Consider the following 50,796-nt stretch of genomic DNA (forward strand, 5'->3'; position numbering starts at 1 on the left):
TGACGCCCATGCTGCACCTGGATGTGTCCAACAAGCTCGTGCAGAACCTCAAGCTCATCGATGCGCTGGTGGGTGTGGGCACCGAACACATGCGCCGCCCCCGCCTGCCCCTGGTGGGCGACGAACGCGCATTTGTCGAGAGTGTGGTGCGCAAGGCCCTGGCCACGCGCCCTACAAAATACCAGTCTGTCACCTGAGACACTGAGCGCCCTACTCCACCACGACCAGAGCACCATGCAACGCATCCACGTCATCGACTCCCACACGGGCGGCGAGCCGACCCGGCTTGTCATCGACGGATTTCCAGACCTGGGCACTGGCACCATGGCCGAACGGCGTGCGCTGCTGGCCGAGCGCCACGATGCCTGGCGGGCCGCTACCGTGCTGGAGCCGCGTGGCAGTGATGTGGTGGTGGGGGCGCTGCTCTGCGCGCCGCAAGATCCCGCCAACGCAGCAGGTGTCATCTTCTTCAACAACAGCGGCTACCTGGGCATGTGTGGCCACGGCACCATCGGGCTGATCGCATCGCTGGCCTACCTGGGCCGCATCACGCCCGGAGAGCACCGCATCGAGACACCCGTGGGCACCGTCACCACCACCCTGCACACCGATGGCTCTGTCAGCGTACGCAACGTGCCCGCCTACCGGCTACACCACGCACTGGGCATTGACGTGCCAGGCTACGGCCGCGTGGTGGGCGATGTGGCCTGGGGCGGCAACTGGTTCTTCTTGATCTCCGACCACGGCCAGCGTGTGGCCAGCGACAACCTGGAGGCATTGATGGCCTACAGCTGCGCCGTGCAACAGGCCCTCAAGGACCAGGGTATTCGGGGCGACAACGGCGGCGAGATTGACCACATCGAGCTGTTTGCCGACGACGACCAGGCCGATGACCCCGCCGACAGCCGCAACTATGTGCTGTGCCCCGGCAAGGCCTATGACCGCTCGCCCTGCGGCACGGGCACCAGCGCCAAGGTGGCCTGCCTGGCGGCCGACGGCAAGCTGGCACAGGGCGCCATCTGGCGCCAGGCCAGCATCATCGGCAGCCAGTTCGAGGCCAGCTACACGCTGCAGGGCGATGGCAAGGTCATCCCTACATTGCGCGGCCGGGCACACATGAGTGCCGAAGCAACGCTGCTGATTGAAGACAGCGACCCCTTCGGCTGGGGAATCCGGCTGTAACCCGGCCCTGTTGCTGCAATTGCGCCCCATGCAACACACCGATGTCCTTGTGATTGGCGCCGGCATCGTGGGCGCGGCCTGTGCCCATGCGCTGGTGCAGGCAGGTTCGTCAGTGCGAATCATCGATGCGCGCCTGGGCGGAGCCACTGCGGCGGGCATGGGCCACCTGGTGGTGATGGACGACAACCCGGCAGAACTGGCGCTGAGCAAATCATCCCTGGACCTCTGGCACGCCTGGGCACCGCACATGGATGCGGGCTGCGCCTTTACCGCCTGCGGAACACTCTGGCTGGCGGCCAATGAAGAAGAGCTGCAGGCTGCGTACACCAAACGCGCTACCTTGCAAGCACAGGGCGTGGCCTGCGAGATGCTCGGCGCAGCAGCCCTGGCCCGCGCAGAACCCGCGCTGCGCCCCGGTTTAGCGGGAGCGCTCAAGGTGCAGGGCGACAGCGTGGTCTATGCCCCCCGCGCAGCCCCGTGGCTGCTGGACCAGGCGGCAGCACAAGGACACTTGATCTTTGAGCAGGCTGAAGCCACACGCATCGACGGCCACACCGTCACCCTGCGCGATGGCAGCCAGCGCAGCGCAGGCGCCATCGTGCTGGCCAGTGGTATCCACGCCCTAGAGCTGTGCCCCGGCCTGCCGCTGCGTCCCAAGAAGGGACACCTCGTCATCACCGACCGCTACCCGGGCACTGTGCATCACCAATTGGTAGAACTGGGCTACATCACCAGCGCGCACCATAGTGATGGCACCTCGGTGGCCTTCAACGTGCAGCCCCGGCCCACGGGGCAGTTGCTGATTGGCTCGTCGCGCGAGTTCGACACCACCGATCCCGCCGTCAACAACGCCGTGATGGCGCGCATGCTGCAACGTGCACTCGACTATCTGCCGGGCCTGGCCGACCTCAACGCCATTCGCACCTGGACCGGCTTTCGCGCCGCCACTCCCGACAGCCTGCCTTTGATTGGCGCGCACCCCGAACACCCACACCTGTGGCTGGCCGTGGGCCATGAAGGGCTGGGTGTGACCACCGCCCCCGCCACCGCGCAGTTGCTGGCCGCGAAAATCACAGGGGGCACACCAGTGATCGACCCTGCGCCCTATGCACCGGCTCGTTTTGCGGGCCTGAGCAATCCATGACCGCATCCACACCCGCCCTGGTGCAAATCGTCGTGAACGGCACGCCTATGCAGGTGCCTGCAGGGACGAGTGTGGCCGCCGCTCTGGCACAGCAAACACCAGGCACCACGCGCACCTCTGTTACCGGCGAGGCGCGGGCACCGCTGTGTGGCATGGGCGTGTGCCACGAATGCAGGGTGCGCATCCATGGCCTCACCCGCCTGGCGTGTCAGACGGTCTGCACCGAGGGCATGTCGATACACACCGATGTCGGCACTGCACCTGGGAGCGCCACGCCATGAACCAGCCCGTGACCCCACCCATGACCGAGCATCAAGCGGCGCACGAGCGCTGCGACATCCTCATCATCGGTGCAGGCCCTGCAGGTTTGGCCGCAGCCCTGGCCGCCGCGCCCAGCGGCGCATCGATCACCATCGTGGACGACAACCCGCAGCCCGGCGGGCAAATCTGGCGCGATGGCCCCCAGGTGGCCTTGCCCGCACTGGCACAACAACACCGCGCGGCGCTGGCACGGCACACCAACATCCGCCTCCTGCCCGGCACCCGTGTGGTGGGCCTGGGTGATTCCCAACCCGGCGAAAACGCGCCTGCCCTGCTGCTGGAAGACGCCGACCGGGGCTGGACGCAGCACAGCCACCGCATCGTGCTATGCACCGGAGCCCGCGAACTGCTGCTGCCCTTTCCGGGCTGGACGCTGCCCGGTGTGACGGGTGCGGGCGCCTTGCAGGCCCTCATCAAGGCAGGGCTCGATGTGCGCGGCCAGCGCATCGTCATCGCAGGCACCGGCCCGCTGCTACTGGCCGCTGCGGCCACCGCCACCCAAGCGGGCGCCACGGTGGTGCGCGTGGCCGAACAGGCGCCTTGGAGCGCACTCGCAGGCTTTGCGGCGCAACTGCCGCGATGGTCCGCCAAGGCGGCGCAGGCCCTCACGCTGCTCCACACGCGTTTGCGTGCCAGCAGCCATGTGCTGGAGGCGCGCGGCACCACCCAGGTGCAAACCGTGCGGCTGCGCAAAGGCCCACACGCAGAAGAAACCATGGCCTGCGACCGCGTAGCCTGCGGGTTCGGACTGATACCCAACACCCACCTGGGGCAGATGCTGGGCTGCGCACTGGGCGGGCCGCTGAGCGGTGGCCAAGGCTTGGCTGTCGATGCACAGATGCGCACCAGCGTACCCGGCGTGTTCGCCGCAGGTGAAGCCACCGGCTTTGGCGGCAGCGAACGTGCACTGGTTCAGGGCGCCATGGCAGGGCATGTGGCGGCGGGACAGGTGCAACAGGCCCATGCGCTGCGGCCGCAACTGGCACGCTGGGAGGGCTTTGCGCAGGCGCTGCGGGCTTCTTTTCTACTGAACGAATCACTCAAGACACTGGCACAGCCGGACACCCTTGTGTGCCGCTGCGAAGACGTGCCCTACGCCGCGTTGACCGAACGGCAGGGCTGGATCGATGCCAAGCTCCACACCCGCTGCGGCATGGGCGCCTGCCAGGGCCGCATCTGCGGCGCAGCCACACAGCACCTGTTTGGCTGGACGCCCGCGCCCCCACGGCACCTGCTGGCGCCTGCGCGCATTGGCACGCTAGCGGCGGCCCCGTTACCTTCTGTCCCGCCAAGCCCCTGATGTGTCGTAGGCAAAGCCTGCCGTGACCTAAGATTCCGCCCCCACAGCCCGCCCTCGCATGATGACAACGACTCACCCCGCTTCACCGCAAGACCCCGCGCCCAAGCGGCGCGCGGCGGACGTGGCCTACGACGCCATCGAAACCATGATCTCCACGCTGCAGCTGCAGCCCGGCAGCCCCGTGGTGGAGGCCGAGATCGCCGAGAGCACAGGCCTGGGCCGAACGCCGGTGCGCGAGGCACTGCTGCGCATGGTGTCCATCGGGCTCATCGTGCAGCAGCCCCGGCGCGGCTTGCTGGTGTCGCACATCGACCTGGCCGACCACCTGGACGTGATCCAGACCCGCCGTGTGCTGGAGCGCCTGCTGGCCTCCAACGCCGCCCGCCGCGCCACCGCGCCAGAGCGCCAGGCCATCGTGCGCTGCGCCGAAAACATGGTGCAAGCGGCAGCGCGCGGCCACCTGGACGACTACATGCTGGCCGACCATGAACTGGACCTCGTCACCCACCAGGCCAGCCAGAACCACTCCGCCGTCAAATGCGTGCAGCCGCTCATCGTGCAGTGCCGCCGCTTCTGGTATGCGTATCAGCACGAAGGTGAGGTCTCAGAGGGCGCCCGCGCGCACATGCAGTTGGCGCAGGGCATTGCCAGTGGCGACGAAGCCCAGGCGGTGGCGGGCGCGGAGCAGTTGATGGAATACCTGGAGCGGTTTGCGCGGCGCATTATCGACCGGTAGCACGCGCCACCACGCACACAGCACCGGCAACCTCAGTTCCACGGGGTGTTTACTATTAATTTCGTAGCTGCCGGCGCTTTACCAGCAAGCGCTAACAGCCAAAAAGGCTTGAAAATTTTGCCGCAGCAGCGACGCCGGCAGGCCTACTCCGCCACCTGCTGGCCCAGCAGAATGCGCTGCTCCAGAAAGCGCCACAGGCGCTCGTCCTGGCTGAACGCCACGTTAAACCGCAGCCAGCCCGTGGGGCGCGGCTCCACCAAAAACAGCTGACCGGGGCCGAGCATGATGCCCGCGCCCGTGGCGTCCTTCGACAGCTCGGCACTGTCAGGCAGATCAGGATGGCGCGCCCACAGGTACATGCCCGCCTCGGGCTCATGGAACAGCTCAAACCCCAGGTTCAGCAAGCGCCGCCCCACCGTGCGGTGCGCCTCGGCCAGGCGTTCGCGCAGGGACTTGAGGTGCTTGCGCCAGCGGCCGTCGGTCACCACACCAAACGTGATGCGCTCGGTGATCTCTGACGAGGTCAGGCCCGAAATCATCTTGAGCTGCACCAGTTCATCGAGCAGATCACGCCGCGCCGCCAGAAAGCCGGTGCGCAGATTGGGCGAGATCGTCTTGGAGAAACTGCCCAGGTAGATCACGCGGTTGAGCTGGTCCAGGCTGGCCAGCGATGGGCGCACGCCGGTGTCCATGTCGGCATAGATGTCGTTCTCCACCAGCATGAAATGGTACTGGTCTGCCAGTTGCAGCAGGCGGTGCAGGTGCGCCACAGAGGCCACCGAGCACGTGGGGCTCTGAAGGCGCGGCTGCGTGAAAAACGCGACGGGCTGGTGCTCCGCCAGCAGGGCTTCCAGCGCGGGAAGGTCGTAGCCCGTGGCGGTGCGCCGCACACCCAGCACCTGCGCACCGGCAAAGCGCAGCATGAACAGCAGGTTGGGGTAGCCGGGGTCGTCCACCAGCACCACATCACCGGGCTTGACCAGGCACCGCGCCACCAGGTCCAGCGCCTGGCTGGAGCCCTGGGTCAGCAGCACCTGGTCGGCGTCCACCGCCAGATGGTGTTCGGCCAGCGACTCTGCCACCACCATGCGCAGCGCCATGTGGCCGTGCGGCAGGCCATAGCCGTCCAGCTCGGGGCCGTCAGACGACAGCTGCCGCATGCTGCGTTTGACCGCATCGCCAAACAGCCAGTCGTGCGGCAGCCAGCCGCAGCCCGGTTTCATGGGCAGATTGCGATTTTCAAAAATTTGTTTGAGGTACCAGCGCGCATCAAAACGGGGCACTGGCCGCTCGGGCGCACCAGCGCCGGGCGCCGCACCTTCATCACCCCGCCGCTTCACAAAGAAGCCAGCATTGGCGCGCGACACCAGCCAGCCCTGCGCCACCAGGCGGTCATAGGCCTCGACCACGGTGAACACGCTCACGCCATGCGCAGCGGCAAAAGCACGGATGGACGGGAGTTTGCTGCCGGGTTTGAGCACCTGGCCGGCGATGAGACCCCGCAGTCCATCGACGATCTGGCTGACCAGAGGTGTCTGGAGTTCGGGGCTGAGAGTGAGCATCAGGAGGGCAAAAAAGGCGGCGAATTGTGCACTGGGTTGGCGCACACCAAATCAGGGATTGCCTGTACAGGATTCTAGACCTGCACAGTGCACGCCAAACAACGCTGCGGTGTACATGGACGGGCCGTGGCATGACTTCCAGAATTCGCTCCATTCCTGGTTTTCATCCTCTTTTTGTCCTTCACAACCACCGCCCACCGCCATGCAGCAAGACCGCCACTTCACCAATGCCGCCCTCCTTACCCGCCGCCATGCCGCTGTGGCCCGGGGCGTGGGTCAGGCCCATGAACTCTTCGTACAGAAGGCGCTTAACGCCGAGCTGTGGGATGTGGAGGGCCGCCGCTTCATCGACTTTGCCGGTGGCATCGCCGTGCTCAACACCGGCCACCTGCACGCCGGAGTGATCGCTGCAGTCAAAGCCCAGCTGGAGCTGTACACCCACACCTGCTTCCAGGTGGTGGCGTACGAGCCCTACGTGGAAGTGTGCGAGCGCCTGAACACCCTGGCCCCCGGCGCGTTTGCCAAGAAGAGCCTGCTGCTGACCACCGGCGCCGAGGCCGTGGAAAACGCCATCAAGATTGCCCGCGCCTACACCAAGCGCCCCGGCGTGATCGCCTTCACCGGCGGCTACCACGGCCGCACGAACCTCACGCTGGGCCTCACGGGCAAGGTCGCACCTTACAAGATCGGGTTTGGCCCCTTCCCGGGCGAGACCTACCACGCCCTCTTCCCCAACGCGCTGCACGGAGTGAGCGTGGAGCAGGCACTGCATTCGGTGGAGCTGATCTTCAAGACCGACATCGAGCCCGAGCGCGTGGCGGCCTTCATCGTCGAGCCCGTGCAGGGCGAAGGCGGCTTCTATGTGGCGCCCCCCGAATTCATCAGCGGCCTGAAGGCACTGGCCGACCGCTACGGCATCCTGCTGATTGCCGATGAAGTGCAGACCGGCGCAGGCCGCACCGGCACGTGGTTTGCCAGCGAGCAGTGGCCCGTGGCGCCCGACCTCATCACCACGGCCAAGTCGCTGGCGGGCGGCTTCCCGCTGGCGGGCGTGGTGGGCCGCGCCGACGTGATGGATGCCCCCGCCCCCGGCGGCCTGGGCGGCACCTACGCAGGCAGCCCGGTGGCCTGCGCCGCAGCACTGGCCGTGATCGAGGCGTTTGCGCAAGAGAACCTGCTGGCCCGCAGCCAGGACATGGGCGCGCTGCTGGTACGCAGCCTCAAGGACCTGGCCGCCCGGGTGCCCGCCATTGGCGACGTGCGCGGCCTGGGGGCCATGGTGGCGATCGAGCTGTTCGAGAACGGCGACCTGCAACGCCCCGACGCCGCACTGACCAAGAAGGTCGTGGCCGAGGCCGCCCGGCGCGGGCTGATCCTGCTGTCGTGTGGCACCCATGGCAACGTGATCCGCATCCTGGTGCCGCTGACCGCGTCGGACGACCTGCTGCACGAGGGCCTGGCCATCCTGGCCGACAGCCTGGAGGCCGCAGCCACGGCTGCGAACTGACATGCGCCCGGCCCTTCACTCCACCTACCAGGCACCGCCCGCCATGAACCCGCATGCCGAACCCCTGGTGCGCTTCAGCGGCGTGCAAAAGACCTACGACGGCGAACAGCTGGTGGTGCGCGCGCTGGACCTGGACATCCAGCGCGGCGAGTTCCTGAGCCTGCTGGGGCCCTCGGGCTCGGGCAAGACCACCACGCTGATGATGCTGGCGGGGTTCGAATCCCCCACAGCGGGCGACATCCTGCTCGATGGCAAGCAGATCACGCGCACACCACCGCACAAGCGCAACTTTGGCATGGTGTTCCAGAACTACGCGCTGTTCCCGCACCTCACGGTGGGCGAGAACGTGGCCTACCCCCTGACGGTGCGCAAGGTGCCCAAGGCAGAGCAGGCCGACCGCGTGAAGAAGGCGCTGGACATGGTGCGCCTGACCGGCATGGCCGACCGCCTGCCCGCACGCCTGTCGGGCGGGCAGCAGCAGCGCGTGGCCCTGGCGCGTGCCCTGGTGTTCAACCCGCAGCTGGTGCTGATGGACGAGCCCCTGGGCGCGCTCGACAAGCAGCTGCGCGAGCACATGCAAATCGAGCTGAAGGAGCTGCACCGCCAGCTGGGCGTGACCTTTGTCTACGTGACCCACGACCAGGGCGAGGCCCTGACCATGAGCGACCGCGTGGCCGTGTTCAACGAAGGCGTGATCCAGCAACTGGCCGATGTGGAGAGCCTGTACGAAACCCCAAGCAACCGCTTTGTGGCGGGTTTTGTGGGCGACAGCACCGTGCTCTCGGGCACGCTGCAGGGCGCTGGGGCTGACGCCGCCATCCAGATGCCCGGCGGCTTCCTGCTGCCCGGCGTCAACGTGAACCAGACCCCCGTGGGCGCGCGGGTGCAGGCCTGCGTGCGACCCGAGCGTGTGGTGCTGCTGCCGCAGTCCGAATACCCCCGGCCCAACGCCATACCCGCTACCGTGGCGCGCACCATTTACTACGGCGACCACCTGCGCCTGATCTGTGACCTGGGCCATGGCCAGGAGCAGGCCACGGTCAAGCGGGCCTTGTCGCTTTCAGGCGCGGGCGCCAGCCACCCGCAGCCGGGCGACCAGGTGCTGCTGGAGTTCCCGCCCAGCGCCACGCGCATCTACGCCGTGTGAAGGCGTTCACGCAGCCCCGTTTCGCTTTCACCGTCCCGCACCCTTTCCCGTCCCTGCTCCCGTCCCTTTTCCCATTCCCGTTCCTCCACTACCCAAGGAAATCTGCACCATGAAAAAGAGCCTCATCGCCTGCGCATCCCTGGCCGCCTGCCTGGTCGCCCTGCCCAGCTTTGCACAGCAGCAGCTCACCGTCGTGAACTTCGGCGGCGCCAATGCCAATGCGCAGAAAAAGGCGTTCTACGAGCCCTATGAAAAGCAGGGCACCAAGATCGTGGCCGTGGAATACAACGGCGAGCAAGCCAAGGTCAAGGCCATGGTCGAGACCAAGAAGGTGACCTGGGACGTGGTCGAGGTCGAGTCGCCCGACGCCGCACGCGGCTGCGACGAAGGCCTGTATGAAAAGCTGGACTACAGCAAGATCGTGCCCAAGGCCGACCTGCTGCCCGCCGCCGTGCACGAATGCGCCGTGGGCATCTTTGTGTGGTCCACCGTCATGGCCTACAACGGCGACAAGCTCAAAACGCCGCCCACCAGCTGGGCCGACTTCTGGGACACCAAGAAGATCCCCGGCAAGCGCGGCATGCGCAAGGGCGCACGCTACAACCTTGAATTTGCCCTGCTGGCCGACGGCGTGAAACCCGCCGACGTGTACAAGGTGCTGGCCACCAAGGACGGTGCCGACCGCGCGTTCAAGAAGCTCGCCGAGCTCAAGCCCAGCATCCAGTGGTGGGAGGCCGGTGCGCAGGCGCCCCAGTTCCTGGTGGCGGGCGACGTGGCGCTGACCACCGTGTTCAACGGCCGCATCGACGCCGCCAACCGCGAAGGCCGCAACCTCAAGATCTACTGGCCCGGCGGCATCTACGACCTGGACTACTGGGCCATCCCCAAGGGCACGCCCAACAAGGATGCGGCCGTGAAGTTCATCGCCTTCACCATGCAGACGCCGCAGCAGGCCGCCTACGCGCAGAACATCGCCTACGGCCCGGCCAACACCAAGGCACTGGCATCGCTGGACAAGAAGGTGCTGGACGACCTGCCCACCTCTGCCACCAACGCCAAGGAGGCGCTGCAGTTCAGCGTGGGCTTCTGGGCCGACCAGGGCGAGGCACTGGAAAAGCGCTTTGCCGCCTGGGCCACGCAGTAAGCGCCCTTTGACTCCCTTGTGAAACGCTGAGAGCAGGACACCCGCATGCAAGCCACCCTGGCCCATCCCATCGCCAATGCCCCCACCGGCAGCCCCCCCGGTGCGTTGCGCCAGGCCCTGGCGCGCGCCGAGTCGCGCCGCAAATGGCGCGCCTTTGCGCTGACCTTGCCCCTGCTGGTGTTCCTGCTGCTCACGCTGCTGGTGCCCATTGCCGCGCTGCTGCAGCGCGCGGTGGAAAACCCCGAAGTCGCCAACGCCCTGCCCGCCACCATGCGCGCGCTGGACGGCTGGGACCGCAAGGATGCACCCGCTGCCCCGGCCTACGCCGCGCTGGTGCAAGACCTGGCCCGCCTGCCCGACAGCTCCGACGCCGGGGCACTGGCGCGGCGGCTCAACACCGAAGTGCCCGGTGCGCGCTCGATGGTCATGGGCGCCTACCGCGCGCTGCCGCTGGAGGGATCACCCGAAGCCATCCGCGCGCAGCTGCTGGACAAGGACCCGCGCTGGGCTGAAGCCCCGCTGTGGCAGGCCATTGCCAAGAACGGCGCCCGCTGGACGCCCGACTACCTGCTCGCCTCGGTGGACCTGCAGCGCGATGCGCTGGGGCACATCGAGCGCATGCCTGAGGAGCAGCGCGCGTTTGGTGGCATCTTGCTGCGCACCTTCCACATCAGCCTGGTGGTCACGCTGGTGTGCCTGCTGCTGGGCTACCCGCTGGCCTGGTGGCTGGCCTCGCTGCCCGCACGCCCGGCCAATGTGCTGATGATCCTGGTGCTGGTGCCGTTCTGGACCTCCATCCTGGTGCGCGTGGCCGCCTGGATCGTGCTGCTGCAGTCCGAAGGCCTGGTCAACCGGGGCCTGATGGGCCTGGGCCTGATCGAGCAGCCGCTGGCGCTACTGTTCAACCGCACGGGTGTGGTGATTGCGATGGTGCACATCCTGCTGCCGTTCATGATCCTGCCGCTGTACAGCGTGATGAAAAGCGTGCCGCCCACCTACCTGCGCGCAGCGGTGTCGCTGGGCAGCTCGCCCATGGCGGCGTTCTTTCGGGTGTATGTGCCGCAGACCTACCCGGGCATTGGTGCGGGTGTGCTGCTGGTGTTCATCCTGGCCATCGGCTACTACGTCACACCCGCGCTGCTGGGCGGGGCCGACGACCAGATGCTGAGCTACTACATCGCCCGCTATACCAATGTGGAAGTGAACTGGGGCATGGCCTGCGCCTTGGGCGCCCTGCTGCTGGCCGCCACGCTGGTGCTGTATGGCGTGTACCGCCGGTTTGGCAAGGCCGAGCTGAGTCTTGGATGACCCCACCTTCTGACGCAGAAAGCCGCTGACCATGTTTCGCCTTCCCTCATTCCCCCTCTACGCCACGCTGGCCGACAAGCTCGGCTGGTGGGCCGTGCGCGCGCTGTGCGTGGCCGTACTCGCCTTCTTGCTGGCACCCATCCTGGTGATGGTGCCGCTGTCGTTTTCCGAGAGTTCGTTCCTCGCCTACCCCATCCACGGCTGGTCGCTCAAGTGGTACCAGAACCTGTTCGAATCGGCCGAATGGGCGCGCGCCACGCGCAACAGCTTCATCGTGGCGCCTGCAGCCACGCTCGTTGCCACGGTGCTGGGCACCCTCGCCGCCGTGGGCCTGTCGCGGGCAGACTTTCGGTTCAAAGGGCTGCTCATGGGCATCCTGATCGCGCCCATGGTGGTGCCCATCATCGTGGTGGGTGTGGCCACCTACCTGTACTTTGCGCCGCTGGGCCTGGCCGACAGCTACTTCGGCCTCATCATCGTGCACGCGGCCCTGGGCGCACCCTTTGTGCTGACCACCGTGCTGGCCACGCTGGCGGGTTTCAACCACAACCTCGTGCGCGCCTCGCTGAGCCTGGGTGAGACGCCGTTCAACACTTTCTTTCGCGTCACGCTGCCTGTGATTGCACCGGGCGTGATCTCCGGCGCGCTGTTTGCGTTTGCCACGTCGTTTGATGAAGTGGTGGTCACCCTCTTCCTGGCCGGTGCCGACCAGTCCACACTGCCGCGCCAGATGTTCAACGGCATCCGCGAGAACATCTCGCCCACCATCGCCGCGGTGGCCACGTTGCTCATCCTGTTCACCACCAGCTTGCTGCTGGCGCTGGAGTGGCTGCGCGGTCGCCGTGCCTGATATGCCCCTTACCGCCCGGAAGTTCACATCGGCGACATGCGGCCGTCGCCCAGGCGGCTGACAATGCCCGCTGCCGCTTCGTGCGTGAACCTCGATCTGCCCACGTTTAGCCCCCCTTTCTCAAGGACCATCCCATGGACATGAAGACCTCCCCCCTCGCCCTGCTGAACGACCCCACCTTGCTCAAGACCGACGGCCTCGTCAACGGCCAGTGGGTGGCGGGCAGCAGCCGCTTTGATGTGAACGACCCCGCAACGGGCCTGAAGCTGGCTGACGTGGCCAACCTGGGCCCGGCCGACGCAGAGGCCGCCATTGCCGCCGCCAACGCCGCCTGGGGCCCCTGGAAGACCAAGACCGCCAAGGAGCGCAGCATCATCCTGCGCAAGTGGTACGACCTGCTCATGGCGAACCAGGACGACCTGGGCCGCATCATGACGGCCGAGCAAGGCAAGCCGCTGGCCGAGGCCAAGGGCGAAGTGGCCTACGGCGCGAGTTTTGTGGAGTGGTTTGCCGAAGAAGCCAAGCGCATCAACGGCGAGACCCTGCCCCAGTTCGACAACAACCGCCGCCTGATGGTGCTCAAGCAGCCCATCGGCGTGTGCGCCGCTATCACGCCGTGGAACTTCCCGCTGGCCATGATCACGCGCAAGGTGGCCCCTGCCCTGGCCGCAGGTTGCCCCGTGGTCATCAAGCCCGCCGAGCTGACGCCGCTCACGGCCCTGGCCGCGGCCGAGCTGGCCCTGCGCGCAGGCATCCCGGCGGGGGTGTTCAACATCCTGCCCGCCGACAGCGACAACTCCATCGCCATCGGCAAGGTGCTCTGCGCGAGCGACGTGGTGCGCCACATCAGCTTCACGGGCAGCACCGAAGTGGGCCGCATCCTGATGGCGCAGTCCGCCCCCACGGTCAAGAAGATGTCGCTGGAGCTGGGTGGCAACGCGCCCTTCCTGGTGTTTGACGACGCCGACATCGACAGCGCTGTGGAAGGCGCCTTTGCCAGCAAATACCGCAACGCGGGCCAGACCTGCGTGTGCACCAACCGCTTTTATGTGCAGGAAGGCGTGTACGACGAGTTCGTGGCCAAGTTCGCCGCCAAGGTCAAGACGGCCAAGGTGGGCAACGGCTTTGAAGCCGGCGTGAACCAGGGCCCGCTGATCGAGGAAGCCGCGCTGGCCAAGGTGCAGCGCCATGTGGATGACGCGCTGGCCAAGGGCGGCCAGGTGGTGGCGGGCGGCCAGCGCCTCATCGCCCTGGGCTCAGGCCAGTTCTTTGAACCCACCGTGGTCGCCAACGCCACGGCCAACATGCTCTGCGCCCGCGAGGAAACCTTTGGCCCCTTCGCCCCGGTCTTCAAGTTCAAGACCGAGCAGGAAGCCATCGATGCGGCCAACAACACCGAGTTTGGCCTGGCCAGCTACTTCTACAGCCGCGACGTGGGCCGCATCTTCCGCGTGACCGAGGCGCTGGAATACGGCATGGTGGGCGCCAACGTGGGCATCCTGGCCACTGAGCATGTGCCTTTTGGCGGCGTCAAGCAGTCGGGCCTGGGCCGCGAAGGCTCGCACTATGGCATGGACGACTATGTGGAGATCAAGTACCTGTGCCTGGGGGATATCCAGAAGTAAAAACCCGTTCGGCGTTGCCCCAAGCGTGGGGCAAAATTACCACCGTGCACTCGGTATCACAGGCAGTCCCATTCGGGGCTGCACTGCATTTCCACTACCAAGAACCAAGAGGCGCCGCTTCCAAGGCCGCCCACCGGCTGCACGTACCCAGAGGGAACCAACCGATATGAAAGCCTTGATCCTTGCGCTGCTGACCACAGCGACTGCGGTAGCGCACGCGCAAACGCTGGACGTCTTCGAATCACACGGCACCATGCACTACGCCATGGTGCCCACCGACAAAGCCCGGGACACCCAGTACATGGAAAGAGTGGCCTACAAGTTCTGCCAAGACCAGAACAAGGGCAACTGCCGCGTGATGATCTGGTCCGACAGCCTGGACAAGCCAACGGGCAACCCATTTCACACGCGATACAACGAAAACAAGCTTGCCGAATACATGCGCAACTATGGCGGCGCTGCCGATGGCATCCGATTCAACTGCAAACTCGTGACAACGGCCAGCCGCTGCTACCAGCAGTGAGCCATGGCACAAAAAGGAGGGACAACACCATGAAAGCACTGATTTTTTCGCTGCTGACCACGGCAACTGCCGTTGCGCACGCGCAAACATTCCAGCTCGATGTTTTCGAGTCCCATGGCAATACCTACTACGCCATGGTGCCCACGGACAAGGCACAGGACACCGATTACATTGGCCGGGCGGCCTACAAGTTCTGCGCGGACCAGAACAAGGGCACCTGCCACATCAAGATATGGTCCGAAAGCTTGGACAAGCCCAGGGGCCAGCCCCACCATGCCCGCTACAACGACAACCTGCTTGCCGACTACACCCACGAGCATCGCGGCGCCGCCGGGACGCTCTTTAACTGCAAGATCGTAAAGAGCGCCAGCAGCTGCTTTCAGTGGTAAGCGTAAGCGCTCAACCCTGGACCGGCGCGTCGCGCCGGTTTGTGTAGCTGGCGTTGCCCAGGCCCGTGCCCACCGTCAACACCGCCCAGCGCTCCACGTCCTGCATGAAGGGCATTTCAGACAGGCCCTGCACCACTGCATCGTTGTGCAGGCATACCTGGGTGCGGCCGTCGCCAATGTGCGGCAGCCGCTCGCACAGGTCACGCGGCAGATGGAAGCGGGTGCTCTCCCAGTTGCCCGGCAGGTTCTGCGTGCCCCCGACCAACGATCCGTTTTCCACAATCAGTCCTGGGCAGGCCACACCGACGTAAGGCGCCAGAAGGATCTTCTTTTTCGCAGCGTAGGCGATCAGGTCTTCGAGCAGCGTGGCGATGCCTTCGACCAGCTCGTCACGCCGCGGCTCGTCGTTGGCGTGGGCCCATTTCTCACGTCGCACCACTTCGGCCAGCGACATGTCGGGCGCGCGGTGCAAGTGGGTCTGCACAATGCCGCAGCGCACGTTGGTGCCACCAATGTCCACGGCCAGGATGGCGTCGTAGCTTTGTAAAAGCGCGGGGGGCGCCAGGTGCACCCAGCCAATCAGCCCACCCTCGTCCGCATGGTGGCGCAGCGTGCGCAGCTCCACGGGCGCGTTTTATTACATGTGAATCTTGCGGGTGTGATCGATGGCGCGGCCACCCACCTCGCTCTGGTGAAAGCCCCCGCCGATGATGATGCGCTCCACGCCGCGCCAGGTCTTGTGTTTCAGAAATCGCTGCACCACGTGCGCGAGCTGCATGGCGTAGTCTTCCGACGCCGCTTCGATGGCGCGGGCGGCTACGCCCTCTTTTTCCAGCAAGGCGTCCAGCTTGTGTTTGCTGAGATCGCGCGTGGGCGTGGTGCCCATCGAGTCTTTGCCCTCCATGGATGCAAACAGCTTGCGCCACGCGTCCAGCATGTGGCGAAAGGCCGTGCGGCTGGCCACGTCGCCCACATAGCCTTCGCCATCGCTCAACTCCAGGCTATAGCCCTCGATGATTACCGACGCCAGACGCATATCGCCATGCGGTCCGACGATGCCCAGCTCGCGCTGGGCCTTGGCGTCTTTTTCTTCCCGCGCCGCGCTGGGCTTTTTACCCGCGGAGGGTTTGGGTGCAGAGTCCTTGTCCTTGGAAGCCATTCATTTCCTCACACGATGGCGGCCCGCAAAAGGGGCCGAGCCAGCATGGTGACGCGGGCGCAAGCGATGCCGCGTCAGTCAATGGCTTGTCATGCCTGCCGGATTGGCGCATGGCAATGCAGCACCCCGCGCAATGTGCGCGGGTAACCATCGTGACGGGAAAGAAGGAGAGAGAAAGAGAATCAGCCCGAGGCGGCTGGAGCGGGTGAAGGGAATCGAACCCTCGTATGAAGCTTGGGAAGCTGCCGTTCTACCATTGAACTACACCCGCTTTATGCACCCCGTTGATTTGCAACGGATTTTTAAGCTAGTCCGTTGAATTTCAGGGCGTATTGCACGCCCTGCATATCAACAAACTGCACGCATTGTACCTATCTGCCGCGCACTCAATTGGGCGTAGCAGACGCCAAAAATCCGACCACTGCGCCAGCTGCGATCAGCCTTCCACCTTTTGATTGCTGTATCGCCATTTGCTGCTCAGAGGCTGAGAGTTTTTTAGCCGAACCCGAAAGGCGCGCGAAAACGCCTCGGATCTAGGCGCAAAGCACAGCCATAGCTCGGGCTATGGCGAGCATTTGCAACGACGAGCCGGGGCGTTTTGGCGTGCAAGGCGGGCATGGATAAAAGACTCTCAGCCTCTCGTCCTTAAGGTCAACCCCCAGTGCATGCGACTTTTCAACATGCGAATCACGGCGTTTCGCGGCTTTTGCGGCATTCCGCTATAGAAGCTGTGCGTCCTGACACCAAGGCTCGTTCTGCAGCAAGATCTTCTGTGACTTGGATTCATTCACCAAACCACAGGCGTTACGGTTGCGCCTGATTTTTTGTGAACGGTCGATGGCTGTGGTGGTGGTGGTAGCGAGCACGCGATGGTTTCACTGCGCCTTGGAGCTGCCCACGCACACAGTGGCGTAATTGACGGCGATCAACTGAGCAATCGCCAAGATATCTGCTCGCGAATGATCGACGCCGGGAAACAAGTCTTTGGCCATGCTTTGCGCTTCCGATATTTGCTTGATCGAAAGCTCTGTGGCTTTGTGAAGCCCGCGAGCAAGAACGATGTCGGGATTTTGATTCATAGGTTCTCCATGCGCTGAAAACATGAGTATGACGGTCTGGATCAATATCGTCTGTGGCGTAAAAGTGCCGAAGAAACCAAATTGCAACTCCGTGCCGTCCCAACTATTGCCGACATTTTGGCAATAGAGAAACTGTCCCCGTTCTGAGCACGATCACCTGCGCCAGCGCCACAAGCAACGCTACCAACAGCCCTAGCGCATGCTTACCGCGCTCTCTAGGAGCCTGTCGGACTTGGAAGTCGTCGGCTGCAAATCGGCCGCAGCGGTCCATTTTTCACCGTCTTTTTGCCCCATAGCCGTGCTATGAGGCTGCAAATTCGGCAAAAACTGTCCTCGCTGGGGCCGATTTTCGCTTTCGACGCTCCAAGCCCGACAGGCTCCTAGTTCTGGCAACTTCTACCGGCGGTGCTTGCGTTAGCTCATGTAGTGAGCCGTGCCTGGACTGGCCGTCGGGATGCCGCAGCGAGCACAGGCCTCGGGGTCTGGCCGTTGTCAGCCCCGTGCCCCAAATTGAACTGCGCCACCGCAGTCACCATCTGCTCTGCCTGCACGCGCAGGCTGCTGGCAGCGGCGGCCATTTCTTCAACCAGCGCGGCGTTCTGCTGCGTGGTTTGGTCCAGTTGCGTGACCGCTTCGCCCACTTGGCCCACGCCTGCGGTCTGCTCGCTGCTGGCGGCGCTGATTTCAGACACCATGTCCGCCACGCGCCGGATGGAGCTCACCACCTCTTGCATGGTGGTGCCCGCCTGGTCGGCCAGCACTGTGCCCTGCTGCACCATTGCGTTGCTGGCGCCAATCAGCTCCTTGATGGCCTTGGCCTCAGCGGCAGTGCGCTGTGCCAGATTGCGCACCTCAGCAGCCACTACGGCAAAACCACGGCCTTGATCACCCGCACGCGCGGCCTCCACGGCGGCGTTCAGGGCCAGGATGTTTGTCTGGAAAGCAATGCCGTCAATCACGCCAATGATGTCGGAAATCTTTTGGCTGCTGGTATTGATGTCCTGCATGGTGCTGACCACTTTAGACACCACATCGCCGCCTTGTGCAGCCACGCGGCTGGCGCCCACGGCCAGCTGGTTGGCCTGGTTGGCGCTGTCGGCGTTTTGTCTAATGGTGGCACCCAGCTGCTCCATGCTGGCCGCCGTTTGCTCCAGTGAACTGGCCTGGCTTTCGGTGCGGCTGGACAGGTCCTGATTGCCTTGAGCGATTTCGTTGCTGGCCGAAGACACGCTGTCGGCACTGGTGCGCACCGTGCTCAGGCTTTCCATCAGCCGAATGCGAAAGCCTTCCATGGCCTGGGCCAGACTACCGATTTCGTCGCGGGACTTCAGGGTGACTGCGTGGGTCAAATCACCTTGCGCCAGATAGCCCAGTGCGGTGCTCAGCTGCTGTACGGGGGCACCCACCAGGCGACGTGTGGCCACCACTAGCACCACCGCCAGCAACACCAGCGCCACCAGCACACCCAGCCACAGCCAGGTGAGCACATTGCGGGCTTGACCCATCATTTCCGACACGGGTGCCTCGGCCACGATGGCCCAGTTCCAGGGTTTGTAGCGCTCCACCGCCACATAACGCGTGGCGTTGTCGCCGTCGCCGCTGCGCCGTGGCGACCAGCTCGATTCAAAATCGCCGGATTGTTCAATACCCGTTAGCAATGCAAGCCAGGTCTTTGCGTCGTCCTGTTTTTCATCGACCTTGAGTGCCGCGTTGGCGCCGGGCAAACCAAAGACGCTGCCCCGTGCGGGGCCTGACGAAATATTGACTGCATACACCGCGCCGGTGGCAAACAGCTTCTGAGCCCCCATCAAGGCGTTGAGCTTGCCCAGAATGGGGCCGATGTCAGAGCCGATGAACAGGATGCCGATAGTGCGGTTGCCCTCGCGAATGGGCTCGTACACCGTCATGTATTCACGGCCAAACAGGTTGGCGCGGCCGATGAAGGTTTTACCTTCGTTCATCAACTCAAAGGCGGGGTGTTTGCGGTCCAGCAGGGTTTTGTAGGCGCGGTCGCCGTCCTGCTTTTTGAGGGACGTGGTCACGCGGATGTAATCGTCGCCCGTGCGCGCAAAGATGGTGGCCACGGCGCCCATGCTGTCTTTGGAGAAACGGTCCACCACTTCAAAGTCGCCGTTGAGCGGTGCGCCCTGAAATCCCAAAGTGGCTTCCGGTTTGCCGTCCGCCCCCGGGACCTCGCTGAGTGAAAAATCACCCGGAAAGTTGGCCTTGAACAGGGTGAAATCGCGTTTGGCCTGCTCTTGCGCGGTTTCGTCAAACGTCTGCGCCAGAATGCGCAACTGGGCTGCTTGTTGATGGGCATCGCTGCGTGAAAGCCGACCAAAGTTTTGCCAGAACAAAGCGCTGACGATGCCCATGGTGATGAGCAGTACAAGCAGCAAACTGAGCAATGCCGTAAGCGACAGCTTGAAGGCAACGGAGCGGTGTGTGGTGGTGGGGTTCATATTGTTTTCTTCTGCAACTCCAGGCCCTCCGCCCGGATTGGGTAACCAAGTTACCTTATCTGTGTGCAAAAGCAAAATCCATGTCAATGCCATGGCTACGCCAGGGACACCCCACTTTTAGCGGTCAAGAGTATGTTAGTAGTGGTAAACCCCAATACTCTGCATGCAACCTTTGCCTGCTTTCAAACACCCGCAGCGCGCCCGTAATTGGGTCGACAAACGACAGTGACCGCGCCAGCAACTGCAGGGGGCGCGAGTAGTCGCCCTCTGCAGGGTCGTTGACCACCGGATAAAACGGGTCGTTGCGCAAGGGCAGGCCCAACGCAGCCATGTGTACCCGCAACTGGTGGCGTTTGCCGGTGATGGGAGACAGGCGGTAGTGGGCCCAGTCTCCGGCCACCTCCATCACCTGCATGTGCGTATGGCTGTTGGGCTCGCCGGGCACTTCGTGCATGCGAAAGAACTGGGCGCTTTCTTCCAGGCGGCTGATGTGGTCACGTGGAAACCCCACATCTGCGCGCCAGGGCGCGATGGCGTCGTAGTGCTTGGTGATCTGCCGGTCGCGAAACAGCGCCTGGTAGGCGCCCCGCGTGCCGGGCTGCACCGACAGCAGCACCAGCCCGGCGGTGTCGCGGTCGATACGGTGCAGGGGCGACAGGTCGGGCAGGCCCAGCTGGCGCTTAAGGCGCACCAGCAGTGTGTTGTGCAGGTAGCGGCCTGACGGGGTGACCGGCATGAAGTGCGGCTTGTCGGCCACCACCAGATGCTCGTCCTGGTAGAGCACGGTTTCGGTAAACGGCAGCACAGGCTCTGCGGGCAGACTGCGGTAGTAATAGATGCGCAGGCTGCCCTCAAAGGGGCGATCGGGCGCCACGGCCTCGCCGCGTTCGTCCACCACATTACCGGCCAGCATGCGCTGCAACCATTCGCCACGAGCCACCACCGGCAACCGCTGGGCCAAAAAGTCCAACATGTTGCCCCGCCCGTGGGTGGGCAGCACCACACAGCTGGGGCTTACCCCGTCGCGCACGGGCAGGACCGGAGTAGGACGGGGATGGTGCATGGCGTGCGGATTGTAGGGAGTGGGCCTGCAAAGGCTGGCGCCCCGACAGACGGCTGCTTGGAATGGCAATGAAGCCCCGGAAATCATTTACTACCAAAACAATAGCTGCTAGCGCTTATGGAACAAGCGCTAGAGGCCAAAAACACCAAAAAAATGGGATATACAGACTCGTATGGGTGCCTCCCAAAGCGCAGCAGCGGGGGCACCCGACCACGGCTCCGCTCGGTAGAACCACCAATGCCGCAAATTAGTTATCTGGTAACACTGAGTAACCGCCCCTTGCCCGCCCCAGCAGCTTTGCCTGTATTGGCGAGCACCACCGTTTTTATATTCACCCACCGACATATCCACATACCCATGGCCGACGCATCCATCGACCACCGCTACACCGTCTATGCAAAAACAGCCGCTGGCCAGCACGAAATCCAGTCGCGCGCTCTGGGGCTTCCTCCGATGGTGCGGCGGTTGCTGTTGCTGGTGGATGGGCAGCGCTCGGGCAAGGACCTGGAGGTGTTTGTGGCGGGGCACGATGCAGCCGCCCTGTTTGATGAACTGCTTGTCCAGGGCTGCATAGAGGCCCGCGCCGCCGCCCGGCCTGCCGCAGCATCAGCACCCGCAGCTGCCGCCAAACCCGCAGCCACGTCGGCCAACGACGACCTGGCCGCCCTGCCGCCTGCCGACAGCCGCACGGCCAAAGAGCTGGAGATGGCGCGCAACTTTATGACCAACACGGTCAACAACACCTTCGGCCACCACAACCGGCTTTCGCTGATCGAGTCCATCCACGCCTGCCGCAACAGCGCGCAGCTGCGCGATGTGTACCCGCACTGGGTAGAGACCATGTCCGGCAGCGCTATCGGCCTCAAACGCCTGCCCGAGCTGCGCGAAAAACTGTTCGTGGTGCTGTGAGCGCCTGAACAGCAAACGCGTCTGGCAGCAGACGGCAGACGGCAGGCACTGCATTGCGCACTGCTATCCGGCTTTTTGTAGGACAAGCGCGTAACCATTGTTGGCGCGGCGTTGTCTGGCGTCGAATTTGCGGGGCGCGGCTTAGCATGGCCCTCCATGCCAGCGCCTCACCCCTCCTCATCCGCCCTTGTCGCCCCTGATGCCCCGCGGCCTGCTTCCTCAACCATGGGGGCCGACACATCGCACCCAACCAACGCCCGCAAGGCCCTGACCGTTGCATTGCTGGCTGTTGTGGGCATGTTTGTGGGCTTGCTGGTGGTGGCAACCATTGCCCTGTTACAGCTCGACCGTATGCGGCCCTGGTTGAACGACAAGGTCAGCGAAGTCACCGGGCGGCGTTTTGAAGTGCAGGGCCAGCTGTCTGGGTCGTGGCAATGGCCGCTGCCGCTGGAAGAAGGCTGGCGGCGCTGGATACCGGGTGTGGTGGTCAAGGGCGAGAGGCTGGTGATGGACAACCCTGCTGGATTTCAACCGCCTTTTGCGAGCGACAAAAACAAGGCGGCCAAAGCCGTGGCCAAAAATGTGCCTGCCACCACCGACGTGGCGGGTGCTGACGACAGAACACCCACCACCGCCACACAGGCTGACAGCCCCACCATGGTCAGCATCGACCGCGCTACCGCCAGTGTGCAACTGTGGCCGCTGTTGGCGCGCCACTTGTCGATGGATACCGTGTCGCTGCAGCACCCCGAAATCGCGCTGGCGCGCACGGCGGACGGCGCCAACAACTGGACCTTTCAACCCAAGGATGACGAAGCCCCCCGCAGCGGGTGGACCTTTGATGTGGACCGTCTCGTCATCAGTGACGGCCTGCTGGCCTATGCCGATGGTGTGAAGGACCTGGACTTGCAGGCGCGTGTGCAGACCACCGAGCCGGTGGACGCTATGGGCCAGACCGCCGTGGCGAAAACGCCAGCGGCTTCGGCTGCATCAGCGCCCAATGCGGCGCCGGATGCAGCAGCTGCTGCGTCCACTGCGTCCGCGCCCTCTTCTTCTGCAGCTGCCAAAGACTCCGGTCGGGCCACACCGGCGACCTACGGTCTTCGTTTTCAGCTTGAAGGCCGCTACGCCAAGGCCCAGGTGCAGGGCAGCGGACAAGCGGGCCATGTGATCAGCCTCAGAGACAAGGTGGTGGACTACCCGCTGCAAATCGAGCTTACTGCGGGCAGCGTGGCTCTGGCGGCAGAGGGCATTCTGGCCAATCCGGGCGCATTGTCGGGCCTGGACTTTGACGTGGCATTGCGCGGCGGCAGCATGTCTGACCTGTATGCCGTGACAGGACTGGTGTTGCCCAGCACCCCAGCTTTCAAAACGCGCGGTCGGCTGACCGGCAGCCTGGAGCCCGAGCGCGCGGTATGGGATTACACCGACTTCCGCGGGAACGTGGGCGAGAGCGACCTGCAGGGGTCGCTCAAATACACCTCGGGCAAGCCACGGCCCCGACTTACCGGCACCATGACGTCCAACCAGCTGCGCCTGGCCGACCTGGGGCCTGCACTGGGCACCGACAGCCCTGACAACACACATCGCGGCCGCGACCGCGCCACGGGCCAGCGCGGCAAGGTACTGCCGGACTCCAACTTTGCCGCCGATCGGTGGAATGCGATGGACATGGACATCGTGTTCAAGGGCCGCCATATCATCCGCCCCGAGAGCCTGCCACTGGAGAATTTGAGCACCCGGGCAGTGATGGAAAACGCGCAGCTCAAACTTGATCCCCTCACGTTTGGCGTGGCCGAGGGCAAGATCGAGTCGCAGGTGACTATCGACGGACGCAAGGCGCCGCTCAAGGCCCAGATACGCGGCACCGTGCAGGGCCTGCAGCTGTCGGCCCTGTTTCCCAAGGTGGAGCTCATGAAAAAGAGTTTTGGCCGCATGGATGGAGCCATTGCACTGGAGAGCACCGGCAACAGTGTGGCCGGGCTGCTGGGCAAGGGCACGGGCGAGATGCGTCTGTATGTGCGTGATGGCACGCTGAGCAAGCAGATGCTCGACCTGGCCGCGCTGAACGTGGGCAGCATCATCGTGGGCAAGCTCTTTGGAGACACCCAGGAAGTACACCTGCGCTGCGCGGTGGCGGACTTTACCGTGGTGGACGGCCTGGCGACCACACGCATCGTGAAGATGAGCACCGACGATGCGGTGATTGAAGCCACCGGCACCATCAACCTGGGCACCGAGGAGATGAACCTGCGCATCAAGCCTGAGTCGCTGGAGTGGAAGTTTCTGTCGCTGCGCTCACCGCTGTATGTCAAAGGCACTTTCGGCAACCCCGACATCGGCGTAGAAACCGGCCCCTTGTTGCTGCGCGCTGGCGCTGCGGTGGTGGCCGCCGTGGTGGCTCCGGTGGCACTGGCGCTGGTGCCCATCACCGTGCCTGCGGCTGACGATGACACGCATTGCAAGCCGCTGCTTGACCTGGCAAAGCAGCCGGTCAAACCCGGGGCGCAGGGAGCAGCAGGGACTGCATCACAACCTGCGCGCCAGGCTACCAGTCGGCCGGTGGTGAAGTAACGCGCAACGCAGCAACGCAGCAACACAGTGGGCACTGCGGCGCGCGGAATAATCGCCCTCTTGCGCCACTACCCTTTGTTGCTCTTGTGCGTTTTTCAAAATTCTCCAAAGCCCTGTGCCTGACCCTGGTTGCCGTGGTTGCAGTGGTGGCCGTCGGGTTCCTTTTGCCTGAACGCATTCGCATCCCTGTAGCCGGAGCCACAGCGCGGGACTGGAACCCGCAGTCGTTCTGGTTTGAGCCCTGGGGCGCCTCCGGGGTGCACAAGGGCATCGACATCTTTGGTAAAAAAGGTCGCGATGTGGTCAGCACCACCGATGGTCTGGTGCTGTACACGGGTGAGTTGGAGCAGGGCGGCAAGGTGGTGCTGGTGCTGGGCCCTCGGTGGCGTGTGCACTACTTTGCGCACCTGGACGCCATTCACACCACGGCGCTGAGCCCGGTGGCCGCAGGCAGCAAGATCGGCACACTGGGCGACAGCGGCAATGCACGCGGCAAACCACCGCATCTGCACTACTCCATCGCCCGCGTGTTCCCTGCCCCGTGGCAGATGGATGGCAGCACGCAGGGGTACAAGAAAGCGTTCTTTATCAACCCGGGCGCCTACCTGACGGACTGACGGAGCGGGGACCCGCCAAGGGTTCAATGAAAGAAGGGCTCAATGAAAGTCCCGGCTGCCGCTCAGTGCCTGTGCCATGCGACCCAGCAGCGGCGTCAGGTCCTTGAATCGCTGGGCCACCAGGTGGCGCACCACGGCCTTGCCGTCGGGCGAATGGGGGCTGCACTGCCACAGGCCTTCCACCGCCAGCAACTGTGATCGCAGTAGCGCATTGCGCCAGGTGTCGACCAGCGCAGGCCACACGATCACGTTGACAGGGCCGGTCTCGTCTTCGAGCGTGACGAACATCGTACCTTTGGCCGTGCCGGGGCGCTGGCGCACGGTGACGATGCCGCAGGCGCGCACCTTGCGGCCGTTGGGTACGTTGTTCAGTTGCAGTGCTGTTTTCAAACGCCAGCGATCCAAACGCGGGCGCAGCAGGGCCAGCGGGTGGCGGCGCAGCGTGAGGCCGGTGGCGGCGTAATCAAACAGGATCTCTTCGCCCTCCGGCGCCTCGGGCAGCTGCAGGGGTGCTTCGTGCACGGGCACATCGCGCAGCAGGGGCGGCGCGGTGTGCTGCGCGGCGGCCTCCCACATCTGCTGGCGCCGGTGGCCCGACAGGCTGGCCAGCGCATCGGCCGCGGCCAGGGCCTGCAGGTCTTGCTGGTTCAGCCGGGCGCGCAGGGCCAGGTCTTCGGTGTCGGCAAAGGCGGGGCCCAGGGTTCGGGCGGCGACCAGGCGTTCGGCAGCGTCTGCGTGCAGGCTGCCCACCAGCCGCAGGCCCAGGCGCACGGCAGGCTGCGGCAGCGGCGGCGTGCCCAGCCCGCGTGCGGGTTGCAGCCGCTCTGCGGGGCCTTCCAGCGTGCAGTCGATGTCGCTGCAAGTCACGTCGATGGGCAGCACGCGCACGCCGTGGCGGCGCGCGTCCTGCACCAGTTGCGATGCGGTGTAAAAGCCCATGGGCAGCGAGTTGAGCAGCGCGGCCAGAAAACACGCGGGCTCGTGGCACTTGAGCCAACTGCTGGCATAGGCCAGCAACGCAAAGCTGTGGGCGTGGCTTTCGGGAAAGCCATATTCGCCAAAACCCAGCATCTGCTGAAAGATGGCCTGGGCAAACTCGGTGCGGTAGCCGCGCGCTTCCATGCCGCCGATCAGCGGGCGCTCGAACCGGTGCACGCCGCCCTTGCGCTTCCAGGCGGCCATCGACCGGCGCAGGTCGTCGGCCATGCCGGCCGAGAACCCGGCCGCCACCATGGCGATCTGCATCACCTGTTCCTGAAAGATCGGCACGCCCAGGGTGCGCGCCAGGGCTTGCTCCAGCTCGGGTTTTTCGAGCAGCAGGGGCTCGCCCCTGCGCCTGCGTTCGCGGGCCTTCAGGTACGGGTGCACCATGCCGCCCTGTATGGGCCCCGGCCGCACGATGGCCACCTCCACCACCAGGTCGTAGAACTCGCGCGGCTGCAGGCGCGGCAGCATGCTCATCTGCGCGCGGCTTTCGATCTGGAACACGCCCACCGTGTCGGCCGCGCAAATCATGTCGTAGGTGGCGGGGTCTTCACGCGGAATGTCTTTGAGGCCCCAGGGTTCGCTGCGCAGGGCTGCACGCAGGTTCAGGCAGCGGCGCAGCGCGCTGAGCATGCCCAGGGCCAGCACATCCACCTTGAGCAAGCCCATGTCGTCAAGGTCGTCCTTGTCCCACTGGATGATGGAGCGGTCCTTCATGCTGGCGGGCTCCACCGGCACCAGCCGTGTGAGCTTGCCCTGCGTCAGCACAAAACCGCCCACATGCTGGCTCAGGTGGCGCGGAAACCCCATGAGGTCGCCCGCCAGCTCCAGCCACAGCTGGGCGGTGTGCCGGTGCAGCGGCGCGCCCACGGTGTGGGCCAGCTCCTGCAGCCGGTCGGTGGCGATCTCCTCGTCAAACCAGTGGTGGTCCTTGGCAAACGCATCGACCAGCGCGGGCGCCACGCCCAGGGCCTTGCCCACATCGCGCAGGGCGCTGCGGGTGCGGTAGGTGGTGACCACGGCAGCAATGGCGGCGCGGTCACGGCCGTATTTGTCGTAGATGTACTGGATGACCTCCTCGCGCCGGTCGTGCTCGAAGTCCACGTCGATGTCAGGCGGCTCCTTGCGCTCTTTGCTGATGAAGCGCTCGAACAGCAGGTGCGAGTTTTCGGGCGCGACGGCGGTGATGCCCAGCACATAGCACACCACCGAGTTGGCGGCAGACCCCCGCCCCTGGCACAGGATGCCCTGGCTGCGCGCAAAACGCACGATGTCATGCACGGTGAGGAAGTACATCTCGTACTGGCAGTGGGCGATCAGCTCCAGCTCCTTGCGGATCTGCGCCTGCACTTTCTCGGGTGCGCCCAGCGGGTATTCGCCCTGCACGCCCACCTGCACCAGCCAGGCCAGGGCCTGGGCAGGCGTCATGCCAGCGGGCACCGTCTCCAGCGGGTACTGGTACTTGATTTCATCCAGGCTGAACGTGCAGCGAGCTGCCACCGTGAGCGTGGCGGCCAGCAGATCGGGCGGGTAGATGCCGGCCAGCCGCACGCGCTGGCGCAGGTGGCGCTCGGCATTGGGCTGCAGCGCAAAGCCACACTCGGCCACGCTGCGTCCCAACTGCACGGCGGTGATCACGTCCTGCAGCGGCTTGCGCGAGCGGGCGTGCATGTGCACATCGCCTGCCGCCACCAGGGGCAAGCCCAGTGCCGCACCCGCGCGCTGCAGCGTGGCCAGCCACAGGCCGTCGTCCGGGGCCAGATGCAGTTCAGCCGCCAACCAGACATGGCCATCAAAATGTGTGCCAAATTGGCCCTTAGCGCTTGATAGACAAGCGCTGATAGCTATCAAATCAGAAGCATCAAAGCGTTGCCGACATGGGGCCAGCAGCAGCTCGCACCCCTGCAACATGCCCCAAGGGCTGGCTGCGTCCACGTGGTACTGCCCCTTGGGCGCGGCCGCGCGGGCGGCGGTAATGAACTCGCACAGGTTGCCCCAACCCTCGGCATCGCGCGCCAATGCCACCAGCCGCAGATCACCCCATAAAAACTCGCTGCCCACAATGAGGTGCAAGCCACATTCCTTGGCCGCGCCCCAGGCGCGCACCACGCCTGCCACAGAGCATTCATCGGTCAGCGCCAGGGCCTGGTAGCCCAGTTCGGCGGCGCGCTCCACCAGCTCTTGCGGGTGCGATGCGCCACGCTGAAAGCTGAAGTTGGACAGGCAATGCAGCTCGGCATAGCCCGGCAAGGGTTGCACCGGTGGCACGGCAGGTGCCGGGGGGTTGCGGGTGTGGGTTGCCATGGCATCACCCAAAAATGCCATGCAGAAACCAGCGCTGGGGCTGTGGTGCAACCGGCCCGCCCGCGGGGGGCACCAGCCGTTCGCGAAACACCCACACCAGTCCTGCCACATCGTTGTGCGCCACAAAGTAGTCGCGCAGGGCCAGGCCCGTGCAGGCGGTATTGGAACTGCCCGTCATTCCAAGGCTTGCAGCGTTGGCAGGGTTGCCGGGAGGATGGGCTTCATCGGTTCCATCGCCCCCTGCAGACCACCAGCCCGCCTCGAACCGATGGGGCCCCGCCAGCAACCGCAGCAAACCATGGTGACAGGGCCGGTTGCCCTGCACCGCCAGGCGCCGGGGCGGGCGCAGCAGCCAGGTGGGCCACAGCGTGGCGTCGGGTGCGTTCGGCCCGGATGTTGTTGCCGGGGTTGCAGTGCGCAGGTCACGGGCGCGGCCCAGCACGTCGGCCGCCGGGTGCCACTGCTGCATGCGTTCGGGGCGGTGGTCGGCCTGCAGCACCGGGGCCAGCACATGGTCCGCGCCCAGGCGGGCCGACAGGCGTTCGAGCAACTGGTGCAGCGCCTCGCCCGATGCGTCAGCGCTGGGCGCGCCCCCGCCCGTCCGGTCGCCCGGGGGCAACAGGCTGGCACTGCGGTGCGGCAGCGGGGCCGATTCGAGCAGCCGCAGCGTGATCTGGTTGACCGGCGCGGCCAGCGTGGTGCGCGCCAGGTTTTCAGACAGCAGCCGCCGCAGGTGTGCCATGTCGTGGGTGGCCTGGGCGGTGCGCACCGGCAAGGCCCGCGTGGGTGCAATGGCTATGCCGTCGATGCGCCGCAGGTCGTGGCGCCAGGACAGCTCCATCGCCAGCACCCCCTGCTGGCGCGCCTGCAACCAGCTTTGCAGGGCAGACAGGCAGCGGCTGGCGCTCCACAGCAGGGCATCGGCCGACTCGGCCAGGGCGGGCAGCTCGGCGGTCATTGCAAACTGTTCGGGCAGCTCCAGCCAGGCATGTACCTCGGGCGCATCGCCATAGGCCTGGTCCAGCACCCGCAGCACCCCCGCCCCCAGGCGCCGTGCCACCCCGGCCCGTGGCAGCGCCCGCAGCGCCCCCCAGGTGCGGCACCCCATGCGCTCCAGGCTGGGCACATGCGGCCGCACGGCGGTCAGTGTGTGCAAGGGCAGGTTTTCCAGCGTCGCCCTTGCTGGCGTGCGCCCTGCCAACGCCATGCGCAACCAGGCCTGGGCCACCAGGGCGGTGGGGCCGCAGCCCCAGACGGGTGATGCGCAAGGCGGTGGTGCATGGATGACGGACGCTGCCTTGGCACTTTCAGCCGCACCCTCGATGGCTGCGGGGACACCGAACTGGTTGGAGGCCTCCGTCCAGGCCTGCAGAACCTGCGCCAGCAACCCATCGCGCCCGCCCCACAAGCGCTCGGTGGTGGACACCTCCAGCAGCACGGCCTCGCCATCCACCAGCACCACGCGCGGGGTAAAACGCAGCGCCCACCAGCCTGCAGCAGCGGCTTGCACAACCGCTGCAGAGGGTGGCGATGCCTCATCGCACCAGGGCCATGGCAGCGCGATCCAGTGCATGCCCCCTCCCTTCTGGCCTTGCTCCCAGTGGCACCATGGCCGCCAGCGACTGGGGCAACAACAACGCCGCAGGAGTCTTGCCTGCAGCCGCAGCGCGGCCCGCCACCCAGGCGCTGGCGACCTCCTGCGCGGCACGCCGCCGCTCGGCCTGTGCAGCCAGTACCTGGGCCAGCAGAGGGTGGCAGCCCGGCAGGTCCAGCCCATGCGCCAGGGGCGGCCCCCGGCGCTTGAGGATCTGCACCTGCATGCCGGGCGATGCGGTCGCGTCCCCCGGCAAGGCCAGCCCTTGCACCAGCAGCCGCAGCAGCGCGGGCGACGCCTGCGGCGCCGCACTGGCCGGGCGAAACACCCAGAGCAGCTGCTCTTGCTGCGCCGCCGCCAGTTGCAACCGGCGCAGGGCCGCAGGCTGCGCCTGCGGCAGCCAGGCCATCACGGCCAGCACATCGCGGCAGCGCAGTGCCTGCTCGGCCGCCCAGAGTGCTGCAGTGGCGGAATCGGCCCGCACCAGGCACAGCCGCTCGGCCAGCAGGCCCTGCGCTTTCAGTGATGGCCCAAACGGCTCACACGGCGGGGCCACCAGCACCACCGCACCGGTGCGGTGGGCCGTGGCCTGCGCCAGCGCGGGCAACACCAGTTGCCACTCGTGCAGCCCTGCGGCGGCTTGAAAGACCTCGCTCAGCGCACCCACCGGCCAGCCCCCGCCGGGCAGTTGCGCATCCAGCTGCGCAGACCCCGTGGGCTGCACCTGCTGCTGGCCCGCACCCAGTGCATCCGCGTGCCAGACACCGGGCACGGAAGACGGCAGGTCGAACGCAACCCGCAGGGAGGGGCGTAGCGCAGGCATGGTGGTGAGGGGTGGTTAGAAAACACAAACACTGTGAATATAACCAGTATTTTGAGGCAGAGGACACCTCGTAAACAAGACTTTTCTGAAAGAAGGTCTCGGTGCGCTGGCACCCAACGCCAAGGGTCAAACCACTGCCGTGAAAAACGGCATCAATGTTGTAGGTGTCAAGATCGATCACGAGCGCTGCGCAGTAGTGCGGGTGGTACTGCGGGCGCAAGCCCGGTGCGCCGTTGTCGCGCCCCCCGGCGGCCAATGCCGCTGCATGGAATGCGTCCACTTGGGCCTCGCTGGTGGCGCGAGACGCGATGTGGCTGCGGGGCGTGAAAGGCTAACCGCAGTGGCTGGCGTTCAGGTTGCTCTACCAGCAGCTCGCCTTGCTGCCGGGGATTCGAATCGGCCTCTACCAGGGCTGCGCCAAGGGCTGCCGCCGCGGGCACGCCAGAAAATTGGACCGGAATTAATTGGCCGGAATTTACGTTGCGAGGGATGGCTTGAACGAACCCATGCTCAGCCTCAATGACGCACTGCCAAAGCTTGGACCGCGTTTTCAACCCGTTTCATCAGACTGTCATTGTCCTGAATTGACCCAAGGGTTTACATGGATACCTATGGCTTATCACCTCAAAACCCTTTGATCGCCTCAATCAGTCGGGGGTAAACCCCTAAAAGTTCCCTAATCATTGTTTCCAAAACTGGAACAGTTAGTTTGCGACTAGGTGGTTTTTCTTTGGACATCAACGGCGTAAAGTTCAACCCATCGATGAGCCGAACCGCTAAGGCGACTCACCGAACCGGGGATTGAGTAGCAGGTTCTTCTTTCGCTTCTCTCCCCTTGTTTTGAGCCGTTTTGCTTGTCTACTTTTTAAGGATTTTCACCATGAACACCACCGCACGTTTTCTCTCCATCGCCGCTGTAGCTGCTTTCACCGCTTTCGGTGCCCACGCTGACGAAGCTGACGCTTCGCAGTACGCCACGAAGTTCGAGACGAACCGCACCCGCGCTGAAGTGGCCGCAGAAGCCGCCACCGTGGCTCAGACCCGCAGCACCGAGCCAGCTGGTTCGCGCGTGGTGACGTACTCGTCCACGGCTGACCGCGCTGCTGTGCGCGCCCAGGCTGCTGAAGTCGTTCGTACCGGCCAGATCCCTTCGGGTGAACGTGGTTGATTCTTTTTGAATCCACGGCCCATACGCCTGCGTATTCCTCAGTACCTCACCCTCATTTTTGATTTTTAGGAGTTTCACCATGAACAAGACCGCACGTTTCCTCTCCCTCGCCGCTGTTGCTGCTTTCACCGCTTTCGGTGCCCACGCTGACGAAGCCGATGGCTCGCAGTTCGCTCTGCAGTTCGACACGAACCGCACCCGCGCTGAAGTGGCCGCAGAAGCCGCCACCGTGGCCCAGACCCGCAGCACCGAGCCAGCTGGTTCGCGCGTGGTGACCTACTCGTCCACGGCTGACCGTGCTGCTGTGCGCGCCCAGGCTGCTGAAGCACTGCGTACTGGCCAGATCCCATCGGGCGAATTCAGCGCCATGTAACTCGCATTGGAGGTGTTGTAGTCGTTGTTGCGACTGCCATAGGCTCCATGCAAAAAGGCCGGGGTCCCTCGCGGGGCCCCGGCCTTTTTTTGTGCACCGACGAGCGCACACAAAACAGCTGTGCTTACGGGATCAATGTCACGCCCGTTTTGGCTTGCAGTGCTTCCAGCGTCACGCCGGGAGCCAGCTCCACGACCTTCAGGCCCTCGGGGGTCACGTCCATTACCGCCAGATCAGTGATGATGCGGTCCACCACGCCCACGCCCGTCAGGGGCAAGGTGCACTGGGGCAGGATCTTCATGTCTTCGGTGCCGTCCTTCTTGCGCGCCACATGCTCCATGAGCACGATCACGCGCTTTACGCCCGCCACCAGATCCATCGCGCCGCCCATGCCCTTGACCATCTTGCCGGGGATCATCCAGTTGGCCAGATCGCCTTTTTCGCTGACCTGCATCGCGCCCAGGATGGACAGGTTGATCTTGCCGCCACGGATCATGGCAAAGCTGTCATGACTGCCAAAGATGGACGAGCCCTTGATGGTGGTGACGGTCTGCTTGCCCGCGTTGATCAGGTCGGCATCCACCTCGTCTTCGTTGGGGAACGGGCCGATGCCGAGCATGCCGTTCTCGGATTGCAGCCAGACTTCCTTGTCGGCGGGCACAAAGTTGGCCACCAGCGTGGGGATGCCGATACCCAGATTCACGTAAAAGCCGTCTTCGAGCTCATGGGCAGCACGCGCTGCCATTTGGTCTTGACTCCACGACATATGTATTTCTCCAGCTTGTTCGGTGACGGCAGGCTTAAACGCCCGCCTTTTCAGTGATGGTGCGCTTTTCGATGCGCTTTTCCGGGTTCGGGTTGTGCACGATGCGGTGCACGTAGATACCGGGCAAATGGATCTGGTCGGGCACCATGGCGCCGGTTTCCACCACCTCTTCCACCTCCACGATGCAGACCTTGCCCGCCATCGCTGCAGCGGGGTTGAAGTTGCGGGCCGTCAGACGGAACTGCAAGTTGCCCGACTTGTCGGCGCGGTGCGCCTTGACCAGCGCCACCTCGGGCACCAGCGAGCGTTCCATCACGTAGGTCTCGCCATCAAAATCGCGCAGCTCTTTGCCCTCGGCCACGATGGTGCCCACACCGGTCTTGGTGAAGAACGCCGGGATGCCCGCACCACCCGCACGCAGCTTCTCGGCCAGCGTGCCCTGGGGGGTGAACTCCAGTTCCAGTTCACCGGCCAGGTATTGGCGCTCGAACTCCTTGTTTTCGCCCACATACGACGAAATCATTTTTTTGATCTGCCGGGTTTCGAGCAGCTTGCCCAGGCCAAAGCCATCAACACCTGCGTTGTTGGAGATCACGGTGAGGTCTTTGACGCCTGTGTCGCGCAATGCGTCAATCAAAGCTTCGGGAATGCCACACAAACCGAAACCGCCCACCGCCATGAGCTGGCCGTCTGCAACCACGCCCTTGAGGGCTTCGGCTGCGGAGGGGAATAACTTGTTCACCACGATCTCCTTGTGAAATTGGATGCGCTACGATACTACGTACCCGAATAAGTAGTACCCCGTAAAGACTTGCACTATGGACGCTGCCAATGGATGTTGATTACCGACTTGCTTTTGACATGGCCCCTGTGGGCCTGGTGCTGTCTCGCAACCGCACCATGGTCGATTGCAACCGCCATGTCTGCGAGATGTTCGGCGCCTCGCGTGAGGTACTTATTGGCCAGTCGTTTCAGGTACTTTACCCGAGCGCCGACGAGTACGAACGCCTGGGAGCGCACATGGAACCCATCCTGAACGCCAAGGGCCACTACGCCGACAACCGCATCATGAAGCGCGCCAATGGCGAAGTCTTCTGGTGCCACGTATCGGGTCGTGCGCTCAACCGCGATGCGCCCCATGAATCGGGCATCTGGAGCTTTGAAGACCTCAGTTCACAGCGCCCTGTGAAGGCCGAGCTGACAGGGCGCGAGCGCGAAGTGGCGGCGCGCCTGCTGGAGGGACTGACTTCCAAGGAGATCGGCCGGACCCTGGAGATCAGCCACCGCACAGTGGAGATTTACCGGGCACGCCTCATGCGCAAGTACAACGCGTCCACGGCGGCCGACCTGGTGCACAAGCTGTTGGCAGGAGAGTAGGAAGCCCCCCTGAGCCGCTTCGCGTCTTCCCCCCAGGGGGACGCCACCCGTGGCCTGGCAAAGCCAGTTCCACGGTGGCCCTGGCCTCGACCGCGCCAGTGCCACGCACCGCAGGCTCATTCCGATGCACTGCATCGAGAAGATTTACCTCTCCTCAGCCTTTTTTCGGCCCATCAATCACGTCAGCAGCTGTTCGAAAAGCCTCCACCGCCGTCGGCAGGCCGCAGTAAATACTGGCGTGCAGCAACACTTCCTGAATCTCTGCCTCTGTGGCGCCGTTGTTGAGCGCGCCCCGCACATGGCCCTTGAGCTCATGCTGCTTGCCCAGCGCGGTAAGAAACGCCACCGTGATCAGGCTGCGCGTTTTCATGTCCAGCCCCGGGCGCTGCCACACATCGCCCCAGGCATTGCGGGTGATGAACTCTTGAATGGGCTGGGTGAACGGTGTGGCGTTGCCAAAGGCATTGGCCACAAAGTCCTCGCCCATCACCTGCTTGCGTGTGGCCAGGCCTTTGTCGAAGTCTTTGGTGGATGAGGGTTGTTGCGTCATGCGGGCTCTCCGATTCGGGTGGGGCCGCCATGGTAGCCGCCCCGCGCATGCACAATGAAAAACGCCACCGGCCGTGCCCTGAAACAGGCAAAACCGGTGGCGTTGTCAGATTGCTCAGACGTTCGCTGTGGGGCCCGCAAGGTCAAAACGGTCCAGGTTCATCACCTTGGTCCAGGCTTTGACGAAGTCCTGCACAAACACCGCCTGGGCATCACTGCTCGCGTACACCTCAGCCACGGCACGCAGCACCGCGTTGGAGCCAAACACCAGGTCCGCCACCGTGCCCGTCCACTTGGGCATCCCGCTCTTGCGGTCCACGCCTTCCAGCACGCCAGCGGACGCAGTGGACTTTTGCCACTTGATGCGCATGTCGAGCAGGTTCACAAAGAAGTCATTGCTCAGCGTTTCAGGGCGCTGCGTGAACGTGCCACGTGCCGCCCCGCCCACGTTGGCGCCCAGCACGCGCAGGCCACCCACCAGCACCGTCATCTCAGGCCCCGTCAGCGTGAGCTGGTTGGCGCGGTCGATCAGCAGTTCGGCCACGGCACCTTCCAGACCAGGGCGCACATAGTTGCGGAATCCATCGGCCACAGGCTCCATGACTTCGAACGAAGGCACGTCGGTCTGCTCTTGCGTTGCATCCATGCGTCCGGGTGCAAACGGCACGCTCACGTCCTGCCCCGCCCTCTTGGCGGCGGCTTCCACAGCCGCGCCACCGGCCAGCACAATAAGGTCGGCCATCGAGATCTTCTTGCCGCCCGTTTGCGCGGCATTGAAGTTCTGCTGAATGGTTTCAAGCGTGCCGAGCACCTTCGCCAGCTGGGCTGGCTCGTTCACTTCCCAGTCCTTCTGCGGCGCCAGGCGTATGCGCGCGCCGTTGGCACCACCGCGCTTGTCCCCGCCACGGAAAGTGGACGCGGAGGCCCAAGCCGTTGATACCAGCTCCGAGATGGACAGGCCCGACGCCAATACGGTGGCCTTGAGCGCCGCGATGTCCTGCTCGTTCACCAGTGCATGGTCCACCGCAGGAATCGGGTCTTGCCAGATCAGCACTTCGGCAGGCACTTCAGGGCCCAGGTAGCGTACGCGCGGACCCATGTCGCGGTGCGTGAGCTTGAACCAGGCGCGGGCAAACGCGTCGGCAAACTGATCAGGGTTGGTCAGGAACCGGCGCGAGATCTTTTCGTACGCTGGATCAACCCGCAACGACAGGTCGGTCGTCAGCATGGTGGGCAACAGTTTTTTCGACGGATCGTGCGCGTGCGGAATCGTGGCCTCGGCGTTCTTGGCGGTCCACTGGTGGGCGCCCGCCGGGCTCTTGGTCAGCTCCCATTCAAAGCCGAACAGGTTCTCAAAGTAGTTGTTGCTCCACTGCGTGGGCGTGGTGGTCCAGGTGACTTCCAGGCCGCTGGTGATGGTGTCGCCGCCAAATCCGCTGCCGTGTTTGCTGATCCAGCCCAAGCCCTGGTCTTCGATACCGCCCGCTTCGGGCTCGCTGCCCACCAACGCTGCGTCGCCCGCGCCATGGGTCTTGCCAAAGGTATGGCCGCCAGCAATAAGCGCCACGGTTTCCTCGTCATCCATGGCCATGCGCGCAAAGGTATCGCGGATGTCGCGTGCGGCGGCCAGCGGGTCAGGGTTGCCGTTGGGGCCTTCGGGGTTCACATAAATCAGGCCCATCTGCACAGCAGCCAGCGGGTTGGCCAGGTCGCGCTCGCCGCTGTAGCGCTTGTCGCCGCCCAGCCAAGTGTTCTCGGCACCCCAGTACACGTTCTCATCCGGCTCCCACACATCGGGGCGACCACCGGCAAAGCCGAAGGTCTTGAAGCCCATGGATTCGAGCGCCACGTTGCCGGTCAGGATCATCAGGTCGGCCCACGAGATCTTGCGGCCGTATTTCTGCTTGATGGGCCAGAGCAGGCGGCGCGCCTTGTCCAGGTTGGCGTTGTCGGGCCAGCTGTTCAGCGGCGCAAAACGCTGCTGCCCTGCCCCGGCACCACCGCGGCCATCGGCCAGGCGATAGGTGCCTGCGCTGTGCCAGGCCATGCGGACAAACAGGGGGCCATAGTGACCAAAGTCTGCCGGCCACCAGTCCTGCGAGTCGGTCATCAGCGCGTGCAGATCGGCCTTGACGGCGGCGAGATCCAGGCTCTTGAACTCTTCGGCGTAATTGAAGCCATCGCCCATGGGGTCAACCAGCGGAGAGCTCTGGTTGAGGGGGCGAAGGTTGAGTTGGTTGGGCCACCAGTCTGCGTTGCCGCGGCCTTTGGGCGCAGCGGCTTTGGTGTGATCAAAAGGGCATTTGGCTTCTGTCGTCATGGGGTCTCTCCTGTGAAACGGGGCAAGGAACCGTGAGGCTGGGAAGGATGTTACGAAGCAATACGAAATATGTAAATTGAATCAATCAAATTCACTCAATAGCCAATTTCAATTGCTCGAATGCGATGCACCCAACGCCGGCTCGCCCTGATCCCGCCCGTCGTTCCTTCGCTCCTCGGTCTCGCAGGTCAAGGCACCGGGCAGCATCCGCGATACTCGCGAAAACCCCAAACCACAGGAGACCTCCGTGAGCCGCTACCCCTTCCCCGAGCTGAACACCCTGCCCGAAGACATCCGCGCACGCATCGTGGAAGTGCAGGAGAAAGCGGGCTTCATCCCCAACGTGTTCCTGGCGTTTGCACGACGGCCTGCCGAATGGCGCGCGTTCTTTGCGTACCACGATGCACTCATGCTGAAAGAAGAAGGCAGTTTGACCAAGGGCGAGCGCGAAATGATCGTGACCGCCACCAGCGCGGCCAACCAGTGCCTGTACTGCGTGGTGGCCCACGGCGCCATCCTGCGCATCTACGAGAAGAAACCGTTTGTGGCCGACCAGGTGGCCGTGAATCACCGAAAGGCCGACATCACGCCGCGCCAGCGCGCCATGCTCGACTTTGCGATGAAGGTCTGCCAGCGCAGCCACGAAGTCGAGGACACCGACTTTGCCGCCCTGCATGCACACGGCTTTGATGACGAGGACATCTGGGACATTGCCGCCATCACCGCGTTTTTTGGCCTGTCCAACCGCATGGCCAGCTTCGCGGGCATGCAACCCAACCCAGAGTTCTACCTGATGGGACGAGTGCCCAAGCAGAAGTGAGCAGCAAAAGGCACTTACTACCAATTTGATAGCTACTAGCGCTCATGCAATAAGCGCTAGAGCCCTATTTCATTCAAATTTCAGTCTGCCGTGACCAGAGTTCGCATCCAGTCGGGCAAGGGCGCCGCCTTTTGCAACGGGAAGTCCACCCAGATGGTGGTCGCACCACCGGCCGCGCAGATGACGCCCGGTTGGTCCACGCGCTCCATCGTGCCCCAGGTCTCGAACGTGGTCCGACCCGGGTCGCTGACATAGAGCTTGAGCAGCACGTCGGCCGGGTATTCGAGCTGCTTGTAGAAGTTGCAGAACGCGTTGACGATCACCGGCCCCTGCCCGCGCGGGTCGGGGTTGCAGCCCACCGACACCATCCATTCGATGCGCGCTGTTTCCAGGTATCTGAAATACACCGTGTTGTTGACATGGCCCATGGCGTCCATGTCGCCCCAGCGTACGGGGAAACGCATCTCAAAGACCTGCTTCTTGACCTCGGGGATTTCAATTTTCATGGATTGGCACGCCCGAGAGATCAGACCCCAAAGCCGTCATCGGCCGCAATGACCGCACCATTGATGAAATGGCTCTGGTCGCTGGCCAGCATCACCAGCAGCGCATCCAGGTCTTGCGGGTTGCCCACGCGCTTTCTGGGCAGCATGTCGATGAGCTTCTTGCCCTGCTCGGTCTGCCAGTGGTGGTGGTTGATCTCGGTGTCGATGTAGCCGGGGCAGATTGCATTCACGTTGATGCCGAACTTGCCCCACTCCATGGCCATGGCCTTGGTCATCTGCACCACGGCGGCCTTGCTCATGCAATAGGCGCCGATCTGCGGCAGCACTTTGAGGCCCGCCATCGAGGCGATATTGATGATGCGTCCGCCCGTGAAGCTGCCGGGCGCCGCACCGCGCGATCGGGCCAGCATGCGCTTGCCCACCTCTTGCGCCACAAAGAAGGCGCCCTTCACGTTGGTGTCAAAGATGAAGTCATAGTCTTCGGGCGTTACGTCCTGGATGCGCTGTGTGGTGCTCACGCCCGAGTTGTTGACCAGGATGTCAATCGACCCCATCTCGGTCTCGGCGTGAGCCACAGCGGACTTGATGGACGCATGGTCGGTCACGTCGAGTTCGATCACATGGGCATCACCTCCCTCGCCTTCAATGCGCGCACGCAGTTCCTTGAGTTTTTCGACCCGGCGACTGGCCAGCACCACACCCGCGCCCGCGCGGGCCAGCGTGCGGGCAAACTGGGCGCCCAGGCCGCTGGAGGCGCCGGTGATAAAAGCCACGCGGCCGGACAAATCAATGCTGTATGTCATTTAGAGTCTCCCTACTCGGTCAAAATAGAACGGTCGTTCGATTGTCGCGCTTGCGTGAATACAATCAGTCCCCTGTCTGACAAGGCGGTGCGCCTGCTCTGGTCGAAAATAGCCATTATCAAACCCCAACGAGAAGCCCATGACAAACGAAGAAATCATCGCCCAGTATGGCCCCCGTGAATCGATGGAATACGACGTGGTGGTCGTGGGTGGCGGCCCTGGCGGCCTAGCCACGGCGATTCGCCTCAAGCAACTGGCGACTGAAAAAGGTCAGGATGTTTCGGTCGTCGTGTTGGAAAAAGGCTCCGAGCCCGGCGCGCACATCCTGTCAGGCGCCATCATGGACCCCAAGGCACTCTCCGAGCTGATCCCCGACTGGAAAAAGCGCGGCGCGCCGCTGAACCAGCCTGTCACCGACGACGCCTACATCTTTCTGTCAGAAAAATCGGGCGTACGCGTGCCCAACATGTTTCTGCCGCCCTTTGCGCAGAACCACGGCAACTACATCATCAGCCTGGGCAACCTGACCAAGTGGCTGGGCGAGCAGGCCGAGGCCCTGGGCGTGGAAATATTCCCCGGCTTCACCGCTGCCGAGGTCTTGTACAACGACGACGGTTCGGTCAAAGGCGTGGCCACCGGCAACTTGGGCATTGGCAAAGACGGCGAGCCCACCGAGAACTTCCAGCTGGGCATGGAGCTGCTGGGCAAGTACACCGTGTTTGCCGAAGGCGCACGCGGCCACCTGGGCAAGCAGCTGATTGCGCGCTACAAGCTCGACCAGGACCGCGACCCCCAGAGCTTTGGCATTGGCGTGAAGGAGCTGTGGGAGATCGACCCCAAGAAGCACCAGCCCGGCTTTGTAATGCACACCGCCGGCTGGCCCATGGAAAACGACACCTACGGCGGCGCCTTCCTGTACCACCTGGAAGACAACAAGGTGGCCGTCGGTTTTGTGACCGGCCTGGGCTACCAGAACCCCTACCTCAGCCCGTTTGAAGAATTCCAGCGCTGGAAGACGCACCCGAACGTCCGCTACTACTTTGAGAACGAAAAGGGCGAGATCACGGCCAAGCGCCTGTCGTACGGCGCACGCGCCATCAACGCCAGCGGCATCAACGCCCTGCCCAAAACCATCTTCCCGGGCGGAGCCCTCGTGGGCTGCAACGCGGGCTACCTGAACGTGGGCCGCATCAAGGGCAGCCACGCCGCCATCAAGACCGGCATGCTGGCAGCAGAAGCCGCGTACGACGCCATCGTCGCAGGCCGCCAGCACGACGAACTGACCGCCTACCCCAAAGCGTTTGAAGCGAGCTGGCTGTACACCGAGCTGAACAAGGACCGCAACTTCAAGAACTGGTTCAAGTACGGCCTGACCACGGCCACGCTGATGAACGGTTTCGAGCAGTTTGTGCTGCGCGGCCACATCCCGTGGACGTTGCACCGCGACAAGCCCGACCACGCGTACCTGAAGCCTGCGGCAGAGTGCAAGCCCATCGTCTATCCCAAGCCCGATGGCAAGCTGACTTTTGACCGCCTCTCCAGCGTATTCATCAGCAACACCAACCACGAAGAGAACCAGCCCGCGCATCTCACGCTCAAGGACGCGAGCGTGCCGGTCAACATCAACCTGGCCAAGTACGCGGGCCCCGAGGCGCGCTACTGCCCGGCGGGTGTGTACGAATTTGTTCCTGACGTGGCCAAGGGTGGCGATGCCCAGCGCCTGCAGATCAACGCGCAGAACTGCGTGCACTGCAAGACCTGCGACATCAAGGACCCCACGCAGAACATCGTGTGGGTGACGCCAGAAGGCGGCGGTGGGCCGAACTACGCGGGCATGTAGATGCCGCAAAAATCATAGCGCCTTGCGCTTTATGGGCCTGCCTTGCAGGCCTTTTTCATTTAAACAGGATAGTTAGCCGGCAAACAGCGGCAGATCCGCCTTCTTAAGCGTGCGCAGCACAAAGCTCGACCGGCTGTGCCGGATGCCCTTGATCTTGTAAAGCTTCTCGCGCAGCAGCCGCTCGTAGTCGCGCGTGTCCTTCACCACAATGCGCAGCAGGTAGTCGTAGTCGCCCGACACCAAGTGCGCCTCTATCACCTCGGGAATGCTGGCCAGCGTTTCGCCAAATTTTTCAAGCGTGTTGTCCGAATGGCTATCGAGAGTGACCTGCACCAGCACCGTGTCGGCCAGGTCCAGCGACTGCGGGTTGATGCGCACCGTGTAGCCCTGGATGACGCCCGCCTCTTCCATCTTCTTGATGCGGCCCCAGCAGGGTGATGCGCTCAGGCCCACGGCCTGTCCGATCTCTTGCAGGCTGGCGCGGGCGTTGCTCTGCAGCACAGCGAGAATTTTTCTGTCGAGTCGATCCATCGGCCAAATTATTCACCAATCCCTCCATCTACAGAAAATTTTTCTGCGTTTCGCAATATTCAAAGCGAATTCAGCAAATTCATCTCTGCCCCGGCGCGCATACTTCTCACATCAAGGCGTTCTTACCGGATCGCACAAACTGACAAGGCCCCGGCTGGTTACCGCCAGCACGGGGCCCTTGGCATGGGGGCTGACCCAGACGCGGGCGCACCGCACCATGACAAGAAGCTGACACCCCGCCTTTAATAAGCACGCTTACCAGCACAAACCCCGATGCCTCGCGCGAAGGGGCGCCGCCATAATTTGCGCGAGGCTGGCACCCTGTGCCACCGCACTTCCCCAAGGCGCACGCCCCGAGGCGACCGCTACAACATTCCAACAGGAGACAGCATGCAACTGACCAAACTCGTCGTCGGCCTGAGCCTTGCGCTCGGCTTTGTGGCCACCGCTGCCGCGCAGACCACCATGCGCATCAGTATTTCAACGGCGCAAAACTCCCACCAGGGTGTGGCCATCGACACGTTTGCCAAGGAAGTCGAAAAGCGCACAGCCGGCCGCTACAAGGTGCAGACCTTTTACAACGGCGCCCTGGGCGGCGAGCGCGAGTCGATTGAAGCCGTGCAGCTGGGCACGCAAGAGCTGGCCTTCAGCTCCACCGGCCCGGTGCCCAACTTTGTGCCCGAGGCGCGCATTTTTGACGTGCCCTTCCTGTTCCGCGACAAGGCCCACGCCCGCGCCGTGCTGGACGGCCCCATCGGCCAGGAGATGCTGACCAAGTTCGACAGCAAGGGCTTCAAGGCCCTGGCCTGGGCGGAGAACGGCTTTCGCCACATGACGAACAGCAAGCGCTCGGTGAACGCGCCTGAAGACCTGAAGGGTCTGAAGATGCGCACGATGGAAAACCCCGTGCACATCGCCGCGTACAAGGGCTTTGGCATCATCACCACGCCCATGGCTTTTCCTGAAGTGTTCACGGCCTTGCAACAAGGCACCGTGGACGGCCAGGAGAACCCGCTGCCCGTGATCATCTCGGCCAAGTTCGACCAGGTGCAAAAGCACCTGACGCTGACCGGCCACGTGTATTCGCCCGCCATCTTCGTGATGAACAAAGGCTCGTTCGACAAGCTTTCGGCCGCTGACAAGCAGGCCTTCATCGACGCCGCCAAGGAAGGCACCAAGGCCAACCGCGCCCGCGTGGACGAAGACGACGCCAAGGGCGTGGCCGACCTGCGCGCCAAGGGCATGACGGTGGTGGACAACCCGGACAAAGCCATGTTTGTGGCGGCACTGGCACCCGTGAACGCAGAATTTGAAAAGCAGTTTGGCAAGGCCACCCTGGACAAGATCCGCAACGTCAAGTAACTGCATACGCATCAGCTACTATATTTTTAGTAGCACACAACGCCCGTAGAATAAGCGCTACGGGCGTTTTTTATCTTCAACCTGATTCTTTTGACTGAATCAAACGAAACCACGGCGGTGTCCGCCCCATGAAAAAAGCTTTTCTGATGTTTGAACGCGGGGCCACGTTTGCCGCGTTGCTCGGCGCGTGCGCCATGCTGGTCATTGCGGCCACGCTGGGCATGTTCCAGATCGTGACCCGTTTTGTGCTGGAGCAACCTGCCGAGTGGACCGAGGTGCTAATTCGCTTCAGCCTGATCTGGATGGTGTTTCTGGCGATTCCCAGCGCGTTCCGCCAGGGCGCGATGGTGAGCGTGGATGTGCTCTACCGCTGGAGCCCGCCGCGCGTGCGCCGGGTGCTGGACTATGTCGTGGCAGTGGCGGCGCTGGCACTGATTGGCGTGATCGTGTGGTGGGGCTGGGACTACGCCCAGCGCGGCGGTGTGCAGTCGATGGCGGGGCTGGAGTCTGTGTCCATGTTCTGGGCCTATGTAGCCATGCCCGTGGGTGGCGTGTTCAGCGCCATCGGCATCATCGGCTGCCTGGTCGACCCCCAGCGCCTTGAACTGGAGACCGCCCTATGACCCCCGTGATGATTACAACGATGGTGCTGTGCTTTGCACTCACCGTGTCCGTGGCCGTCTCCATCGGCCTGGCCTCCATCCTGGGCATCCAGGTAGCCAATGCCAACATGCTGATCTCTGTGAAGGAGATGTTTGGCTCCATCAACAAGTTTCCGCTGGCGGCCATTCCGTTCTTTATCCTGGCGGGCAACCTGATGGAAACCGGCGGGATCTCCCGCCGCCTGGTCGAGTTTGCCAAGAGCATCGTGGGCGGCGTGCAGGGGGGCCTTCCCATGACCTGCGTGCTGACCTGCATGATCTTTGCGGCCGTGTCGGGCTCGTCGGTGGCCACCACATTTGCCATTGGCGCCATCCTGATCCCCGCACTCATCAAGCACGGCTACCCCACCAGCTACGCCGCGTCGCTGCAGGCCACCAGCGCCGAGCTGGGCGTGGTGATTCCGCCGTCCATCCCGCTCATCCTGTACGGGGTGAGCGCCGAGGTGTCGATTGGCGAGCTGTTCATCGCGGGCTTTGGCCCGGGGCTGTTGATCGCCGGTGCGCTCATGCTGTTTGTCTGGGCCTACTGCAAGTACAAGGGCTGGGGCAAGAACGACGGCGATGGCCGCATGCCGCTGGGCAAGGCCACGCTGCAGGCCGGCTGGGCGCTGCTGATGCCCGTGATCATCCTGGGCGGCATCTATGGCGGCATCTTCACGCCCACCGAAGCATCGGCCGTGGCAGTGTTCTATGCACTGATCATCGGTGTGGTGATCTACCGCGAAATCAAGATCAAGGACCTGTTTGGCATCCTGCGCAAGTCGGCCATTTCGTCGGCGGTGATCATGTTCATCATTGCCAATGCGGGCCTGTTCGCGTTCCTCATCACGCGCGCCGGGGTCCCTGATGCGATTGGCCGTTGGCTTGAGGCCGTGCTGCAGTCACCCACCCTCTTCCTGCTGGGCGTGAATGCCGCACTCTTTATCATCGGCATGTTCATCGAGACCAGCGCGGCCATCATCGTGCTGGCCCCCATCCTGGCACCGGTGGCCATGCACTTTGGCGTAGACCCGGTGCACTTCGGGCTCATCATGGTGGTGAACCTGGCCATGGGCATGATCACGCCGCCGTTTGGCGTGAACCTGTTTGCGGCCTGCACGGTGGCGCGAATATCGCTGGACCGCATCGTGGGGCACTTGATTCCGTTTGTGCTGGTCATCATGGCGTGCCTGATGATCGTGACCTATGTGCCGCAGTTGTCGCTGGGTTTGCGCGATCTGGTCTACGCAAAGTAGCGAGTGCAGGGTTTCACGCTTGCTGGCACACAAGAAAACGTCTTTTCGGCCCTGGCCGCGTTGCAAGTCCTCGCGATACCGCCCGGTATCGCTGTGGTTTGCGCCCTGCCAGTGCCAAAAATCCATTTTTCTTGTTTGTGCCATCAAACGGCAAACACTGCACTAGAATCGCCCCGGTCAGGAGAGAGTGCCAGCCCCACGGGCCACCGCACCGCCGAAGGCGCAGGCAGCAGCCGAACGCTCAGGCAAAAGGACTGACAACCGCCCGCAGTGATGCGGGCGTTCCCTTGCTGGAGAGAGATGGCCCACCGAGCGCGTGTTGAGGCCATCCACCGAAGGAGCAAACCGCACGGCCAGCCAGGGCGCTGCGGCGAATCTCTCAGGTAAAGCGGACAGCAGGGCAAATCCCGTGACCACCTCCGTGGTCGCGGCCCCCATTTGCCCGGAGTCCGCCATGTCGTCATCCACCGCCCCACTGCTCACTACGCCCCTGAACGCCCTGCACATCGAGCTGGGCGCCCGCATGGTGCCGTTTGCCGGCTATTCCATGCCCGTGCAATACCCCGTCGGCCTGATGGCCGAACACCAGCACACGCGCAACGCGGCGGGCTTGTTTGATGTTTCGCACATGGGGCAGCTGAAACTGGTGGGGCCTGACGCTGCTGCAGCGTTCGAGACACTGATGCCGGTGGACGTGATCGACCTGCCCGTGGGCAAGCAGCGCTACGGCCTGCTGCTGACGGACGACGGCACGGTCATTGACGACCTGATGTTCTTCAACAAGGGCAATAACGAGATCTTCGTCATCGTGAATGGCGCTTGCAAAGTGGGCGACATCGCCCACATCCAGGCGCGCATCGGTCAGCGTTGCGACGTGGTCCCCATGCCCGACCACGCGCTGCTGGCGCTGCAGGGCCCGCAAGCAGTCACAGCGTTGGCGCGACTGGCGCCGGGCGTGGAAAAGCTGGTATTCATGACGGGTGGCGACTTTTCCATCGCGGGCTGCGACTGCTTTGTGACGCGAAGCGGCTACACGGGCGAAGACGGTTTTGAAATTTCTGTGTCTGCCGCACAAGCCGACACCCTGGCCCGCGCCCTGCTGGCCCAGCCCGAAGTCAAGCCTATCGGCCTGGGCGCCCGCAACTCGCTGCGGCTCGAAGCAGGCCTGTGCCTGTATGGCAACGACATCGACACGACCACCACGCCACCCGAGGCAGCGCTGAACTGGGCTATCCAGAAGGTGCGCCGCACCGGTGGCGCACGCGCAGGCGGTTTCCCTGGCGCCGACAAGGTGCTGGCGCAGATCGACAACCCCGCCGCCCTGCTCCGCAAACGCGTCGGCCTGGTGGCGCTGGAGCGTGTGCCCGTGCGCGAACACACCGAGCTGCAGAGTACCGATGGCCAGAAGATTGGCGAAGTGACCAGCGGCCTGCTGGGCCCCACGGTGAACGAACCCGTGGCGATGGGCTACGTCCCCCCCGCCTTCGCCGCCATCGGAACACGCGTGAACGCCATGGTGCGAGGCAAGGCTGTGCCCATGGAAGTGCGCGCCATGCCCTTCACGCCCGCGCGCTACTACCGCGGTTGACCGCCTGAAAGTGCGCCAGCGCGGCTACAGTCTCGGTCGGCATCGGCACTTTCATTTAATTGTTTCTTACCCCCTCTTTTTTTCTGGAGCCCCCATGACCGTCAAGTTTTCCAAGGATCACGAGTGGATCGACATCTCCGACCACGAAGCCGCCACCGTCGGCATCACGGTACATGCCCAGGATGCGCTGGGCGATGTGGTGTTTGTGGACCTGCCCGAAGTCGGCAAGACCTTCACCCAGGGTGACGTTGCCGGCGTGGTGGAGTCCGTGAAGGCCGCCGCCGACGTGTACATGCCCGTCACCGGTGAAATCGTCGAAGTGAACGAGGCACTGCGCGCCGACCCTTCGCTGGCCAACACCGACCCGCTGGGCGCTGGCTGGTTCTTCAAGGTCCACGTGACCGACATGATGCAGTTCGATGCCCTGATGGACGAACCCGCGTACGCAGAGTTCGCCAAGAACGCCTGATCACCGCATCTCCTGTTCCCCGCGGCCCGGCGCCATGCCGGGCCAATGTGCTTGCTGTCCCACGCCGCCGCCGATGACCACACTCGCCCCCCTGCCCACGCTCGCTGCGCTCGAAAACGCCACCGAGTTCCTGCCCCGCCACATCGGCATCGATGCGGCCGACGAAGCGCACATGCTGTCGGTGATCGGTGAGGCCTCGCGCCGCGCCCTTATCGACTCCATCGTGCCGCGCTCCATTGCACGCAGCAGCGCCATGGACCTGCCCCTGCCGATTACGGAAGCGGCGGCGCTGGCCGAACTCAAGGCGATGGCATCGAAGAACCAGGTCCTGAAGAGTTTCATCGGCCAGGGTTACTACGGCACGCACACGCCGGGCGTCATCCTGCGCAACATTCTTGAGAACCCCGCCTGGTACACGGCCTACACGCCCTACCAGGCCGAAATCTCCCAGGGCCGCATGGAGGCCCTTATCAACTTCCAGACCATGGTCTGCGACCTGACCGGCATGCCGATTGCCAACGCCTCCATGCTGGACGAGGCCACCGCAGCCGCTGAGGCGATGACGCTGGCCAAACGCTCGGTCAAATCCAAGAGCAATGTGTTTGTGGTGGCGGGCGATGCGCACCCGCAAACCATCGAAGTGATCCAGACCCGTGCCAAGCCGCTGGGCATTGATGTGGTGCTGGCCAATTCCGCCGCCGAATGGGACGCCGCGCTGAACGGCGACTACTTTGCCGTGCTGGCCCAATACCCTGCGACCAGCGGCCGCATCGACGACCTGCGTGCTGACGTGGAGAAAGCCCACGCCAAGCAGGCCGCCTTCATCGCAGCAGCCGACCTGCTGGCCCTGACACTGATTACGCCACCCGGTGAATTCGGTGCCGACATCGTCGTGGGCACCACGCAGCGTTTTGGCATGCCCATGGGCGCCGGTGGCCCACACGCTGCCTACATGGCCTGCCGTGACGAGTTCAAGCGCAGCCTGCCCGGCCGCCTCGTGGGCGTGAGCGTGGACGTGCATGGCAAGCCCGCCTACCGCCTGGCCCTGCAAACGCGCGAGCAGCACATCCGCCGGGAAAAGGCCACGTCCAACATCTGCACCGCGCAGGTGCTGCCCGCCGTGATCGCCAGCATGTACGCCGTGTACCACGGGCCCGATGGTTTGAAGCGCATCGCGCAACGCGTGGCCAGCTACACCGCCATTCTGGCCAAGGGGCTGGAACAACTGGGCGCACAGGTGCGCCCGCAGGCGTGTTTTGACACGCTGACACTCCAAACCGATGACGCTACCAAATCCATAGCTGCTCGCGCAGTACAGATGGGCGCCAACCTGCGAATTTACTTCGAAAACTACCTGTGCATTTCGCTGGACGAGACCACCACGCGCGCCGATATTGAGCTGCTGTGGAAGGTCTTCGCCAAGGACGGCCAGGCGCTGCCCACGTTTGACGCCTTCGAGAAAGGTGTGGAGCCGCTGATCCCCGCCGAATTGCGCCGCACCAGCAGCTACCTCACGCACCCGGTGTTCAATACCCACCACTCCGAAACCGGCATGCTGCGTTACATCCGCCAGCTGTCTGACAAGGACCTGGCGCTGGACCGCAGCATGATCCCGCTGGGCAGCTGCACCATGAAGCTCAATGCCACGAGCGAGATGATCCCCATCACCTGGCCCGAATTCGCCAACGTGCACCCCTTCGCACCCGCTGACCAGTTGCAAGGCTACAAGGAGCTGGACGAACAACTGCGCGCCTGGCTGTGCCAGGCCACGGGCTACGCAGGCATCAGCCTGCAGCCCAACGCCGGATCGCAAGGCGAATACGCGGGCCTGCTGGCCATCAAGGCCTACCACGAGGCCCAGGGCGATAGCCACCGCAACATCTGCCTGATCCCCAGCAGCGCACACGGCACCAACCCCGCCAGCGCCCAGATGGTGGGCATGCAGGTGGTGGTGACGAAGTGCGACGACAACGGCAACGTGGACATGGCCGACCTGCAGGCCAAGTGCGAACAGCACAGCGCCAACCTGGCCTGCATCATGATCACCTACCCCAGCACGCACGGCGTGTTCGAAACGCAGGTGAAGGAGCTGTGCGCCCTGGTGCACAGCCACGGCGGCCGGGTGTATGTGGACGGCGCCAACATGAACGCCCTGGTCGGCGTGGCCGCCCCTGGCGAGTTCGGCGGCGACGTGAGCCACCTGAATCTGCACAAGACCTTCTGCATTCCGCACGGCGGTGGCGGCCCCGGCGTGGGCCCCGTGTGTGTGGTGGCCGATCTGGTGCCCTACCTGCCTGGTCATGCCACGGCCGGTGTGGCCGGCGGCGTGGGCGCGGTCAGTGCCGCCCCCCTGGGCAACGCGGCCGTGCTGCCGATCAGCTGGATGTACTGCCGCATGATGGGCGCCGAGGGCCTGAAGGCGGCCACGGAAACGGCCATCCTCTCGGCCAACTACATCAGTGCGCGCCTGAAGGACCATTACCCCACGCTGTACGCATCGGAAGGCAAGGATGGCAAGCCCGGCCATGTGGCGCACGAGTGCATCCTGGACCTGCGGGGCCTGAAGGACAGCAGCGGCGTCATGGCGGAAGACGTCGCCAAGCGCCTGATCGACTACGGCTTCCACGCGCCCACGCTGAGCTTCCCCGTGCCCAACACGCTGATGGTGGAGCCTACCGAGAGCGAAACCCTGTCCGAGCTGGACCGTTTCATCGACGCGATGATTGCCATCCGCGAAGAAATCCGGCAGATCGAAAACGGCGCTTGGCCGCAGGACAACAACCCGCTGAAGAACGCCCCGCACACCGCCGAGAGCCTGCTGGGCAGCGAATGGACCCGCCCTTATGCCCGCGAAGCCGCCGCTTACCCCGTGGCCGCCCTGCGCAGCAACAAGTACTGGTCGCCGGTGGGCCGCGTGGACAACGTGTGGGGTGATCGCAATCTGAGCTGCAGCTGCATCCCGGTGTCTGACTACGCCTGATACGCCTGAATTGCCTGAATGCCGTGACCTCGACCACCAGCGCCTGCACTGTCTGCCAGCCGCCTGCGCTGGAGGCGCTCGTCCAGTCTGAACCGGCCCTGGCGGCGCTGTGGCAGGCCCTGCCCCGACGGCAGTTCAGTGCGGGCACCTTGCTGCAACAGGCGGGCGAGACCAGCACACGCTGCTGGCAGGTACGCAGCGGTGTGGTGCGGCTGTTCTATCTGAACGCCGAAGGCACGGAGCGCAACCGATCGTTCCACGGCACCGGGCACTGGGTGGCAGGCAATCTGCCGCCCCTGGCACTGCCCAGCCCTTACGCCATCGAGGCCCTGTCGCCCGTAGAAGCCGTGGACCTGGCCTACGCCACCTTGCAACAGTGGCAACGCAGCTTTCCGCACATCGCTGCCTTGCTGGGAGAAGCCCTGGGCTATGTGTTTGAGCAGCATGCGCACCGCGAAGCCGAGTTGTTAAGCCATCCACCCGAGGTGCGCTACCAGTCCTTTCTGGCCACGCACGCGGATCTGGCTCCACACCTTCCGCAGCACCATGTAGCGAGCTACCTGGGCATCTCGCCGGTGTCGCTCTCACGCATCCGCGCACGACTGGGCATGGTGGACACGTCACGCGGCGTTTGAAAATTTTCAGCGTTCCTGTGGCCACGCACTGAGCGTGCGATCCCGCCCTGGCATCACCACTTGGGGCAATTTTTCCTTGTCCATGACGGCGTCACCTGCCACCAACCCGTTCAGATGCAGCAGGTGCGCGGTGATGCCGTACACCTCGTCATCGGTCAGACTCTTGGGCGCGTGCATCGGCATGCCTCGGCGCACATAGTCGAACACCGTCGTGGCATAGGGCCACATCGCGCCCACCGACAACACCTGCAGCGGGTACTTGCGCACGCGCAGGGGGCGCAGCGGGTCGCTCAAGCCGATAAAACCATCTGTGCCCACCAACCGTGCGGCAGGCCCTTCGATACCCTGTGCGCCGTGGCAGGCAGCACAGTGCATGGCGTACAGGCGCGCGCCCTGCTCCACGCTGCCCCGGCCGGGTGGCAGATTGCGGCCGTTGGGGAAGACGGTGATGGCATAGCGATCGATGTCGGCAGGCGACAGCGGCTGGCCTAAGCCGATGACAAGTG

45 protein-coding genes, 1 tRNA gene, 2 pseudogenes and 2 riboswitches are annotated in these 50,796 nt (G+C 64.1%); of the genes and pseudogenes, 29 read left to right on the forward strand and 19 right to left on the reverse strand.

Translation table 11 applies throughout. From position 1 onward, the window contains the following. The 6 genes and pseudogenes from ACK4OE_RS11600 to ACK4OE_RS11625 form a co-directional block, all read left to right on the forward strand. Window positions 1–197 (forward strand): annotated as a pseudogene (locus tag ACK4OE_RS11600) (dihydrodipicolinate synthase family protein); the annotation flags it as partial. Window positions 198–234: 37 nt separating this feature from the next. Next, window positions 235–1,182: a 4-hydroxyproline epimerase gene (locus tag ACK4OE_RS11605; protein WP_409884964.1), complete on the forward strand. Its 948-nt coding sequence runs from the start codon at window positions 235–237 to the stop codon at window positions 1,180–1,182. Between the two features lie 28 nt (window positions 1,183–1,210). Continuing rightward, window positions 1,211–2,326 (forward strand): NAD(P)/FAD-dependent oxidoreductase, encoded by a 1,116-nt coding sequence (locus tag ACK4OE_RS11610; protein WP_409884965.1) that lies wholly within the window; start codon window positions 1,211–1,213, stop codon window positions 2,324–2,326. Next, on the forward strand, window positions 2,323–2,607 hold the full coding sequence (locus ACK4OE_RS11615; protein WP_409884966.1) for a 2Fe-2S iron-sulfur cluster-binding protein: 285 nt from the start codon (window positions 2,323–2,325) through the stop codon (window positions 2,605–2,607). The genes ACK4OE_RS11610 and ACK4OE_RS11615 overlap by 4 nt, the downstream gene beginning before the upstream one ends. Further along, window positions 2,604–3,947: an FAD-dependent oxidoreductase gene (locus tag ACK4OE_RS11620; RefSeq protein ID WP_409884967.1), complete on the forward strand. Its 1,344-nt coding sequence runs from the start codon at window positions 2,604–2,606 to the stop codon at window positions 3,945–3,947. The genes ACK4OE_RS11615 and ACK4OE_RS11620 overlap by 4 nt, the downstream gene beginning before the upstream one ends. Before the next feature lie 61 nt (window positions 3,948–4,008). Next, entirely contained in the window at window positions 4,009–4,683 is a 675-nt protein-coding gene (locus ACK4OE_RS11625; RefSeq protein WP_409884968.1) for a GntR family transcriptional regulator, read from the forward strand. A gap of 143 nt (window positions 4,684–4,826) precedes the next feature. Here the strand turns inward: ACK4OE_RS11625 and ACK4OE_RS11630 are convergent, their stop codons facing one another. After that, window positions 4,827–6,245 carry a PLP-dependent aminotransferase family protein gene (locus ACK4OE_RS11630; protein ID WP_409884969.1) on the reverse strand — a complete coding sequence of 473 codons (1,419 nt, stop codon included), beginning with the start codon at window positions 6,243–6,245 and terminating at the stop codon, window positions 4,827–4,829. Between the two features lie 202 nt (window positions 6,246–6,447). Between ACK4OE_RS11630 and gabT the strand changes: the two genes are divergently transcribed. The 8 genes from gabT (at window position 6,448) to ACK4OE_RS11670 (ending at window position 14,738) form a co-directional block, all read left to right on the forward strand. Continuing rightward, window positions 6,448–7,752: a 4-aminobutyrate--2-oxoglutarate transaminase gene (gene gabT / locus ACK4OE_RS11635; protein WP_409884970.1), complete on the forward strand. Its 1,305-nt coding sequence runs from the start codon at window positions 6,448–6,450 to the stop codon at window positions 7,750–7,752. Between the two features lie 43 nt (window positions 7,753–7,795). Then, on the forward strand, window positions 7,796–8,899 hold the full coding sequence (locus ACK4OE_RS11640; RefSeq protein ID WP_409885008.1) for an ABC transporter ATP-binding protein: 1,104 nt from the start codon (window positions 7,796–7,798) through the stop codon (window positions 8,897–8,899). 109 nt (window positions 8,900–9,008) lie between these two features. Continuing rightward, window positions 9,009–10,043, forward strand: coding sequence for an ABC transporter substrate-binding protein (locus ACK4OE_RS11645; protein ID WP_409884971.1), 1,035 nt, complete (start codon window positions 9,009–9,011; stop codon window positions 10,041–10,043). A gap of 45 nt (window positions 10,044–10,088) precedes the next feature. After that, window positions 10,089–11,351, forward strand: coding sequence for an ABC transporter permease (locus ACK4OE_RS11650; protein WP_409884972.1), 1,263 nt, complete (start codon window positions 10,089–10,091; stop codon window positions 11,349–11,351). A 31-nt stretch (window positions 11,352–11,382) separates the two neighbouring features. Continuing rightward, the gene (locus ACK4OE_RS11655) at window positions 11,383–12,201 is read left to right on the forward strand and encodes an ABC transporter permease (RefSeq protein ID WP_409884973.1); all 819 of its coding nucleotides are present in this window, start codon (window positions 11,383–11,385) and stop codon (window positions 12,199–12,201) included. A gap of 134 nt (window positions 12,202–12,335) precedes the next feature. Continuing rightward, window positions 12,336–13,826, forward strand: coding sequence for an NAD-dependent succinate-semialdehyde dehydrogenase (locus tag ACK4OE_RS11660; protein ID WP_409884974.1), 1,491 nt, complete (start codon window positions 12,336–12,338; stop codon window positions 13,824–13,826). A 166-nt stretch (window positions 13,827–13,992) separates the two neighbouring features. Then, on the forward strand, window positions 13,993–14,349 hold the full coding sequence (locus tag ACK4OE_RS11665; RefSeq protein ID WP_409884975.1) for a hypothetical protein: 357 nt from the start codon (window positions 13,993–13,995) through the stop codon (window positions 14,347–14,349). 29 nt (window positions 14,350–14,378) lie between these two features. Further along, window positions 14,379–14,738 (forward strand): hypothetical protein, encoded by a 360-nt coding sequence (locus ACK4OE_RS11670; RefSeq protein WP_409884976.1) that lies wholly within the window; start codon window positions 14,379–14,381, stop codon window positions 14,736–14,738. A 10-nt stretch (window positions 14,739–14,748) separates the two neighbouring features. Here the strand turns inward: ACK4OE_RS11670 and ACK4OE_RS11675 are convergent, their stop codons facing one another. From ACK4OE_RS11675 to ACK4OE_RS11700, 6 genes are all read right to left on the reverse strand, one after another. Continuing rightward, window positions 14,749–15,363 carry an ROK family protein gene (locus ACK4OE_RS11675; RefSeq protein WP_409884977.1) on the reverse strand — a complete coding sequence of 205 codons (615 nt, stop codon included), beginning with the start codon at window positions 15,361–15,363 and terminating at the stop codon, window positions 14,749–14,751. A 12-nt stretch (window positions 15,364–15,375) separates the two neighbouring features. Further along, window positions 15,376–15,897 carry a hypothetical protein gene (locus tag ACK4OE_RS11680; RefSeq protein WP_409884978.1) on the reverse strand — a complete coding sequence of 174 codons (522 nt, stop codon included), beginning with the start codon at window positions 15,895–15,897 and terminating at the stop codon, window positions 15,376–15,378. Window positions 15,898–16,094: 197 nt separating this feature from the next. Continuing rightward, window positions 16,095–16,168, reverse strand: a tRNA-Gly gene (locus tag ACK4OE_RS11685). 604 nt (window positions 16,169–16,772) lie between these two features. Continuing rightward, window positions 16,773–16,976 carry a hypothetical protein gene (locus tag ACK4OE_RS11690; RefSeq protein WP_409884979.1) on the reverse strand — a complete coding sequence of 68 codons (204 nt, stop codon included), beginning with the start codon at window positions 16,974–16,976 and terminating at the stop codon, window positions 16,773–16,775. A 419-nt stretch (window positions 16,977–17,395) separates the two neighbouring features. After that, window positions 17,396–19,438: a Cache 3/Cache 2 fusion domain-containing protein gene (locus ACK4OE_RS11695; protein ID WP_409884980.1), complete on the reverse strand. Its 2,043-nt coding sequence runs from the start codon at window positions 19,436–19,438 to the stop codon at window positions 17,396–17,398. A 124-nt stretch (window positions 19,439–19,562) separates the two neighbouring features. Then, complete coding sequence (locus ACK4OE_RS11700) at window positions 19,563–20,501, reverse strand: pseudouridine synthase (RefSeq protein ID WP_409884981.1); 939 nt, start codon at window positions 20,499–20,501, stop codon at window positions 19,563–19,565. Window positions 20,502–20,858: 357 nt separating this feature from the next. On the opposite strand from ACK4OE_RS11700, the gene ACK4OE_RS11705 reads away from it, so the two are divergent. From ACK4OE_RS11705 to ACK4OE_RS11715, 3 genes are all read left to right on the forward strand, one after another. Beyond that, complete coding sequence (locus tag ACK4OE_RS11705; protein WP_409884982.1) at window positions 20,859–21,410, forward strand: hypothetical protein; 552 nt, start codon at window positions 20,859–20,861, stop codon at window positions 21,408–21,410. A 225-nt stretch (window positions 21,411–21,635) separates the two neighbouring features. Beyond that, complete coding sequence (locus ACK4OE_RS11710) at window positions 21,636–23,984, forward strand: AsmA family protein (protein WP_409884983.1); 2,349 nt, start codon at window positions 21,636–21,638, stop codon at window positions 23,982–23,984. A gap of 86 nt (window positions 23,985–24,070) precedes the next feature. Beyond that, a complete protein-coding gene (locus tag ACK4OE_RS11715; RefSeq protein WP_409884984.1) occupies window positions 24,071–24,601 on the forward strand; it encodes a M23 family metallopeptidase in 531 nt (176 codons plus the stop codon). Window positions 24,602–24,640: 39 nt separating this feature from the next. On the opposite strand, the gene ACK4OE_RS11720 is transcribed toward ACK4OE_RS11715, so the two are convergent. The 4 genes and pseudogenes from ACK4OE_RS11720 to ACK4OE_RS11735 form a co-directional block, all read right to left on the reverse strand. Beyond that, window positions 24,641–27,889 (reverse strand): error-prone DNA polymerase, encoded by a 3,249-nt coding sequence (locus ACK4OE_RS11720; RefSeq protein ID WP_409884985.1) that lies wholly within the window; start codon window positions 27,887–27,889, stop codon window positions 24,641–24,643. A 4-nt stretch (window positions 27,890–27,893) separates the two neighbouring features. Next, on the reverse strand, window positions 27,894–29,462 hold the full coding sequence (locus tag ACK4OE_RS11725; RefSeq protein ID WP_409884986.1) for a Y-family DNA polymerase: 1,569 nt from the start codon (window positions 29,460–29,462) through the stop codon (window positions 27,894–27,896). Then, window positions 29,425–30,306, reverse strand: coding sequence for a translesion DNA synthesis-associated protein ImuA (gene imuA / locus ACK4OE_RS11730; protein ID WP_409884987.1), 882 nt, complete (start codon window positions 30,304–30,306; stop codon window positions 29,425–29,427). The genes ACK4OE_RS11725 and imuA overlap by 38 nt, the downstream gene beginning before the upstream one ends. Window positions 30,307–30,445: 139 nt before the next feature. Continuing rightward, window positions 30,446–30,637: pseudogene (locus tag ACK4OE_RS11735) on the reverse strand (VOC family protein); the annotation flags it as partial. A 549-nt stretch (window positions 30,638–31,186) separates the two neighbouring features. On the opposite strand from ACK4OE_RS11735, the gene ACK4OE_RS11740 reads away from it, so the two are divergent. Beyond that, window positions 31,187–31,474 (forward strand): DUF4148 domain-containing protein, encoded by a 288-nt coding sequence (locus ACK4OE_RS11740; RefSeq protein WP_409884988.1) that lies wholly within the window; start codon window positions 31,187–31,189, stop codon window positions 31,472–31,474. A gap of 79 nt (window positions 31,475–31,553) precedes the next feature. After that, on the forward strand, window positions 31,554–31,847 hold the full coding sequence (locus ACK4OE_RS11745; protein WP_409884989.1) for a DUF4148 domain-containing protein: 294 nt from the start codon (window positions 31,554–31,556) through the stop codon (window positions 31,845–31,847). Between the two features lie 124 nt (window positions 31,848–31,971). On the opposite strand, the gene ACK4OE_RS11750 is transcribed toward ACK4OE_RS11745, so the two are convergent. Next, a complete protein-coding gene (locus tag ACK4OE_RS11750; protein ID WP_409884990.1) occupies window positions 31,972–32,613 on the reverse strand; it encodes a CoA transferase subunit B in 642 nt (213 codons plus the stop codon). A 34-nt stretch (window positions 32,614–32,647) separates the two neighbouring features. After that, complete coding sequence (locus ACK4OE_RS11755; protein ID WP_409884991.1) at window positions 32,648–33,355, reverse strand: CoA transferase subunit A; 708 nt, start codon at window positions 33,353–33,355, stop codon at window positions 32,648–32,650. An 89-nt stretch (window positions 33,356–33,444) separates the two neighbouring features. On the opposite strand from ACK4OE_RS11755, the gene ACK4OE_RS11760 reads away from it, so the two are divergent. Further along, the gene (locus ACK4OE_RS11760; RefSeq protein WP_409884992.1) at window positions 33,445–33,990 is read left to right on the forward strand and encodes a LuxR C-terminal-related transcriptional regulator; all 546 of its coding nucleotides are present in this window, start codon (window positions 33,445–33,447) and stop codon (window positions 33,988–33,990) included. 154 nt (window positions 33,991–34,144) lie between these two features. Here the strand turns inward: ACK4OE_RS11760 and ACK4OE_RS11765 are convergent, their stop codons facing one another. Next, complete coding sequence (locus ACK4OE_RS11765; RefSeq protein WP_409884993.1) at window positions 34,145–34,540, reverse strand: carboxymuconolactone decarboxylase family protein; 396 nt, start codon at window positions 34,538–34,540, stop codon at window positions 34,145–34,147. A gap of 114 nt (window positions 34,541–34,654) precedes the next feature. Further along, entirely contained in the window at window positions 34,655–36,859 is a 2,205-nt protein-coding gene (katG, locus tag ACK4OE_RS11770) for a catalase/peroxidase HPI (protein WP_409884994.1), read from the reverse strand. Between the two features lie 247 nt (window positions 36,860–37,106). On the opposite strand from katG, the gene ACK4OE_RS11775 reads away from it, so the two are divergent. Further along, window positions 37,107–37,679 carry a peroxidase-related enzyme gene (locus ACK4OE_RS11775; protein ID WP_409884995.1) on the forward strand — a complete coding sequence of 191 codons (573 nt, stop codon included), beginning with the start codon at window positions 37,107–37,109 and terminating at the stop codon, window positions 37,677–37,679. An 80-nt stretch (window positions 37,680–37,759) separates the two neighbouring features. Here the strand turns inward: ACK4OE_RS11775 and ACK4OE_RS11780 are convergent, their stop codons facing one another. After that, window positions 37,760–38,185, reverse strand: a complete 426-nt coding sequence (locus ACK4OE_RS11780; RefSeq protein ID WP_409884996.1) for an acyl-CoA thioesterase — start codon at window positions 38,183–38,185, stop codon at window positions 37,760–37,762. Between the two features lie 20 nt (window positions 38,186–38,205). Further along, a complete protein-coding gene (locus tag ACK4OE_RS11785; protein ID WP_409884997.1) occupies window positions 38,206–38,988 on the reverse strand; it encodes an SDR family oxidoreductase in 783 nt (260 codons plus the stop codon). 139 nt (window positions 38,989–39,127) lie between these two features. Here ACK4OE_RS11785 and ACK4OE_RS11790 point away from each other — a divergent pair, with 139 nt between their 5' ends. Beyond that, a complete protein-coding gene (locus ACK4OE_RS11790; RefSeq protein WP_409884998.1) occupies window positions 39,128–40,828 on the forward strand; it encodes an electron transfer flavoprotein-ubiquinone oxidoreductase in 1,701 nt (566 codons plus the stop codon). Between the two features lie 72 nt (window positions 40,829–40,900). Here ACK4OE_RS11790 and ACK4OE_RS11795 read toward each other — a convergent pair whose 3' ends face one another. Next, entirely contained in the window at window positions 40,901–41,359 is a 459-nt protein-coding gene (locus tag ACK4OE_RS11795; protein ID WP_409884999.1) for an Lrp/AsnC family transcriptional regulator, read from the reverse strand. Between the two features lie 390 nt (window positions 41,360–41,749). On the opposite strand from ACK4OE_RS11795, the gene ACK4OE_RS11800 reads away from it, so the two are divergent. The 7 genes from ACK4OE_RS11800 (at window position 41,750) to ACK4OE_RS11830 (ending at window position 50,290) form a co-directional block, all read left to right on the forward strand. After that, window positions 41,750–42,721 carry a TRAP transporter substrate-binding protein gene (locus ACK4OE_RS11800; RefSeq protein WP_409885000.1) on the forward strand — a complete coding sequence of 324 codons (972 nt, stop codon included), beginning with the start codon at window positions 41,750–41,752 and terminating at the stop codon, window positions 42,719–42,721. Window positions 42,722–42,849: 128 nt separating this feature from the next. Beyond that, on the forward strand, window positions 42,850–43,344 hold the full coding sequence (locus ACK4OE_RS11805) for a TRAP transporter small permease (RefSeq protein WP_409885001.1): 495 nt from the start codon (window positions 42,850–42,852) through the stop codon (window positions 43,342–43,344). Further along, window positions 43,341–44,618, forward strand: a complete 1,278-nt coding sequence (locus tag ACK4OE_RS11810) for a TRAP transporter large permease (protein WP_409885002.1) — start codon at window positions 43,341–43,343, stop codon at window positions 44,616–44,618. The genes ACK4OE_RS11805 and ACK4OE_RS11810 overlap by 4 nt, the downstream gene beginning before the upstream one ends. Before the next feature lie 176 nt (window positions 44,619–44,794). Further along, window positions 44,795–44,877: riboswitch (glycine riboswitch) on the forward strand. Window positions 44,878–44,898: 21 nt separating this feature from the next. Continuing rightward, a riboswitch (glycine riboswitch) is annotated at window positions 44,899–45,024 on the forward strand. A gap of 48 nt (window positions 45,025–45,072) precedes the next feature. Continuing rightward, on the forward strand, window positions 45,073–46,206 hold the full coding sequence (gene gcvT / locus ACK4OE_RS11815) for a glycine cleavage system aminomethyltransferase GcvT (RefSeq protein WP_409885003.1): 1,134 nt from the start codon (window positions 45,073–45,075) through the stop codon (window positions 46,204–46,206). Between the two features lie 94 nt (window positions 46,207–46,300). Then, entirely contained in the window at window positions 46,301–46,675 is a 375-nt protein-coding gene (gene gcvH, locus ACK4OE_RS11820) for a glycine cleavage system protein GcvH (RefSeq protein WP_409885004.1), read from the forward strand. A 73-nt stretch (window positions 46,676–46,748) separates the two neighbouring features. Then, window positions 46,749–49,655 (forward strand): aminomethyl-transferring glycine dehydrogenase, encoded by a 2,907-nt coding sequence (gene gcvP / locus ACK4OE_RS11825; protein WP_409885005.1) that lies wholly within the window; start codon window positions 46,749–46,751, stop codon window positions 49,653–49,655. Window positions 49,656–49,678: 23 nt separating this feature from the next. Further along, window positions 49,679–50,290, forward strand: coding sequence for a Crp/Fnr family transcriptional regulator (locus tag ACK4OE_RS11830; protein ID WP_409885006.1), 612 nt, complete (start codon window positions 49,679–49,681; stop codon window positions 50,288–50,290). A 6-nt stretch (window positions 50,291–50,296) separates the two neighbouring features. Here ACK4OE_RS11830 and ACK4OE_RS11835 read toward each other — a convergent pair. After that, window positions 50,297–50,796: c-type cytochrome (locus tag ACK4OE_RS11835; RefSeq protein ID WP_409885007.1), on the reverse strand; the 500-nt coding region annotated here is incomplete at its 5' end.

This window comes from Acidovorax sp., assembly GCF_046314175.1.
In the GTDB taxonomy this organism is placed as follows: Bacteria; Pseudomonadota; Gammaproteobacteria; order Burkholderiales; family Burkholderiaceae_C; genus Acidovorax.

Coding starts and splice junctions, on each gene's coding strand:
- ACK4OE_RS11605 (WP_409884964.1), top strand. CDS start 235: ATGCAACGCATCCACGTCATCGACTCCCACACGGGCGGCGAGCCGACC.
- ACK4OE_RS11610 (WP_409884965.1), top strand. CDS start 1,211: ATGCAACACACCGATGTCCTTGTGATTGGCGCCGGCATCGTGGGCGCG.
- ACK4OE_RS11615 (WP_409884966.1), top strand. CDS start 2,323: ATGACCGCATCCACACCCGCCCTGGTGCAAATCGTCGTGAACGGCACG.
- ACK4OE_RS11620 (WP_409884967.1), top strand. CDS start 2,604: ATGAACCAGCCCGTGACCCCACCCATGACCGAGCATCAAGCGGCGCAC.
- ACK4OE_RS11625 (WP_409884968.1), top strand. CDS start 4,009: ATGACAACGACTCACCCCGCTTCACCGCAAGACCCCGCGCCCAAGCGG.
- ACK4OE_RS11630 (WP_409884969.1), bottom strand. CDS start 6,245: ATGCTCACTCTCAGCCCCGAACTCCAGACACCTCTGGTCAGCCAGATC.
- gabT (WP_409884970.1), top strand. CDS start 6,448: ATGCAGCAAGACCGCCACTTCACCAATGCCGCCCTCCTTACCCGCCGC.
- ACK4OE_RS11640 (WP_409885008.1), top strand. CDS start 7,796: ATGAACCCGCATGCCGAACCCCTGGTGCGCTTCAGCGGCGTGCAAAAG.
- ACK4OE_RS11645 (WP_409884971.1), top strand. CDS start 9,009: ATGAAAAAGAGCCTCATCGCCTGCGCATCCCTGGCCGCCTGCCTGGTC.
- ACK4OE_RS11650 (WP_409884972.1), top strand. CDS start 10,089: ATGCAAGCCACCCTGGCCCATCCCATCGCCAATGCCCCCACCGGCAGC.
- ACK4OE_RS11655 (WP_409884973.1), top strand. CDS start 11,383: ATGTTTCGCCTTCCCTCATTCCCCCTCTACGCCACGCTGGCCGACAAG.
- ACK4OE_RS11660 (WP_409884974.1), top strand. CDS start 12,336: ATGGACATGAAGACCTCCCCCCTCGCCCTGCTGAACGACCCCACCTTG.
- ACK4OE_RS11665 (WP_409884975.1), top strand. CDS start 13,993: ATGAAAGCCTTGATCCTTGCGCTGCTGACCACAGCGACTGCGGTAGCG.
- ACK4OE_RS11670 (WP_409884976.1), top strand. CDS start 14,379: ATGAAAGCACTGATTTTTTCGCTGCTGACCACGGCAACTGCCGTTGCG.
- ACK4OE_RS11680 (WP_409884978.1), bottom strand. CDS start 15,897: ATGGCTTCCAAGGACAAGGACTCTGCACCCAAACCCTCCGCGGGTAAA.
- ACK4OE_RS11690 (WP_409884979.1), bottom strand. CDS start 16,976: ATGAATCAAAATCCCGACATCGTTCTTGCTCGCGGGCTTCACAAAGCC.
- ACK4OE_RS11695 (WP_409884980.1), bottom strand. CDS start 19,438: ATGAACCCCACCACCACACACCGCTCCGTTGCCTTCAAGCTGTCGCTT.
- ACK4OE_RS11700 (WP_409884981.1), bottom strand. CDS start 20,501: ATGCACCATCCCCGTCCTACTCCGGTCCTGCCCGTGCGCGACGGGGTA.
- ACK4OE_RS11705 (WP_409884982.1), top strand. CDS start 20,859: ATGGCCGACGCATCCATCGACCACCGCTACACCGTCTATGCAAAAACA.
- ACK4OE_RS11710 (WP_409884983.1), top strand. CDS start 21,636: ATGGGGGCCGACACATCGCACCCAACCAACGCCCGCAAGGCCCTGACC.
- ACK4OE_RS11720 (WP_409884985.1), bottom strand. CDS start 27,889: ATGGCAACCCACACCCGCAACCCCCCGGCACCTGCCGTGCCACCGGTG.
- ACK4OE_RS11725 (WP_409884986.1), bottom strand. CDS start 29,462: ATGCACTGGATCGCGCTGCCATGGCCCTGGTGCGATGAGGCATCGCCA.
- imuA (WP_409884987.1), bottom strand. CDS start 30,306: ATGCCTGCGCTACGCCCCTCCCTGCGGGTTGCGTTCGACCTGCCGTCT.
- ACK4OE_RS11740 (WP_409884988.1), top strand. CDS start 31,187: ATGAACACCACCGCACGTTTTCTCTCCATCGCCGCTGTAGCTGCTTTC.
- ACK4OE_RS11745 (WP_409884989.1), top strand. CDS start 31,554: ATGAACAAGACCGCACGTTTCCTCTCCCTCGCCGCTGTTGCTGCTTTC.
- ACK4OE_RS11750 (WP_409884990.1), bottom strand. CDS start 32,613: ATGTCGTGGAGTCAAGACCAAATGGCAGCGCGTGCTGCCCATGAGCTC.
- ACK4OE_RS11760 (WP_409884992.1), top strand. CDS start 33,445: ATGGATGTTGATTACCGACTTGCTTTTGACATGGCCCCTGTGGGCCTG.
- ACK4OE_RS11765 (WP_409884993.1), bottom strand. CDS start 34,540: ATGACGCAACAACCCTCATCCACCAAAGACTTCGACAAAGGCCTGGCC.
- katG (WP_409884994.1), bottom strand. CDS start 36,859: ATGACGACAGAAGCCAAATGCCCTTTTGATCACACCAAAGCCGCTGCG.
- ACK4OE_RS11780 (WP_409884996.1), bottom strand. CDS start 38,185: ATGAAAATTGAAATCCCCGAGGTCAAGAAGCAGGTCTTTGAGATGCGT.
- ACK4OE_RS11785 (WP_409884997.1), bottom strand. CDS start 38,988: ATGACATACAGCATTGATTTGTCCGGCCGCGTGGCTTTTATCACCGGC.
- ACK4OE_RS11790 (WP_409884998.1), top strand. CDS start 39,128: ATGACAAACGAAGAAATCATCGCCCAGTATGGCCCCCGTGAATCGATG.
- ACK4OE_RS11795 (WP_409884999.1), bottom strand. CDS start 41,359: ATGGATCGACTCGACAGAAAAATTCTCGCTGTGCTGCAGAGCAACGCC.
- ACK4OE_RS11800 (WP_409885000.1), top strand. CDS start 41,750: ATGCAACTGACCAAACTCGTCGTCGGCCTGAGCCTTGCGCTCGGCTTT.
- ACK4OE_RS11805 (WP_409885001.1), top strand. CDS start 42,850: ATGAAAAAAGCTTTTCTGATGTTTGAACGCGGGGCCACGTTTGCCGCG.
- ACK4OE_RS11810 (WP_409885002.1), top strand. CDS start 43,341: ATGACCCCCGTGATGATTACAACGATGGTGCTGTGCTTTGCACTCACC.
- gcvT (WP_409885003.1), top strand. CDS start 45,073: ATGTCGTCATCCACCGCCCCACTGCTCACTACGCCCCTGAACGCCCTG.
- gcvH (WP_409885004.1), top strand. CDS start 46,301: ATGACCGTCAAGTTTTCCAAGGATCACGAGTGGATCGACATCTCCGAC.
- gcvP (WP_409885005.1), top strand. CDS start 46,749: ATGACCACACTCGCCCCCCTGCCCACGCTCGCTGCGCTCGAAAACGCC.